Here is a 55,439-nt window from a genome sequence, read left to right on the forward strand (position 1 = left end):
GTATCGTCTCTAAAAACCTAGCCGAGATGCGTCACGGCAACCGCTTGGCCCAATCCCCACTCGGGAACCGGACCCGCGTCAACGGCCAAACCAAGCCGCCGCCTGCGCATCCCTTCTCACAACACGGTCTTCACTTTTAAAAGATCCCGCAGCGCTCGGCGCCACAATTTCACTTGACTTTTCCGACCGGCTTCGCTTCGTCAGCGGCGCCTGCGTCGGTGGAGGGGTTTATATGTGCCCTGGCCCCTTCGGCGCAAGAGCTTTTTTCGATGGAGTCGCGAAGTTTCTTCGACCCATTCCGGTCACGGCCGAACGGCCGAGCTAAAGCAGCCCCAGCGCCCGCAATTCCGCGGCCATCTCCGGCGGCATCTCATCCCCCTCCCCTGCCCCGTCCCCAAGATCGCGCGGTGCCGCCTCGGCCTCGAGATAGCGCCAGCCCTGAAAAGGGCGCTTCGGTGTCGGCACCGTCCGCACCCGCTCGGCCGAGACGCCGAGCGTGCAGTAGCTCTCCCCTTCCTCGTCCACACCGCAATCGATGCTCAGCACCGGCTGCCGGACCAGGACGCTGCCGCGCACGACCCAATAGATCGAACCGCCGGCCAGGATCTCCTCCGCTCGCTTCGGGACACGGCGGGTGTAGACGGGGATGACGGTCCGGTTCTCGACGGTTAGAGCGCGGCGCGACTGGATGTCGGCAAGGTGATCAAGGTCGGTGACGCCGACGGCGAGCTTGATGAGGTTCAATGGCATGAAGATCGGACCGAAGGATACGGGGTCTGCTGGCGGGCCATCCCGCCCGGATGCGGGTATGGGGATGGCGCGAAGGCCTTTCCAGGCCATGCCCCGATATAGCGCCATGGCGCCCCGACATGCAAAAGGGCCGTCCAGACGGGGACGGCCCTTCACCTCGCCGGAAAAGTGGCGTGGCGGATTACTTGCGGGCGGCCTGCGCCTTGCCGATGGCGGTACGGACCTCGTCCAGGCTCTCCGACACGCGGCGCGACAGGACGTCGGCGGCCTCGCTGTTGGACTTGGCGACGAGTTCGGCCAGTTCACGGGCATTGGCGAGCGACTTCTCGAACGCCAGCTTGATCAGCTCGGCCTGCTTGGCGGCCTTCTCTTCCGGGGTGCCGGCCGTGGCGATCTGGTTGACGTAGCCGCCGGCTTCCTCCAGCGAGGCGCGGACGATTTCGGCCTGACGGCGCATCACCGCCTGCAGGCCTTCCATGGCGAGCTGGTTGGCGGCCGTCAGGGCTTCGATGTTGCGGCGCTGGCTGGCGACGATCGATTCCACATCCACGCCCGGAGCCTTGAAGTCGCCCAGCAGCTTGGTGAAATCCATGTTGTCCAGGAAGGGGTTACCGGTGGGATTGGCCATCTTTTCGTCCCCGCGTGGAGTGTATGTTGCGATGCAGCATGCCTGAAAGGCGACTATGCTGATTGCTGAAATTATAGTCAATGCGTTTGTGCAACGCAACAAGGCAAACGCATCGGGAACATTCAACCCTGAATCCGTTCAGACGTTCCCGCCCTCGCCCGTCCGTACACCTTCACGAGCCTCATCAGAGCGGACGCTCGGCCGCCGCAGGCCGCCTCCGCAGCAATCCGGCCCAGCGCTCCGCACGCCGCAACTCGGCGTCGAGTGCCGCCATCGTGCGCGCGAGATCCATCGTGTCATCCTCCAGGAAGACGCGCATGACGCGCGCCTGCACGGCACCTAGGCCAGCCGACAGCAGATGGCCGCCAGGACGGTCGGCGTCGACGCCGGCGGCGCGCAGCATCCAGGCCATCGACCGGCCGAAGCTCCGGGAAAAGGCAAGCGCGGTCAGCGGCTCGCGCGGCAGGTCGCGCATCACGGCCCGCAGGCCGTCGCGGTAGGGCTGCAGCGCGTCGAACCGGCGCATCATCACGTCGAAAAGCCGGTCGCGCGGTGCTTCCTCCGGGTCGGGAGGGCTGTTATCGGCCAGCACGGTCTCGTCGGCGATCCGCGACACGGCGGCGAGCAGATCGGCACGCCCGGGATAGCGGCGGCGGAAAGCCGGCAGCGGCACGCCCGCTGCCTGTGCCACCGCGATCATCCCCGTGCGGCTCCAGCCCTGTTCGGCGGCAAGCCTCATCGCCGCGGCGGCGACGCGGCGATCCAGATCGCCGCCGCCCTCACCGCCTTCGTTTTCATGGGTTCCGAGGCCGTCGGCCTCGAAGTCAGTCTTGTCGTCCATGCCCCGGCACCGCTCCCAATTCATGCACCGAATATGTGGGGAGCCGGAGGCCGGGCTTCATCCTCCGACCGGCCAGTTCCGGGGACCAGTTCCGGGGGCCGGCGTTCAGCCGGCCAGTTCCCGCGACCGCTTCGCCGCGGCGGCCACGGCCTTGTCGAGAAGCGGCTGGAGCCCCTCCCCGTCCATCAGCACGTTCAACGCCGCCTGGGTCGTGCCGCCGGGGCTGGTCACGGCCTTGCGCAGCTCGTCCGCACCCTGGGAGGAGCGGTGCAGAAGCTCGCCGGCTCCCGACACGGTGGCGCGCGCCAGCCGCAGCGCGAGGTCGGCTGGCAGCCCGCTCGCCTCGCCGGCCTTGGCGAGGCATTCGGCCAACAGGAAGACGTAAGCCGGGCCGCTGCCCGACACGGCCGTGACGGCGTCCATCAGGGACTCGTCACGCACCCAGGCGACATCGCCCACCGCGCCCAGCAGCGTCTCGCAGAGTGCCACCTGCGCGTCCGAAACGGCCGCGTTCGGGACCGCCACGGTCATGCCGCGCCCGATCGCCGCCGGTGTGTTCGGCATCGCCCGCACGATCGCGGCCTCGGCGCCGAGCGACGCCTCGAAGGACGCGATGGTCTTTCCCGCGGCGACCGACAGGAAGACGGTTCCCGGTCGCACCAGCGCGCGGTAGGCGGCGATCATGCCGTCCATCACCTGCGGCTTGACCGCCAGCACGACGACGTCCGGCTGGAAGCCGTCCGGCAGCGCGTCCACGCCGGCGGCACCCGAGACGGCCGGGTTGCCCGCGAAGGCCTCCGGAACGCCCGATGGCTCCACCACCACGACGCGGGACGCAATGCCCGAGGCGAGCCAGCCGTCGAGCATGGCCCCGCCCATCTTGCCGCAACCGACCAGGAGAAGCGTGCAGCCCATGGGGATCAAGCCTCGCCCATCGTGTCGAGAATGGCGGCGGACACCGCCTCGCCGGCGGTCTTGCCACCCCAGATCACGAACTGGAAGGCCGGGTAGAAGCGCTCGCACTCCGACAAGGCGATCTCCACGAGATCCTCCAGCTGCTCCACCGCAGCGCCGCGCGAGCCGCGCAGCAGCATGGTCTGGCGGAACATCGGCGTGTTCTCTTCCGAGCAGACGTCGAAATGGCCGAGCCACATGCGCCCGTTCACCTCGGCCAGCAGTTCGCTGACGGCGGTGCGGCGGCTCGCCTGCACCTTCATGTCGAACTGACAGGAAAACTGCATGGCGCTGACGTCGGCCTGCCACACGAAATACAGGCGGTAATCACACCAGCGTCCGCCAATCTCGACGATCAGCTCATCCTCGCTGGAGCGCTCGAACGGCCACTCGTTGGCCGTGACGATCTCTTCGACGACGTCCAGGGGATTGTGGGCGGAAACGGGGGTGTCGACGGCGACTGCCGACATATTAGCGTCCTCCTGTGAACGCGTGGTGGACGGCACCACCCACCAGGCCACCGGGGCATTGCCCCGAGATATTGTGTCTTTCGACCCAGGGGCTACTAACGGTATCAGGCTGCCAAAAGGCCTGCGGCTGCGCAACGGAAATCAACAGGTCTGTCCTGAAACTCTTGGGATATGGGAAGGCCGGAAAGGATAACCCCCCGGCAAAGAAACGACGCCGCGCGGAGGGTCCGGCGGCGTCGCCTGTGTGTGGATGGCCGCATGAGGCCGGCTCCCGGTCACGCGGCCGGGCCGCGGCGGACCCGCCCCGAAGGCGGCGCCGCGGCGGAACGCATCAGGCCGTGGCGCCCGGCGGGTTCACCGACGGGGCGCTGTCACCGCCGGTCTTCCCCTGGCCCGGCGGGCGGCGGCGCGGCGCCGCCTCCTCGTGCAGGAGGGTGCGCTCGGCGAGCAGCGTGGCGATGGTGGCCTCCAGCGCCGTGACGCGCTCGGCCAGGGTTTCCTGTTCCTCGCGGGCCTTGGCGGCCATGCTGCTCACCGCCTCGTACTCCTCGCGGCTGACCACGTCCATGCGCGACAGCACCCGCTCGAGCTGCTGGCGCATCTGCGCCTCGGCTTCCTCGCGGAGCGACGACAGGGCACCGAACGCGCCACCCGCGACGCGGGCCAAATCGTCCAAAATTCTGTTGTCCACTTGCATCGTCCAACATCCGTCGTCTGTTGCGTCATTATGGGCGTCGCCCTACCCGACTTCAACGTCCTTGGACGGCAAGCGTTTCGCCCCGCCCGATCCGTCCAGGACCCGCTTCGCCCGGCGTCCGCTCAGGGCTTGGCGGCCGCCGCCCGCCGGGCCAGGAACTCCTGAACCTCGCGCAGCTCGAAGGCCCGCGTCGGCGTGTCCAGGGGCCCGGTCAACCTCAGGGTCAGCGGCGGCAGCTCCGTCTCGGCCTTGGCCTCCACCCGCAGGCGGATGTCCACCGTGCGCGTCGGCAGGTCCACCTGGCCCGAGGCCGTGGCGTCACCGGCCTCGGTGACGACCCGCATCTCCTCGCTCCGCATCACGCCGCGCTCCAGCGTGAAGCTCCCGTCGAGCCGCGTGAAGGCGGTCTCCCCACCCTGGAATCCCCGCAGCGCCGCCTCCAGCGCGTCCTGCGACCGCTCCAGCCTCCCGGCCAGCCGGTCCCGCAGGGCGGCGAGGTCGAAGCCGCGCAGCACGCCGTCGCGGCCGGCCACCCGCCCCTCGCCCGACAGGGCCTGGAGCATGGCACCCGTCGAGGCGCCGCGCGTCTCCAGCGCCATCTCAAGGTCGAACTGCCCGGACGAAACCGGTGCCGCCCACCAGAGCGTCTCGGGAAGCGCGCCGGCGCTCCCGAACTGCGCGCCCGACAGGGTTATTGACGCTGCGGCGGCCGGAAGCTGTGCCCCGTCGGCGGTCGGCGCCGCCAGCCGGCCGGTCAGCCCGATCCGCCCGCCGAGCAGCCCGCCGTCGAACCGCTCCAGCGTCAGGGCTCCGTCCGCCAGGGCGGCGCGCAGCGTGGCGTCCTCCACGCGGTTCTCGCCCAGTGTCAGGGCGCCGGCGGTCAGGCCGAAGCGCCCGTCGAAACCGCGCAGCCAGGACAGGTCGAGCGGCCCGCCGGCGCCCGAACCCGCCGCGGCCGGCGCTCCGGCTCCGCTTGCGGGCCCGGAGGCCGCCGCCGGTGCCGCCAGCAGCCGGTCCAGCGCGATGCTGTCCGCCTGAAGCTCCGCCTCGACGGCGGGCCGCTCGCCATCGAAGGACGCGCCTGCCTGCCCGCGCAGGCTGGTCCCGGCCACCAGCCCCTGGATGTTGTTCAGAAGCAGCGACCGGCGCGTGCCGGACAGCTCCCCATAGACGTCCAGCGGCCCGGCGGCTTCGGCTTCCGCTCCGCCGCCGAGCAGCGCTGCCAGCCGCGCCGCGTCCGGGTGCCGGGCGCGCAGCTTGAGGTCGGCGGCGGCATCCTCCTCCAGTTCGGTCAGGACGCCGCCCGCTTCCAGCGTCCCGCCGGCGCCGTCCAGCGCCAGCTCCACCGTCATACGCCCGGCGTCGCCGCCCAGCCGGGCGCGTGCCGCCACCGGCCCGAGCCGGTCCGGCGCCGGTGCCGCCGCCGGCCAGGGCAGCGCGCGCGACAGGCCGGCCAGGCTCGCGGCCTTGGCCTCCAGCGTCAGGGTCATGTCGCGCAAGGGCTCGACGGCGGCGGCCGTGCCGCTGGCGCGGGCCTTGATCCCGGCGAGATCCGCGACGGTCGCCTCACGCAACGTTACGGCTCCGCCCACCACCGACGCCTCGACGTGCAGGTCCTGCGCCGGCAGCCCCTGGACGGTGAGCTGTTCGGCGGTAAGGTCCAGGTTGGCGTCGAAACGGCTCAGCAGACTGGCCGTGGAAACGGGCGAGGCTGCGGCCTCCGCCGCTTTTCCGGGGCCGGGGCCGGGGCCAGGGGCGGGAGGTGGCACCGCCACGGCGGCGCCGGGCTGCGCCAGATAGGCGTCGAGGTTGAGGCGGTCGAGCCGCAGCCGCGCGCCGATGGCCGGCCTCTCCCGGTTCAGCCAGGTGAGGGCGCCGGTGACGCGGCTGCTGTCCACCTGGAGATCCAGGTCGGTCAAGTCGACGCGGCCGGGCCGCCCCTGCACCGAGCCGGCCAGCGCTGCCCGCCGCAGCCGGTCGGCGGGAACGGAACCGGCCCCCAGCTTCAGCCATTGCAGCACGCCGCGCAGGTCGTCGGCGTTGGCCTCCACCCGCAGGTCCAAATTCGGCTGGCCGTTCACGGCGGTGAGGCTGCCCGCCCCGACGATGTCGGCCCCGCCGGGCAAAAGGGCGCTCGCCCGGTCGATGGACAGGACACCCTCGCCGAGCCCCGCCTCGATGCGGCCCTGGCGCACCAGCCCGCCGTTGTAGGTGATGCCGTCCACCGACAGGTTGATCCGCGCGTCCAACCCGCCTGGCAGGCTGAAAACGCCGGCCTCGGGCGGACGCGCCGTGGCACCGCCGCGCGAGGCGGGCGCCGGCTGGGGTTTCGGCGGCGGCGCCCCGCGGTCCAGCAGCGCATCCAGATCCAGCCGGTTGATCGCCAGCGCCACCTCCGCCCGCGCCGGAGTGCCCGGCTTCACCGACGCCTTGCCGGACGCGCGCGTGTCGCCGAACTGGACCTCCAGGTTGGAGAAGGTCGCTTCCTGCCTCGACGCCTCGATGGCCGCGCGCAAGCTGAAGGGCCGGCCGAAGGCCGAGGCCGGAACCGGCCCCACCAGCGCGCCGAGCGCCCCTCCGGAGCCCAGCCGCAGCGGCTGCGCGAGGCGGGAGAAGTCGGGTGCTTCCGCGCGCAAATCACCCTGAGCGCGCGTGCCGCCGTTCGGCCCGGAGGTGACGATGCCCGCGAATCGCAAGGAAGCGTCCGGATCGGTGTCGGCGTCATCCCCGTCGGCCATGTGGAGCGCCGCGCGCACCGGCACGGCGGCCCCTTCGGTGAAGCGGCCGGTCGTCAGCTCGCCCTGGAGCGGGATGCCGTGCAGCACGAAGCTGCCCTGCGCCTGGAACGGCCCACCGAGGCTGCCGGCGACCACCCGCGCGTCCAGACGGTCGATCTGCTCCGACCGGCCGGATCGCGCGTCACGGTAGAGGATGGTGCCATTCTCGATCGTCACCCGGTCGAAGCTGACGTCGGAGAAGAGCCCGCCCGAGGGCGGCCGCTCCGGCCCGCCCTCGGCCCCGCCGGCCGACAGGTCCCAGTTGACGCGACCGTCCGGCAGGACCTCCACCACGAAGGTCGGCTCGACCAGCGTCACGCTCTCGACCTGGAGCACGCCCCGCAGCAGCGCGCCCGGCGACACCCGCACGTCGAGCTGCTTCAGCCACGCCATGTCCGGCGACGAGGTGCCCGGCGGGTTGGCAAGCCGGGCGTCGCGGACCGTCAGGGCCGGAGCCGGCAGCAGCGCAAGGCCGACACTCCCCTTCAGCTCGACGGCGCGGCCCGTCGCGGCGCTGATGCGCCGGGCGATCTCGTCCTTGTAGGCGTTCCAGTCGATGAAGCTGGGGACCACCAGGACTGCTCCGGCAAGGGCGACCAGCGCGCCCAGGCCCGCGATCAGAATCTTCCTCACCCGTGGTACCGCCTTCCCTATGTCGAGGTCCTGTTCCGGACCTTTTCTTCCGTCGTTCCGTACGCGCGTTCGCGGCGTTCCATCGGGACCGGGCCGCCCGCCCCTTTCCGGCCCCGCAGCCTTCCGCTAAACTAACCCGGAGAATACAAGACAATCAAATCGGGCGAATTCACGGCCATGTTTTCGCTGGCCGGATCCTCGCGGGCGGGAGGGACCGCCCGGCGCGCCGGAGGGACCCTGATGGGCGACATCGTCAACCTGAACCGCTTTCGAAAGACCCGCGACCGCGCCGAGCGCCAGCGGCTGGCGGAGGAAAACCGCGTCCGCTTCGGCCGCACCAAGGCCGAGAAGGCCCGTGACGACCAGGCCAAGGAACGCGGGGCGCGCGACCTCGCCGGCAAGAAGCTCGACGACCCCGCCTGAGGGAATCCCGCTGGCAGTCCGGGATCAGGGCTTCCTGAAGAACGCCTCCGCCGCGTTCTTCTGCGCCTCCTTCGCGGCGATGGCGGCGCGGGCGCGCCCGATCTCCGCCTCCAGCCCGGCGATGTAATCCCGGAGTTCGGCCACGCCGAGGCTCGACAGATCCTTCGGCGAGGTCCGCGTCCCGCGTGGTTCCAGTTCCTCGAAATCCATGGCAGCGCCCTTCCCCGCTTCCCCGCATGACCGTCTTGCCAGCCCGCGGGCGGCACTCTACCGTCGCCGCCTGTTCCAGAAAAAGAACTCCGAAGGAGGATACGGATGGCCATCGCCCTGCCCGACAGCATGAACTGCGTCGAGATCGCCGAGCCCGGCGGGCCGGAGGTGCTGCGCGCCGTCCAGCGCACCGCCCCCGTCCCGGGACCGGGCGAGGTGCTGGTCGAGGTCGCGGCCGCCGGCGTCAACCGCCCGGACGTGCTCCAGCGCAAGGGGCTGTACGACCCCCCCAAGGGCGCCTCCGACCTGCCGGGCCTGGAGATCGCCGGCCGCGTCGTCGCCATCGGCGAGAACGTCACGGAATGGGGCTCCGACGACCAGGTCTGCGCGCTGATCGCCGGCGGCGGCTACGCGCAGTACTGCGTCGTGCCCGCCGAACAGCTGCTTCCCGTGCCCAAGGGCTTCAGCATGATCGAGGCCGCCGCCGTGCCGGAGACCTTCTTCACCGTCTGGACCAACGTGTTCGAGCGCGGCGGCCTGAAGCGCGGCGAGACCTTGCTGGTCCATGGCGGGTCGAGCGGCATCGGCACCACGGCCATCCAGCTCGCCAAGGCCTTCGGCGCCACGGTCTTCACCACCGCCGGCAGCGCCGACAAGTGCCGCGCCTGCGAGAAGCTCGGCGCCGACCGCGCCATCGACTACAAGACGGAGGACTTCGTCGCCGTCATCAAGGAGGCCACCCAGGGCCGCGGCGTCGACGTGGTGCTGGACATGGTCGGCGGCGACTACATCGCCCGCGACATCGAGATCATGGCGCCGGATGGGCGGCACGTCTCCATCGCCTTCCTGAACGGGCCGAAGGTGTCCCTCAACATGTTCCCGGTCATGACCAAGCGCCTGACGCTGACCGGCTCCACCCTGCGCGCGCGCCCGGTCGGGGAGAAGGGCCGCATCGCCAAGGCCCTGCGGGCCGAGGTCTGGCCCCTGCTGGAAAGCGGTCGGATCAAGCCGGTCATCCACCAGACCTTCCCGCTGGAACAGGCGGCGGACGCGCACCGTCTGATGGAGTCCAGCGCCCATGTCGGCAAGATCGTGCTGACCGTCGGCCCCTGACCACCAGCACGGGCCGCAGGCCTCAACCTCGGGCGGAACGGGAACAGGAACGGCCGGGAGAGGTTGTCATCGGGTAAGCCGACGACTCTTCCCGGCCGGTGAGGATGGACGAAAACAGCATCGACAGCGAATCCGCGCGCGCCCTGGTCCGCCAGCGGATGGACCGTAACCCGCTCGACGACGACGCCTGCGCGCGGGAGCCCATCCACCTGCCCGGCGCGGTCCAGGCCCACGGCGCGCTGCTCGCGGTCGATCCGGAATCCGGGACCGATGGCGGCCTCATCGTCGCGTGCAGCGCCAACACGGCCGAATTCCTCGGCGCGGCGCCGGACGCGCTGCTCGGCCGCCCCGCCCGCGCGGTGCTGACCCCCGCCCTGGTGGAAGCGGTGCTCGCCGACTGGCGCCGGGGCATCCTGCCGGAAACCGACCCGACCCGCTTCCACCTGCCGCCATCCCCCGGTGCCGCGGCCGAGGAATGCTGGGTCCACCGCAGCGGCGGCCTCATCCTCGTGGAGGTGGAGACCGTGCCGCCCCCGCCCCCGCGCGGCGCGGCCTGCGCACACCAGTTCGCCGCGCGCGCCGCCATGGGTCTGCGCGAGTCGGCGACCCTGACGGACATGGCCGACCGGCTGGTCGGCGCGGTGCGCGCCCTGACCGGATTCGAACGGGTGCTGGTCTACCGCTTCGACGCGGACTGGAACGGCGCCGCCATCGCCGAGGACCTGGCGGAGGACTGGCCGCAGCCCTTCCTGCACCTGCATTTCCCCGCCTCGGACATCCCGCGCCAGGCCCGCGCGCTCTACGAACGCAACCTGATCCGCTTCGTGCGCGACCGCGACGCGGCGGGTGTCCCGCTGCTCCCGGTGCCGGGCCGGCCGGCGGCGCCCATCGACCTGTCGGGCGCCCGGCTGCGCGCCCTGTCGCCGGTCCACATGGAATACCAGCGCAACATCGGGGTGGACGGCTCCATGTCCGTCTCCATCCTCAGCGACGGGAAGCTCTGGGGCCTGCTGGTCGCCCATCACCGCCGCCCGCATGCCATCCACCCCGACATCGGGCTGGCCGTCGCCACACTGGTGAACGCCTTCGCCCTGCGCCTGGACACGGTGGTGCACGGCGAGGCGCGGGAGGAGCGCCAGCGCCAGCTCCACAACTACGCCTGCCTCCTGGAGCAGGCCGCCGGCCCCGAGGGGCTGGTGCCCGCCCTGGCCGAAGGGGAGATGACGCTGGCCGACCAGTTCGGCGCCTGCGGTGCTGCGCTGGTGCTGGACGGGACCGTCCATGGCGTCGGCGCGGTGCCCCCGGCGGGGCTGGTCGCGGCGCTGGCCGCCCGCATCCGTGCGGAGATGGGCCAGCGCACCCTGTTCGCGACCGACCACGCCGCGGCCCTCCTGCCGGACCTCGCCGGCCAGGCGGAGCGCGCCGCCGGCGTGCTGGCGGTGCGACTCGGGCAGGAGGCGGGCATGATCCTCTGGTTCCGGCCGGAGGTGACCCAGTCCATCAGCTGGGCCGGCGACCCGCGCAAGCCTGTCGTGGAGACGGGCGGGCCGGACGCCGCCGCTCCCGCCCTGCCCCGCCGCTCCTTCGAGCGCTGGATCGAGGACCGCCGCGGCTATGCCCTGCCCTGGCGCGACTGGGAGCTGGAAATCGCCGACAACCTGCGCCACGCCATCACCAAGGTCATCCTGCGCCATGACCAGCGCGTGCGCGAGCTGAACGAGAAGATCGACCGCATCGAGGGGCTGCGCGCCGAGCAGGCCGCCGCCCAGGCCGCCCTGAAGGTCGCCCTGTCCGACCGCAACGCCCTGCTCGCCCAGAAGGAAACCCTGCTGCGCGACGTGGACCACCGCGTCAAGAACAGCCTCCAGCTCATCGGCGCGCTGCTCCAGCTCCAGGCGAGCCAGGTGCCCAAGGGCGACGTGCGCGACCAGTTCATGGAGGCCAGCCGGCGCCTCGCCACCGTGGCCCAGGTTCACCAGCGCCTCTATCAGACGGGCGAGCTGCGCAGCGTCGAGCTGGGCCAGTACCTGCGCGGGCTCTGCGCCGACCTCTCCGAATCGCTGCGCCACGACGTGCAGGAGGCGCTGACGGTGGAGGCTCCGACCATCGAGCTGCCGACCGACCAGATCGTCCGGCTCGGCCTGATCGTGAACGAGCTGGTGACGAACGCCTTCAAGCACGCCCGCTCCGGCGGCAAGCGCCCGGAGATCGCCGTCCGCTTCGAGGAGGGGCCGGGCGAGGATTTCCGCCTGACGGTGCAGGACAATGGCGAGGGGCTGCCCGACGGCTTCGACCCGACCCGCACCGGCGGACTCGGCATGCGGATCGTCGGCAGCCTCGCTTCCCAGTTCGGCAGCCGGCTGGCCTGGGACAGCGAAGGGAACGGCACCCGCTTCTCCATCACCATCCCCCGCGACCGGCTGATGAAGGAATAGGGGTGTGGAACGGGCCGGCTTTCCCTTTTTCCCCGCGTCCCGCGTGAAAACCACTTCCCGGACTTGCTAAAGCCGTGCAACACGTTTAGCAGAAGGTGGGCGGCCGGCTTCCCGGCCGCCTGCTTAACCATGCTTACATCGACCGGTTCTCGCCCTATATCAGGTTGAAGACCATAAGAGTTTTTCATGGCCGGGCGCCCCGCCCACCGGCGGGCGCGACGGGCCGAATGAGTTGTCAGGAGGGACGATGGCACTGCCCTTGATGCCGAAAGCGACGGCCGTGTGGCTGGTCGAGAACACATCCTTGAGCTTCGAGCAGATCGCCGCGTTCTGCGGCCTCCATTCGCTGGAAGTCCAGGCCATCGCCGACGGCGAGGTGGCGGTGGGCATGGTCGGGCTGGACCCCGTCGCCAACGGCCAGCTCACCAAGGAAGAGATCGCGCGCTGCGAGGCCAACCCGGCGCTCCGCCTGAAGCTTCTCGTTCCCGACCTGCCGCAGGTGGCCGCCCGCTCCAAGGGGCCGCGCTACACCCCGATCACCAAGCGCGGCGACAAGCCGGACGCCATCGCCTGGCTGCTGAAGCACCATCCGGAGCTGTCGGACGCCCAGCTCTGCCGGATGATCGGCACCACCAAGCCGACCATCGCCTCGGTGCGCGACCGCACCCACTGGAACGCCGCGAACATCAAGCCGCGCAGCCCCGTCCTGCTGGGTCTCTGCACCCACCGGGAGCTGGAGGAGGCGCTGGCACAGGTGGTCCGCCGGGGCGGCACCATCACCCCGCCGGTGAACGTCTACGAGGACGACACCGAGGAGGACGGCGACAGCTCCCCCTACTCCACCCGCGAGGAAGCGCAGTCCTGACCTGACCGCACTGAACGGATCTGACGAAGAAGGGCGCACCTCCCCGGGAGGCGCGCCCTTCTTCGTTGCGGGGCCATACCATCGCCGAGCGCCTCAGCGCGGCGGCGAACCTCCGGCGGGGCCGCCCTCGCGCAGCGCCCGCACCGCGTCGCGCAGCTCGGCCGGCTTGATCGGCTTCTGGAGCAGCACCGCCCCGGCCTCGCGCGCCTCCGCCACGCGGTCCGCCGCCGTGTCGCCGGTCAGCAGGATGCAGGGCAACGAGGCGCCATAGAGCCCGCGCAAGGTCCGGATGACCTCCAGCCCGGTCTTGCCGGACGACAGGTGATAGTCGCTGACGACGAGGTCCGGGCGGCGCGATCCCGCCCGCAAGGCCCGGACCACCTCCTCGGCGGATGCGCCGCTGAAGGTCTGGAAACCCCACTCCTCCATGGCCGTCTCCAGCGCCATGCGGATCAGCACCTCGTCGTCCACCAGCGCGATCACGCCGCTGTCCCGGTCTTCCGGAACACCCGCTGCGGCCGCCGGGCCGACGCCCTCCGCCTCCCTCACCTCGGCCAGCGGCAAGTCGATCGCGAAAGCCGACCCTTTCCCGGGCACCGACCGGACATAGATACGGTGCCCCAGCAGCGTCGCGAGCCGCTTCACGATCGCAAGCCCGAGCCCAAGTCCGAGGTTGCGGTCGCGCTGCGGGTTGCCGATCTGCGAGAATTCCTCGAACACCTCGTTCAGATGCTCCTCGGCGATCCCGATGCCGGTGTCCGCGACGACGACGCGCAGGCGGTTCCCCCGCCGCCGGCAGCCGATCAGGATGCTGCCGCTGCCAGTGTATTTGACCGCGTTCTCCAGAAAGTTGCTGAGGATCCGGCCCAGCAGCGTGGCGTCGCTCCGGATCCAGGCCTTGCAGGGCACCATCCGGAAACGCAGCTCCCGCGCCTGCGCGCGGGGCGCATAGGCGGCCTGGAGCCGGGACAGCAGCGTCATGACCGGCATGTCCGCGATCTCCGGCTCGACGGCACCCGCATCCAGCCGCGCGATGTCCAGCAGCCCGTCCAGCAGATCCTTCAGCGCGTTCAGCGCAAGGTCCTGGTGTTCCAGCAGCTTGACCGCCGCCGGGTTGCCGTCGGCCCAGCCGCCCATGGCGCTGGTCAGCAGCATCAGCGACTGGACCGGCTGGCGCAGGTCATGGCTGGCGGCGGCAAGGAACTTCGCCTTCGCGACCACCGCCCGTTCCGCCTCGTCCTTCGCCGCCATCAGGGCCTGTTCTCCCTGGTGGCGCACCATGGCCAGCGCGATCTGGTCGCAGATCGTCCGCAGGACGCCCAGCGTGTCGATGTCGAACCGCCGCACCCGCCGCGATCCGAAGGACAGCGTGCCGACCAGCCGACCCTCGGCCTCCAGCGGATGGCAGACATAAGCCGTGAAGCCCAGGTCGCGGATGTAGCGGGCTTCCGGATCGGGCGCGTTCTGCACGTCATGCCGGAAGACGGGCAGCCCCTTCGCCGCGACCGCGCCGCAGACGCCGTCCCCCGTGGCGAGGCGCCGGATCCGGGGCAGCATGTCGGGGGCGATCCCGCCATGGGTGACCAGATCCAGCCCGCCTTCGGCGACCGCATAGTGGAGGAAGCCGTCCACCTCCAGGATCCGGCTGATCCGGCCGAAGACGGCCTTCAGCAGGTCGCTGGGATCGCCGGCCTGGAGCAGCCGGCTCGTGACGTCCGAAATGAGGGCCAGCCGTTCGGAGCGGATGCGCAGGGCGCGCTCCGCCTGCTTGCGCTCGTCGATGTCCTCGATCACCGACAGGAAATGGCGCGGCTCGCCGGTCGCGGCGTCGCGGACCAGCGTCACCGTCACCAGCACCCAGACCAGCCGGCCGTCCTTGCGGACGTAGCGCTTCTCGATCGTGTAGCGGCTCACCTCTCCGGCCCGCAGCCGGGCGAACGCGTCCAGATCGCGGCGCCGGTCGTCCCGTTGAGTGATGTCCTCGGGCGTCATGCGCAGCAACTCGGCCGCATCGAAGCCCGTGATGTCGGAGAAATGCGGGTTGACCCGCTGGAAACGCCCGTCGAGCCCGATCTGCACCATGCTGACCGGCGCCACCTGCACCGTGTGCGTCAGCCATTCCTCACTGGCGCGGCGGGCCTCCTCCGCCGAGCGGCGCTCGCGGTCGAGCCGGTCCATGCGCCGCGCGGTCCAGAGCCCCAGCCCGGCGAGCAGGGTGCTGGCGATGGCGGTGAAGGCGGCCGGGCGGAAATCGGCGTGGAGCCCGAACAGAACCGTCGTTGTGAAGACCATGCCGATCAGGCCCAGCGGGGCCAGCACCATCAGCGGCAGAGAGGTCCGCGCCATCACGCCGCCGATGCTGTCGCGGCCGAGGATCTGCAGCCCGGACCGGTTCGGCCGCGCCGCCAGCAGCCCGGCGGCCAGTGCCGTCAGCCCCGACGCCGACAGGATGCCCGTGCTCCGGAACGGAAACACCCCATAGAGCGCCGCCGGGCTGTAGACATGGCCGAACAGCCCGACCAGCGCGATCACCAGGCCGCCCACCGCCGCCCCCGGATAGAGCGCCCGCGGCGGACGCCGCCGGGACAGCGCGAACAGCGCGCCGGCATTGAGAAACAGCGCCAGCGCCGTTGCCGTGGACATGCGGCCGGGATGGACGATCGGCTGGGACAGCGCCCTTTCCGCGAACAGCAGGGTGTCGAGGCCGAGACTCGTGCCGGCAAGGTCCTGGTAGAGCGACGCCGCCGCCAGCGCCATGACGGCAACGGAACTGGCGGCCGCGGCGAGGCGCCTGCCCCCGTTCGCGGGCCTCCCGCCGCAGGCGGCCAGCCCGATGCCGCTCAGCACGAGCCCGATGGCGGTCAAGGGCTGCATGGATGCCCAGCCGGGAACGACCCGGCGGAGCGCCTCGGCGTCGAGCATCCAGCCGGCCAGGGCGGCGAGGCCGGAGAGCAGGGTGAGCAGCGCACACAGATAAGGGGCAGCCTGAAGAAGGGCCCAGGCTGTCGGAGAACGCGCCATCGGTCACGGTTTCCACTGTGGAGGTCCCCGCCCAAGGTGCGGCGACCTCGACGGATTGGGGAAGGCAGGCGGCGCTGCGGCTGACGGAGAGTAACAAATGCGAATGCCCCGCGCGAAGTTTCGGGACTCCAGCGGTTGTCCCAAACTTGTCTCACTGCGGAACTGCCCCGCTACGGCTCCGCGCCCTGGTCGCTGAGCAGAAGGTCGCGGCGGCCGATGCGCGCGGCGGACTGTTTGGCGAAATACATGGCCTGGTCCGCGCGCAGGAGGAGGTGGGCGGCGTCCTGTCCATCGTCTGGATATACGGCGAGCCCGACCGAAACGCCGAGGGTCACCGCCCCCCCTTCAAGCAGGAAGGGTTCTTCCAGAGCCCGCTGGCATTTGCGGGCCACCACCTTGCCGGCGCCATAGGGATCCTCATCCTCGGTCAGGAGGATGGCGAACTCGTCGCCGCCCATGCGCGCGACGGAATCGGCACGGCGCAGCAGGTCGGACAGACGCCGGGCGACCTCGCAGAGGACCTCGTCGCCCGCCTTGTGGCCATGGGTGTCGTTGATGGGCTTGAAGCCGTCCAGATCCAGGTACAACAGAGCGAACCGCTTGCCGGCCCTGTCGGCCCGCGCGATGGCCTGAATCATCCGGTCGTGGAACATGACCCGGTTCGGCAGGCCGGTCAGCACGTCATGGTGCGCCAGATGGGCCATCCGTGCCTCGCTCTCCCGCAGGGCCGCCTCCTGCTCGCGCAGCTTGCCGAGCAGGAAGTTGAAGCCGATGGCGAGGTTGCCGACCTCGTCCATGCGCCGGACCGGCAGCGGCGCGATGTCTGCCTTGCCCTCGGCCATCCGGTGCATCTGCCGGGCCGCGTCGGCAAGCGGGCGGAAGAGGCGGCGCAGCACGGTCAGCAGGATCGCGATGACCACGGCCAGCAGCAGCAGGCCGTTCGCCAGGATGAAGCTCTGGAGCTTGCGGATTGGCTCGAAGGCCTCCTCCGTGGGCAGCCTTGCGACGAGGACCCACCCCGGCGTCGGCACGGAGACCATCGCCGAAAGCTCCTCGACGCCCTGCGCGTTGACGGCGATGCCGGTGCCGCGGTGCCCCGCCATCGCGCGGTCGTGCAGCGGGTCGGCGCCCGGCGGCGGCGTGGGCGCCAGCACCATCTCGGGCCTGTCGGCGGCGACGAAAAGCCTGTCGTGCGGCGAGATCAGCAGGTAGCCGCCCGTCCGGCCGATCCGGTTCTCCTGGACGAGGTTGAGCAGCCCCGGCGACGCCAGCGCGGCGACCCCCGCCAGTATCGCCGCTGGCCGCCCCGCGGCACCCGGCAGCGGCACCGCCATGGCGATCACCGGCTGTCCGTCGGCCGGGCTGCGTATCGGCCGCCCGATGACGGAACCCCGGCCGCTCTGCGCCTCCAGGAACCAATCCGCCGAGGTGAAGGCCAGATTGCCCCGCCGCGGGATGACGGGGAACTCCGCGATCACCCCGTGGCCGTCCACCGGCACGACGAGGAATCCCCGCGAGAACAGCGGAAAGGCCTCGTGCCGCTCCTTCAACCAGCGCCGCAGCCCCTCCGGATCGGAGAGCAGCGCCGGCGGCATGGTGGCGGCCATGCGTTCCAGAAGCCCCAGCCGCGCCTTGATCTTTTCGTCGATGTCGTCGGCGACGTAGCGGGCGAGCGACTGCTGGTGCGCCGCCAGAACACTCTCGATTTCGTCCCGGAGCAGGGCCGAGACCGCCACCATGCGCGCGACCCCGCCCAGCACGACCAGAAAGACGGCGAAGGCGATCAGGCGGAAGACGATGCCTTCGCTTTTCCTGCGCAACGCGGCGGCGATGGTCGAGAGACGGCTCACACCCGATCACCCTTCGAAGACTCCGTAAAATTTTAAATGATTGCACGGCGCGGTCAAGCCCGGCCTGCCCGCTCCGTGGAGACTTGCTCCCGTTCCGGCAAAGGGTTTCCACGCGGACGCCGGATGGGCGGAAAGGAATCGCTGTGGTATGCCCCTCACCAAGTCTGGCATTGTCGCCTTCAATGCTGCCTTAATCCGGGCGATATCCCCGGGGCATGTTCACGCGGCATGTACACGCGGCGGACCCACAGGAAAGGAATGGACGTGACGACCCTGGAAGCGCTGATCGCCTTCACCCTGGCTGCCGGTCTGGTGACGGTGACGCCGGGACTGGACACGGCCCTGGTCCTGCGGACCGCCGCCGTCGAGGGCGGACGGCGGGCGTTCCTCGCGGGGATCGGGATCTGCGCCGGCTGCCTCGCCTGGGGGCTCATCGCCGCCTTCGGGCTCGGCGCCCTCCTGGCGGCTTCGGAGACGGCCTACACGGTTCTGCGCTGGGCCGGTGCGGCCTACCTGTTCTATCTGGGCGGCCGGATGGTGATCAAGGCCAGGTCCGGCCTGGACGGGATGGACGGGGGCGACGGCATCGAGCCCGGCGCAACGCCGGGGGGATGGCTCGTCCGCGGCTTCGTCACGAACATCCTCAACCCGAAGGTCGGCGTGTTCTACGTGACCTTCCTGCCCCAATTCGTGCCCGCCGGCGCGGACGTGCTGTCCTTCACGGTCCTGCTCGCCACGATCCATGCTCTCGAGGGCATCCTCTGGTTCGCCGCACTCATCGCCGCCACCCGCCCCATGGCGAGGATGCTTCGCCGCCCGGGCATCGTTCGCGCCCTGGACCGCCTCACCGGCGGGGTGCTGATCGTCTTCGGCCTGAAGCTGCTGCTGGACGCGCGGCGCGCATGAGGCAGGGCCGGACGGGCGTCCGGCAGGAGGGCCGGGGATGCAGCGACATGAGTTCCACCTGGGGCCACAGGAACTGATCGCTGATCCATGACGCCCACAGCCGGCCATTGCGGACCGATGATCTTCGCCATGACATGCTTTTCCGCCGCCCGTCGGGCGCGCCTGAGGGGCACGAGTGAGCGGTCACGCGTGAGGACACCTACCGGGAACGGCGGGCCTGCCCGTCGCCACGAAGATCATGGGGATGGTCCGTGGCCTGGCATCCCTCCTTTACCTCAGGATGCTGATCCAGACCGTCGCTGGTGGTGGCTGGTCACGTAACGAGATTTTGCGCATGGTGATGGCGGCCTTCATTCCAGTCGGTGCCTTCCTGAATGACGACCGGCATCGTCGTCGCCGTTCTCGCGATCGCTGGCCTCGTGATCGTCGAGCCGTTCTGACAATGCGTTTGCAATCGGACCGCCCCAGCGGCTGCCAATCGGACAGAAACTTCGCCGATTACGCCCAGCCCTGATGTGGGACCATGCTGCGGCTCCATCGTTACCTGAAGCATCGCGGTGCATCGCAGCATGCTCATCGCGGCAGCATCCAATAGTCATAGGCACTAATATCATCGTTGATCAGCGTGCCTGCTCCAACGTTTAATGGCGATCCGAGTAACCGAAGCCGGATCGCTGAGTAATGACGCAGCACGTGATTGTGGCAGAGGACGAAGGGCTCATTGCTCTTGGATATAAATACGTCCTAGTTGAGGCGGGTTACAAGGTGACGTGCTGCCCTGATGGAGTAAAGGCTCTCGAAGCATTCCGCAAAACCTCGGCTGATCTGATTCTAACCGATCTCCGGATGCCCAATCTGGACGGGCTTGGGCTCGTTGAACAAGTCCGCCAGATAAGCCCCGATGTCCCGGTAATCATTGCGTCAGGTCATGTCACCCCGGACAGTGCCATCCCGAATTCCACCGGTGCTTTCACGTCGATTGTAATGAAGCCCGTGTGCTATCGGGCTCTGCTGAAAGCGGTCAAGGCTGCACTTTCCTGACCAATAGGCCGCTCTGCTTCATGGAAATACTCCATCGGGCGGTGAAGCTCCGGCTGGACGCAGACACGACCGGATTCGGGAGGTCGAGCCTTCCTCGAAGATGGTTTCGCGGGTCAGGAGTGATTGAGGGAAACGACGGTGGACTCCCGCGCGGGCGCCACGAATACTGGTCCGGCCCGAACCCCGGAGGTCCCAGCATGGCCCACGCCTTCGAACCCGCCCGGTCTTCCGCCGGACCCAACCAGCCCGATCTGGACACCGACGCCGTCCGGCAGGCCAGGATCGACCTCGCGGCCTGCTTCCGCATGGCCGCCCGCCACGGGCTCGAGGAGGGGATCTGCAACCATTTCTCCGCCCTGGTGCCGGGCTATGACGACCTCTTCATCGTCAATCCCTACGGCTACGCCTTCAGCGAACTGACCGCTTCGAAGCTGCTGGTCTGCGACTTCCACGGCAACGTGGTCGCCGGGGAAGGCCGGCCCGAGGCCACGGCCTTCTACATCCACGCCCGCATCCACAAGGCGATTCCGCGCGCACGCGCGGTCTTCCACACCCACATGCCCTACGCCACCGCGCTGGCGATGACCGAGGACGACCCGCTCATCTTCGCCGGCCAGACGGCGCTGAAGTTTTATGGGCGCACCGCCGTGGACCGGAACTACAACGGGCTTGCCCTGGATGAGCGCGAGGGCGACCGCATCGCGGGTGCCGTCGGCGACGCCGACATCGTCTTCATGAAGCATCACGGCGTCATGGTCCTCGGTCCGACCATCGCCGAGGCCTGGGACGACCTCTATTACCTGGAGCGCGCCTGTCAGGTTCAGTGCATCGCTCTGTCCACCGGGCGCAAGGTGCTGCCCGTGGCGCCAGGGATCGCCGAGGCTGCCTACCGCCAGATGCGCGACGGCGATCCGGAATCCGCCCGGCTCCATCTGGACTCCGTCAAGCGGAGGCTGGACGCCGAGGAACCCGCCTACCGGAGCTGACGACTCAAGGCGTGCCTTGCCCCATTCCACCGACCGGGCACGCCCCCTTACGGAGCGGGGACCTCGTCCGTCCACACCTTGAAGGAGGCGAGCGTGGCCGGGCCGAAGGAATTGGTCAGAGGAACGTCGGCGGCGTCCCGCCCCTGCCCCATGAGGATGCGCCCGATGCGCGGAACAAGGTTGCGCGGGTCGAAGCTGTACCAGCGCCCGTCCAGATAGGCCTCGAACCAGCCCGCGAAATCCATCGGCGATTCCGAAACCGGGACGCCGATATCGCCGATGTAGCCCGTGCAGTAGCGGGCGGGGATGTTCATGCAGCGGCAGAAGGCCACTGCCAGATGCGCGTAGTCGCGGCAGACGCCCTTGCCCTCGACGAAGGCATCATGGGCCGTCTTGGTCGGGCGGGCGTGTTCGTAGCCGAAGGTGATGTGGTTGTGGACGAAGTCGCAGATCGCCTGGACGCGCCCCCAGCCCTCCGGCGTCCTGCCGAACAGGTCCCAGGCCGTCTGCGACAGGCGGTCCGTTTCGCAGTAGCGGCTGCCCATGAGGAACAGCAGGACATCGGAGGGGAGATTCTGCACCGGCGTCTGCCGGGCGGTGGGCACAACCGGATCGGGCTCGCCCGTGTCGTACAGAAGTGCGTTGGTCGAAATCCGGATCCGGCCCGCCGGGGCCACGATCCGGCTGCACCAGTTTCCGTAGCTGTCGCGGTAGCCCACGACCGGCACCGGCGGGTCGGTGACGACGAAATCCGGGGTGATCAGGTTCGAGGCGCGCGTGTAATGCACGTTCAGCATCAGAACCATGGGGGTGGGCTGCGGGCAGTCGTAGATCATTTCGCAGCCGACACGGATGTGCATCGGGGACTCCTTGCATGAGGGTGTCGGCGCGGCGCATTCCGATCCAGTGACCGTACCTGGCGGATGCAGCGGTGCAGAAGACAAAGGGCGCAAAAAACGAAAGGGCGGCCGAAGCCGCCCTTTCGCACTGCCGTGTTCCGCGTCGCTCAGAGAGCGCGCAGGTTCTCGGCGGACACCTTGTCGCGACGCGGGTCGCGGACGGCCTCGAAGGAGACCTTCTGCCCCTCGTTGAGGTTGCCGAGACCGGCGCGCTCGACGGCGGAGATGTGGACGAAGACGTCGGCGGTGCCGTCATCCGGCTGGATGAAGCCGAAGCCCTTGGTCGAATTGAACCACTTCACGGTACCGTTGGCCATGGGTCTGTTCCCTATTCTGGCGTTGCCCCCCGCGCGACATGCGCCAGGGGCATCAAACTCACTTCGGGAAGAGACCCGACCCCCTTGCGGAGACCGGAGTAGCGTAGCCCAGAGCAACCTCGATGTCCGGAAGATGGGGCATGGGGCCTCCCCGTACAAGCGCAATCCCCCGGCGGGGCGGCAGGACAGCCATGCCCCCGCCATGACCGGCCGTCATGTCCTCCCGATCACGCCCCGCCCGCCGCCCGCACCGTTCCGGCCAGCGCCACGTCGAGCACGTGGAGCAGTTCATCAATCCGGTAGGGCTTGGCGAGGATGCGCACCCCCTCGGCTCGGGCGACCGTCTCGCTGTAGCCGGTGGCGAGCACCACCGGCAGGCCGGGACGCAGACGGGCCGCCTCCCGTGCCAGATCCACGCCGTTCAGCCGGCCCGGCATCACCACGTCGGAGAACAGCAGGTCGATGCGCGCCCGGCTCATCAGCAGGGGCAAGGCCTCGTCCGCCGTGGCGACCCGCGCCACCTCGTAGCCGCTGTCCTCCAGCGCGGCGGCGACGGTCGAGGACACGACCGGATCATCCTCCACCAGCAGCACGCGGCCGCTCCCGCGCGCGACGGCGGGTATCGCGGCGCCCTTGGCCTCGGCGGCCCTGGGCGGAGCCTCGGCCGAGCGGCGCAGCAGCAGCGTGATGGTGGTGCCCTGCCCCTCCTCGCTGTCGATGATGGCGGTGCCACCGGCCTGACGGGCAAGCCCGTAGACCTGGGCGAGGCCGAGGCCGGAGCCCTTGCCGACCTCCTTGGTGGTGAAGAACGGGTCGAAGGCGCGGGCGCGGACCTCCGCCGGCATGCCGGTGCCGTTGTCGGCGATGGAGAGCTGCACGAACTCGCCCTCCAGCCCCGACGGGTCGCCCGGTTCCAGCGTCACGTTGACGGCGCTGATCGCCAGCCGCCCGCCGTCGGGCATGGCGTCGCGGGCGTTGACCGCCAGATTGATCAGCGCCAGCTCGAACTGCGTCGGGTCCAGCTCCACCGGCCACAGGCCGGGGCCGAAGCGTGTCGTCAGCCGGATATCGGCCCGCAAGGCCCGCTCCAGCAGGCCGGACATGCCGAGCAGCCTGTCCCTGAGATCGATGGTCTCGGACCGCAGCCCCTCGCGCCGGGCGAAGGCCATGAGCTGCTGGACCAGCTTCGCCCCCCGGTCCACGGCCTGCTGGCCGGCCTCCAGCAGCGGCTTCACCTTGGGTTCGTCGGTGCGCCGGCCGATCATGGTCAGGCAGCCGCCCAGCGCCTGGAGCAGGTTGTTGAAGTCGTGCGCGACCCCGCCGGTGAGCTGCCCCACCGCCTCCAGCTTCTGCGCCTGGCGAAGCTGCTCCTCGGCCTGCCGCAGGGCCTCCTCGCGCTCCTTCTCGACCGTCACGTCGCGGCCGACGGCATGGACGAGCCCGCCGTCCGGCACGGAGGTCCAGGACACCCAGCGATAGCCGCCCTCCCTGTCGCGCACACGGACCTCGAAGCGCCGGGTGATGCGCCCCTCCGACTGCTGGCCGAGTTCCGCGATGGTCGCGTCCCGGTCCTCGGGATGCACCAGCTCGTAGCAGGGACGGCCCAGCACATCCGCCTCCGACCAGCCGAGAACGGCGCCCCAGGCCGGGTTGATCGCCGTGATGGTTCCATCCAGCCGGTGCACCAGCATGAAGTCGGTCGAAAGACGCCACATGCGGTCGCGGTCGGCGGTCCGCTCCGTGATCTGCCGCCCCAGCGATTCGTTCAGCTCGGCGAGCGCCCGGACGGCGGAGGTCTGGTCCTCGATGTCCGTGCTGCTCCCCACCCACCGCAGGATCGCTCCGGCCGCGTCCCGCACGGCCACCGCGCGCACGAGGTGCCAGCGCCAGGCACCGTCCGCGCGCCGGATCCGGAACTCGGCTTCGTACACGCTGCCCGAGGAGAGGGCGGCTTCCCAGCGCGCGGCCGCAGTGGAGAGATCGTCGGGATGCACGACGGCCTTCCAGCCGTCCCGTCCGCCGATGTCCGCGGCGGCGTCGCCGATATACCCGGGCACGCGCTCGTTGAACCAGTCGATCTCGCCGGCCGGCGTGGCGGTCCAGACCTGCACCGGCATCGCCTGCGCCATGGTGCGGAACTGCGCCTCGCTGGCGCGGACCGCCTGCTCGGCGCACACCTTCCCGGTGGTCTCCACCACGATGGCGATGACGCCGATGGGTGCGCCCTGCTCGTCCAGCACGGGCGAATAGTCCAGGTTCATCCAGACCTGTTCCGGCACGCCGTGCCGGTGCAGGGTCAGTTCCTGGTCCTGGTAGGACAGCGTCCCGCCGGCCAGCCCAATCTTCATCACATGGTCGTTGAAATCGGCGACCTCGGGCCAGCCCTCGCGCACCTTGGACCCGAGCAGCCGGGGGTGGCGCCCGCCGGCGAATCCCGAATAGGCGTCGTTGTAGATCATGACGCCCTCCTCGCCCCAGAGCGTCACGATGGGCACGGGCGAGCGCAGGATAAGCCCGACCGTCGTCCTCACCGTCTGCGGCCAGCCGCCGATGGGGCCAAGCGGCGTGGATCCCCAGTCGAATCGCTCGATGAGCCCGCCCAGTTCGCCGCCCCCGGCCAGAAACCCATGTTCCGGCCGTGCGGCTGAAGGTCCAATCGTCATGCCGGATCGCGAGGTTCCAGGTAATCGTCCGGCAGATTAGCACGCCAGGTCCGCTACACGAAATCTGACCATCGGACGGGTGATGCCGGCCCCATGGGACCGGCATCCGAAAAGCGATTCCCGTCCCGCTCCCCAGCTACAGCGCGGGCGTCCACTGCACCGGCACCATCCGGTACCCGTTGCCTTCCTTCGCGATGAAGCCCGTAGCGGGGAAAGGCGCGTGATAGAAGGCCACCTGCGCGCGCTCCGCCGCGACCATGTCCAGCATCCGGTGGCGGGTGGCGCGGGCCTGGTCGGCGTCCATGTCGAACACCGCCGACCAGTCGGGATTGCGGACGAACAGGGCCGGATGGTTGGTGATGTCCGACATCACCATCAGCTTGCCGTTGCCCGACGACACCATGAAGGCGGTGTGTCCGGGCGTGTGGCCCGTCGCCGCGACGCTGGTGATGCCCGGCGCGATCTCCTTGCCGTGCTCGTACTGCTTCACGTCCTTGGCGATCGGCCCGAAGACGCGCCGCGCCGTCTGGAAGCCGCCGCGCATGGCTTCCGGCGCCTGGTTCATGCGGGCATCGTCCATCCAGAACGCCCATTCGGCGGAGGGCACCATGACCTCCGCGTTCGGGAACACCGCCGTGCCGTCCTTCAGACGGAGGCCATTGATGTGGTCGCCGTGGAAATGGCTGATGATCACGGCATCGACCCGCGCGGGGTCGAAGCCGGCCGCGCGGAAGTTCCGCATCCAATGGCCGGTGGTGGGCGCGCCGGAATCGCCGTTGCCGGTGTCGATCAGCGTGACGCGCCCGCCATTCTCGATCACCAGCGTGTTGTAGGGAATGGGAAACTGGTTCGTCGGCAGGAAGGCCTCCCGCAGAGCCTGCTGCACCTGAGGCAGTTCGGCGTTGCGGACGAACCCCTCGGTCGGCCGGGACGCGAAGCCGTCATTGACCGCGGTGACCGTCATGTCACCGACCTTGTAGCGGTAGAAGCCGGGGGCTTGGCCGCCGGAAGCGGCGGACTGGCCGGCCGTGCCCTGGCCGGCGGCGGACTGCGTCTGTGCGAAGGCGGGGCTGCCGATGGCGGCCGCGGCGGCGAGCGCGGGGCCGGCGGCGAGAACGGAACGGCGCGTCGTGGTCATGCTTCCTCGTCCGTGTTCTTGATTGGGGTCCGGAAGGCTCTCACAATTCCCGGCCGTGTCCCAGCGCCTTTGCCACCATCGGAGGGCCGGAACACGGCCCGAACGGCGGGGCGCACGCTCCTGCGTGGAAAAACTCCCGAAAACATTTGGCATCTCCGCCGCCCTCCGTAGCCTCACACCGTTCCCGGCATGCCGGATCCCTGGACGGTCCTGAGGAGATCCCAATGAGCACTCCCAAAGCACTCACTCAGGCGCTCCCGCTTGCACTCGCCCCGGAACCGCCGTCACGCACGGATCCGGTGCCGGCGAAGCGGACCGGGCAGCCGCCCTCCGGCAAGGTCCCGTCCGGCAACGCCAACTCCGGCAATGCGCCTTCCGACAACGGCGATCCTTATCATTTCGCCGCCCGTCTCGCCCACCGCCGCACGACCTGAGGCTTTAATGGACGATGGCGCTCAACCGGCTCCCCGGCGGGTCTCGACGGCCCGCTCCACCATCGTCACCGCATGCTCCCCGTACCAGCGCGCCACCGCCCGGCACTCCCGCCCCGATCAGGTCGGCGCAGGCTTCCGCACCTTCACAGCCGCCTGACCCATGATCCAGAAACGGGACGGCCGCCACGGCGGCCCCATGCTCTCGCAGGCGGAACGCGCACCCTCCATCGCGGTTGATCCCCGATTGGCAATTCCGGACGCGTGGATGGTGAAGGCGATGAACCCGACCGAAATCGATCTTTCCGGCTGGATCCTGCTGGCCGTGCGCGGCGAGCAGTATCTGATCGGGCATAGCGAGCAGACCGGCCGGCTGCTCCTGTCCTCCGCACTGGTCGAACTGGACCCGGCGGTCACGCCGGAATGGGCGGTGGCCGACGGCGGCGTGCGCTACCGACTCCTGCCGCCGGGCGGCCTGCGCGAGACGCAGGATTACCGCGACGCCGCGGCGCTGCTGTCGGGCTCGCTCCAGTCCTGGGGAATCGCGGACGAGGAGCGGGAGCGGATCATGCGGCAGATTTTCGACACGCCCCAGTCCTGAACGCCCGCTGGCCATTCGCGCTACACACAAGGGCGGGGTGGCGGCTCTCGGCCACCCCGCTAGATAAGTGGGAAAGGGATTTTCCGGATAGCCGATGCCGTTGCGTGATGGGATGAATCCGCCGAAGCCGACCCCGGCCTTCCTCGACGGCGGCGGAGAGAGCGGCGCCGCTCTGCGCGCGGTCGACTGGGCCGCGACGCCGCTCGGCCCGCCGGAGGACTGGCCCGCCGCGCTCACGACGCTCGTCGGCGTGCTTCTCGCCGCCCCCCAGCCGATGCTGATCGCCTGGGGTCCCGCACGCACGGCCTTCTTCAACGACGCATACGCCGCACTACTCGGTGGCGCTCCGGCGCCCGCCCGCCCCTTTGGCGAGGTCTGGCTCGCCGACACGCAGCAGGCCCCCTCCGCCCTTTCCGCCGCCTATGGCGGCGAGGCCGTCCGGCTGGAGGAGGTCCGTTTTCCGGCGGGCATCGCCTCCTTCGCCTTCACGCCGGTGCGCGGCGCGGACGGTGCCGTGGCGGGCGTGTTCTGCACGGGCAGCACGGCCCTGGCCCCGTCACGGAGCGAGGCGCTGCTCAGCGCCGTTCTCGACGCGCTTCCCGTCGGCGTCCTGATCGCCGACGCCGGGGGGCGGATCGTCCGCGACAACGCCGTCCACCGCGACCTTTGGGGCATGGCTCCGGAAACCACGAGCTGGGAACAGTATGGCGACTGGGTCGGCTACTGGCCGGAGACCGGGGAACGGATCAAGGCGGCGGAATGGGCCATGTCCCGCGCCCTCCTCCGGGGCGAAGTGGTCCGGGGCGAGCTGGTGGAATCGGAACGGTTCGGCACCCGCGAGCGGCGCTTCTTCCTCAACAACGCGGCTCCCGTGCGCGACGCCTCGGGCACCATCCTGGCCGGCGTGGTCGTGGAGCTGGACGTCACCGGCCGCCTCGCCACAGAGCGTGCCCTGCGCGAGACGGAGGAGCGCTATCGGCTGGCCGCGCGGGCGACCAACGACGCGATCTGGGATTGGGACCTCGCCACCGACCACATCCAGTGGAACGAGGCGGTGCGCACCCTGTTCGGTTACGCCCCCGACGAGGTCGGCCCGGCCGGCGCCTGGTGGAAGGAGACCATCCATCCGGACGACCGCGGCCGCGTCGTCGCCGGCATCCACGCGGTGATCGACGGAGCCGCCGACCTCTGGACCGCCGAATACCGGTTCCGGCGGGCCGACGGCAGCTACGCCGACGTCTACGACCGCGGGACCGTTTTGCGCGACGCGTGCGGCCAGGCTGTCCGCATGATCGGCGCGATGCTCGACGTCACCGAGCGCAAGGCGGCGGAGGCGGCCTTGCGCGAGAGCGCGGCGGCCCTGGAGACACGGCTCAACGCGCTGCCGCAGATGGTCTGGTCCACGCTGCCCGATGGGCACCACGACTTCTACAACGACCGCTGGTACGAGTTCACCGGCGTGCCCCACCGCGCGACCGACGGCGCCGGCTGGGCCGGCATCGTCCACCCCGACGACCGGGACCAGAGCTGGGCGGCCTGGCGTCACAGCCTCGCGACCGGTATTCCCTACCAGGTCGAGTACCGGATGCTGCATCGGTCCGGAGAGTACCGCTGGATGCTCGGGCGCGCGCTCCCCATCCGCGGACCCGACGGCGCCATCACCCGCTGGATGGGCACCAGCACCGACATCGACGAGCTGAAGCGCACCGCCGACGAGCTGCGCCGCACCTCGGCCCTGCTGCGGCTGATCGGGGATTCCACGCCCGACATGATCTACGCCAAGGGCCGCGACAGCCGGCTGCTCTACGCCAACGCCGCGATCCAGCGCATCCTCGACCGGCCACTCGACCGGATCATCGGCCATTCCGACCTGGACTGGGCGCCCGACCGGCGCGAGGCGGAGGCGATCATCGCCAACGACCGCCGCGTCATGGAGACGGGCGACACCTTCGACGTGGACGAGGCCTTCACCGGCCCGGACGGACGGACGCGCTATTTCCGCTCGGTGAAGTCGCCGTTGCGCGACGCGTCCGGCGCCATCATCGGCCTCGTCGGCCTGACCAGCGACATGACCGCCCGCCGCCAGGCGGAGGAGCGGGAGCGCCTGCTCGCCCGCGAGGTGGATCACCGCGCCAAGAACATGCTGGCCGTGGTGCAGTCGCTGATCCAGCTCACCCGCGCCGACGACGTGGCGGCGCTGAAGCAGGCGGTTTCCGGCCGCATCCAGGCCCTGGCCCGCGCCCACACATTGCTCGCCGCCTCGCGCTGGGAAGGGGTGGACATCGCCCGCCTCGCGGAGGAGGAGCTGGCCCCCTTCGCCGGCCGCGATGGCCGGCGCGTCGCCGCCCGCGGCCCGGCCGTGCGGCTGAAGCCCGACGCCGCCCAGACGCTGGCGCTGGTGCTGCACGAGCTTGCGACCAACGCCGCCAAATACGGCGCCCTGTCCGCCGACGGCGGCCGGCTGGACGTCGAATGGCGCCTGCGGCCCGACGCCTCCGGCAGCCCCGGCGGTGGCGAGCGGCTGGAGCTGGACTGGCGCGAGGGGGGCGGGCCGGCCGCCGCTCCGCCCTCGCGCCGGGGCTTCGGCTCCACCCTCATCCGCACCGGCGTGGAGCACCAGCTTCATGGCGAGGTGGCGATGGACTGGCGCGCCGAAGGGCTCGCCTGCCGCCTCTCCTTCCCGGTCGAGCAACCCGGCCCGGCGCGGGAACCGGGGCAGCCCGGACCCGAACGCGCCGACGCTCCCCCGCAGCCCGAGGGCGGGCCGCTCGGCCTGCGCGTGCTCGTGGTGGAGGACGAGGTGCTCGTCGCCATGCAGATCGGGGAGATCCTGCGCGAGGCGGGCTGCGACGTGCTCGGCCCCGCCTCCACCATCGCCGAGGCCGCCGACCACCTGCATGGCGCGGAGATCGACGCGGCCCTGCTGGACGTCAACCTGACGGGAGAGCATAGCTTTCCCGTCGCCGACATCCTGTCGGCCAAGCGCATCCCCTTCGCCTTCTGCACGGGCTACGCCGGAGCCACCGCCCTGCCCGACCGCTTCCGGGCGGTGCCGGTCGTAGCCAAGCCCTTCGCCCCGGACGAACTCCTCGCGGTCCTGCGCGATCTTCGCCGGAAGGCGGAGAAGGCGGCGCGATAGATCCCGCGGACCTCAAAGACGCACCTCTTCCGCGCAAACGAAAAAGAAGTAGAAAATACAGCGCAAACGGCGCGGACTCATTTTTGTCCCAATGATCCCCTTGCTCTTCGTCTTTGCCGGACCATGCCGCCGCGCCATCAGCAATAGGAGAAAAACTACTAAGACATAGGACTGTTCATTTTCGCCTTTATGCCCTGGCAAGTCCTCCAGCATTAGTCCACCTTGCGTACCACGCTGAACGAGAGTTCGTCCCGACGGCCGGATTTCATCCGTGCGGATGGGCGCACTCGAGGCGAATGAACCGGCGCCCCGTGAAAAGGGCGGCGCCGATACCCGAAGGTGAAGAGCAGCATGATGTCCGCAACCGTTTTCCTGATCGACTCCAATCGGCTCTTCCGTGAAGGGCTGAAGCGGCTCCTGCAAGGCTCGGCCTTTTCGGTGACCGGCGAGGCCTCTTCGATGGAGGAGGGAATTTCCTTCCTGACCTCCTCGGGCGGGCAGCCCGCCATCGTCCTGCTGGACGCCCAGACGGTCAGCGAACGGGACATCAACGCCCTGCGCGCGCTGGCTCCGCAGACACGCGTCGTGATGCTCAGCCCCGACTTCAGCACCCAGCGCCTGTCCGACGCGCTCCGCGCCGGGGTCCACGGCTATCTGGTCAAGGACATCGCCTGCGAATCGCTGATCCAGTCCCTGCAGCTCGTCCTGCTCGGCGAGAAGGTCTTCCCGACCAACCTCGCCGCGATGCTTCTGCCGGGGGCCGCGCGCGGCGGGATCATGACGGCGGCGACCGACAGCAAGGGCCTGTCGCGCCGCGAGATGCAGATCCTGCGCTGCCTGCTGCACGGCAACTCCAACAAGATGATCGCCAACCACCTCGGCATCACCGAGGCGACCATCAAGGTCCATCTGAAGAGCCTGCTGCGCAAGATCAACGCGTCCAACCGCACCCAGGCCGCCATCTGGGCCATGAACAACGGCATCGCCGCCGAGGCGCCCGAGCTGTTGGCCGTCTGACCCAGCGCTTCTGTCCCGCCGGCCATGCCCCCCATGGCCGGCCGCACTTGTTTCCGGCGGCGGATCACCCCGCGAATTCGGCCATGATGCAGGGCACCTCCGCCAGCAGTTCGCGGGCGAGGAAGCCGAGCGGCGCGACCTTGGCGGTCAGCCGGTTGCCCGCCTCCCCGTGCAGGTAGACGCCCCAGGCCGCCGCCTCCAGCGGCGTGGCCCCGCGCGCCAGCAGCCCCGCCACGATGCCCGCCAGCGTGTCGCCGGAGCCCGAGGTGGCGAGCCCGACGCAGCCGCCGCTGTAGGACCAGGCCTTGCCCTCGGGCGACGCGATCCAGGTCGTGCTTCCCTTCAGCGCCACCACCGCACCCAGCCGCTCCGCCGCGCGCAGGGCGGTGCCCCTGGGATCGTCGTTCACCTCATCCTTCCCGATGCCGAGCAGCCCGGCCATCTCGCCGGCGTGCGGCGTGACGACGATCCGACCGGCGTGGCGGCGCGTGCGCTCCGGCGTCTCCCCCAACCCGATCAGCGCCGCCGCGTCCAGCACGATGGCCGGCCCTTCCCCGCCGGGCTCCAGCCCCTCCAGCACCCTCGCCGTCAGCTTTTCGACCGCCGGCTGGTCCATCATGCCCGGCCCGATCAGCAGCGCGCCGCAACGCGCCCCGCCCTCGATCACCGTGCCGGCGGCCTCCGGCGCGATGCCGCCGGCCTCGGTCTCCGGCAGGCCCACCGCCCGGCATTCCGGCAGGGCGAGGCCGAGATGCGGGGCGACGCTGCGGCAGGTGGCGACCTGCAGCTTGCCCGCCCCGGCGCGCAACGCGCCGAGCCCGGCGAGCAGCGCCCCGCCCGGCACCTCGACGCTGCCGCCCACGGCCAGCACCCTGCCGCGCTGCTCCTTGTCGCCCCGCTCGTCCGGCTGCGGCAGCGGCATGCCGCGCAGCAGTTCGGCGGTCACCCTGCTTTCCATGGTCATCATCCGTCCTTGAAAGAGCCGTCTTCAGCGGGAGGCCACGTTGGCGTCGGGCTGCGCCGTGACCGGCGTGCCGGTCTGCTCCAGCGGAGCCACGAAATTGTAGCGGTGCAGAACCAGCGCGCCCTCATGGCCGGCCCGCGGGTCGAAGCGGTATTCGGTGACGGCGCAGTTCGCCACGTCGCCCTCCGCGTCGATGGCCAGGATCTGCTCCTCGGTCATGTTCTCCAGCAGGTAGCGCAGGCACAGCACCACCACCTGATGCCCGACGATCAGCACCCGCCGCCCGCCATGGTGGAGGCTGACGGTGTCGAGCGCGCTGCGCAGCCGCAGGATCACGTCGCACCAGCTCTCCCCGCCCGGCGGCCGGTGGTAGAACTTGCCGAGGATGCGGCGGAACTCCGCCTGGTCCGGGATCAGCTCGGCGATCCCCTTCGTCGTCAGCCGGTCGAGGACGCCGAACTCCTTCTCGCGCAGCCGCTCGTCGATGACGAAGTCGCGCGTCTCCACCCGCAGCCCGCCGCCCGCCTGGATGCGCTCCGCCGTGTGCCTGGCCCGGAGATAGGGCGAGGTCAGTACCACGTCCGGCCGCTCCTCCGGCGGCATGGCCGCGAACCAGCGCCCCAGCGCGTCCGACTGCCGCTCGCCGAGCGGGCTCAGGGGCACGTCCACGTCGCGCAGCGCGATGTCGATCCGCGCCAGTCCCGCCGCGCGCGCCGCGTCGCGCGCGACGTTGCCGGCGCTCTCGCCGTGGCGGACGATCCAAAGCCGTTCGGGCCAGCGCTGCTGCATCGGGATTTCGCCTCCGTTCATCCTCCGGACATAACCCGGGATCCGCCCCGAAGTTCACGGACGGCCGCTTCTCCATCAACCCGCCCGGGCAAACGGCGAGTCAGTACCCCTATCGAATAATCCCATTTCCGAAGGGCAATCTCCCGAATCCCCTCTCTCCTGAAGGTTCAAACAATTCTAATTTTCAACCGGGCCGGAGCGTCGGCCTTCATGGAACGGAACCGAGGGAGGAGTGCCTTGAACCTGGCAAGCATTACCCAGCGCCTCATGGCTGGCGAACTCCATTACGCCCTCGGGCGTTTCGAGACGGTCCGGCGCGGCTACAGCCTGTGCCGGGGCCTCGGCCGCGCCGCGCGCGCCGGAGCGGCGAAGCCCGCCGCCCCCTCCCTCTTCGCCTCGGTCTCTCCTGTGGACGCGGTCGAGGCGGTCCGGCGCGACTCCATCGCCTGGGGCTTCGACCTGCCGCCCTCGGTGGTGCGCGAACTGACCGCCCATGCGGAAACGGTGGACCTCTTCGACCGCGGTCGGCCGGACCGCTCCTTCCGGCGCGCCGAAGTCGAGGCCGGCCGGCTGCCGGACGGCGACCCGGTGGCGCTCGGCATCGTCCGCGACCCGATGGCCCATGCGCGCGTCCGCGAGATCTGCCACGACCCCGTCCTGATGGAGTCCGTGACGCGCTTCCTAGGCTATCGTCCGGGCAAGATCATCCCGCGCCTGTTCTGGAGCTTCGCCTCCGCCATGGAGGACGACGAGCGCCGCCGGCGCGGCCAGACCATCGACTGGCACTTCGACGTGCACGACCTGAACTTCATCTCGGCCAACTTCTACCTCACCGACGTGGACCGCTGGTCCGGCGCCCACGCGCTGGTCCGGGGCTCGCACAAGGGCAAGCCGCTCCGCCTGCTGATGGGCTCGGCCAACGCGCCGCACGAGGCGGTCATGGGCGTGTACGGCGCCGACAAGGAGCTGATCGTCGAGGGGCCGAGCGGCACCGGCTTCCTGGAGGACACCTCCTGCTACCACCGGGCCATCGCCCCGACCCGGGGCGACCGGCTGATGATGCAGATCTGGTACAGCTAGGCGCCGGCCCGCCCTATGGCGACAAGGTCGCGGGGACTTGCTCCCGCGCCGCTTTCCGGAACAGCCAGGCCGACAGCAGCCACAGGGCGACGAAGCATCCCGTCGCCGCCAACGCCTCGCCCAGCCCGGCGGCCAGCGCGACCACGGCGACCAGCGCCTGGGCGAGCGCCGTCGCGGCCAGCGCGCGCGCCATCCCACGCAGCTGGAAGCGCGCCATGGCGGCGCCGACGATACCCACGATGAGCACGCCGCCATGCATCAGGTTGGCGGGGTTGTCCTCGGTCCCGATGACGCCGGCGGCGAGGTTCAGCCACACGAGAAGGAAGGCGGCCGCGAGCGCCACCCCGGCGCCCGCCCGGTAGGCCCGGCTGCCCGTCATCCGCGCCGCCAGCTCGAAGCCGCCGCCGGCGCCGGCCAGCATGGCGCCGAAAAGGATGAAATCCGCCGCGCCCCAGTCCACCGCGCCGGTGACCTGCATCGCGAGAAGCGGCAGCAGCATCAGGAGCGCCGCCGCGCCCCATCCCGCCACCCTCCAGCCCGCCACCCTCCAACGTGCCGCGCGTGGCCCGTATCCTGCCCCATTTCCCGTCGCCATCGCCTCGCCTCCCTGCACCGGTGAGACCTTCGGCCCTGCCCGCTCTCAAGCCTTCCCGGCCCCACGCGGCCGCGCCAGCACACTGCCCGCCGAGGCGAGCATCACGAGGGCAACCGCCGCCCATTGGAGCAGGCTCAGCCGCTCGCCCAGCAGGACGAAGCCGACGATCGAGGCTACCGCGGGCGAGGCGCTGACGGCCAGCCCGAACACATGCGACGGCAGCCGGCGGAGCGCCGCCATCTCCAGCGAATAGGGCGCCATGCTGGACAGGACGGCGACCGCGAGCCCGACGAGAAGGACACCGGGCGCCAGCAGCGCCGCACCCGCGTGCGCGGCGCCCAGCGGCACGGTGAAGGTCGCGGCGACCAGCATCCCCCAGGCGACCGCGCTGCCGCCGGGCAGCGACGACGCCCGCTTTCCGAAGACGATGTAGAGCGCCCAGCACAGGGCGGCGGCCGCCGCATAGGCCACCCCCAACGGATCGAGCGCCGCCCCCTCCACCGGCAGCAGCAGGCCGAGCCCGGCCGCGGCACAGACGATCCACAACACGTCCCGGAGCCGCCGCGAGCCCAGCAGCGCCACCGCCAGCGGCCCGGTCACCTCGATGGCGATGGCGATCCCGATGGGGATCAGTTCCATCGCCCGGTAGATGCACAGGTTCATCGCCCCCAGCGTCGCCCCGTAGACGATCAGGTTGCGCAGGTCGCGCCCACCGACCCGGCTCCGCCACGGCCGCCACAGCGCCAGCAGCAGCACGGCCGAGATGCCAACCCGCAGGGCGGTGACGCCCTCCGCCCCGACCAGCGGGAAGAGCGACTTGGCCGACGCCGCCCCGACATACTGCGACAGCAGCGAAGCCAGCAGGAACAGCAGCGGCAGCGCCGCGGAGTCGGTCTTGGAAGCGGGGTCGGTCTGGAAGGATGCGTTGGCCACGCCGAGGGCTCCGGGCACGGCCCTCTCGGGCCTGTTCGATGTTCGGCGCAAAGATAATGTGACGGCATCGCGCGAAGCGCTTAATTTGGCGCCCCGCGCTGCAACATTTTTTCGCGAGAGCCGCCTTGCGCTTAACATCCGCTCGCCCGCCGGACGAACTCGACGGCCACGACCGCGCCATCCTTCGCATCCTCCAGCGCGACAACCGCACGCCCCAGCGGGTGATCGGAGAGGCCGTGAACCTGTCCGCCCCCGCCGTGCAGCGCCGGATCGCCCGGCTGGAGGCCAGCGGCGTCATCCGCCGCAACGTGGCGGTCATCGACCCCGCGGCGGCCGGACAAGGCGTGACCGTCGTGGTGGAGGTGCATCTGGACAGCGACCGCTCCCCCGTCGTGGACGCGGCCAAGCGCCTGTTCCGCGAGGCGCCCGAGGTGCAGCAATGCTATTTCGTCACCGGAAACGGCGGTTTCATCCTGATCCTGCTGGTCCCGGACATGGCGAGCTACGAGACTCTGTCCCGCCGCCTCTTCGCCGACAACGAGCATGTGACCACCTTCCGCACCCTGGTCGTGCTCGACCCGGTGAAGGTGACGCTGGAGGTCGATGTGTAGCGATCCGGCCCGTCAGGGCTTCGGCGCGGCGTCGGAGGGGCCGGGAACGGCCGGCCCGCCGTGGCCGCCGCCACGGTCACTGGTCGTGTCCTCCCCACCCGCCTGCGCCCGCAACTGCCGCATCGCCTCGTACAGGTGGTGAATCTCCGCCATGATCATGGCGGCGGCCCGGTGCGCCTGATCCTCGTGGCAGCCGCCGAGCGCCATCAGCCGGGCAACCGTCATCCCGGCCTTGCAGACCAGCACCGGATGGGCGCCGCGCTCCGACGCCAGCATGCTGCGCGCCGTATCGACGATGAGCCTTGAGATCGCGTTTTCCATCAGTCCGGGCCTGCCGCAGGGGGTTCCACGGCCCCACTCTCCGGACCCGCGCGCCGCGCGCCTTGATTCAGATCAATCGGCCCGCACCAAATAAGGCGCGGCGTCAGCCCAACGCCTTGCCCGCGCGCAGCCGTTCCATCGTCGCGTGCAGCCGCCCGGTCTCCCGGATCGCCCAGGCGGCGACCTCATGCGCCCCTTTCTCCCCGTAACCCGCCCCCGCCACGAGCCTCGCCACCTCCATGCCCGCCTCCGAGGCGAGAACCGGGTGCGCCGCCCGGTCGGAGATCAGCATCCGCTTCGCCGCGTCCTTGATGACCTCGTAGATGAGATGAACCACATCCAACGCTCAGACCCTTCCCGCTGCGTCCCTTCCCCCCTCATACGCGCCCGGCGGCCAAGCGGATCACCGGACGGCTTGGGGCACGAGGCTTGGCCGCCTGGCCTCGGCGCGGACAGCCGCACTCGCACATCCGCGCGGTGACGCGCCGTCCGGAGCGGAAGCCTCTGGTCGGGGTGAGAGCGCAAGCCTGTACGGCCACTTGCCGGGAAGACGCCCACGGCCTAACCTCATGGCGTCGAAAAAGGCGGACCGGTTTGGTTAGCCCGGTCGCCCCCTCGGGGGCTCTGGCTGGCGCGTCGGCGCCAAGTCCCGCGACGTGAACCCTGAGGCATGACGCTTCAGGGCAACGTTGGGGATTGTCCAATGCAACAGCAGATTTCGGTGATCACGCTGGGCGTCAGCGATCTTGCGCGGTCGCGGCGGTTTTACGTCGAAGGCTTCGGCTGGCGTCCGGTTTTCGAGAACGCGGAAATCATCTTCTATCAAATGAACGGCTTCGTTCTCGGCACGTGGCTGGAAACGGCTCTGGCGGCCGATACTGAACGAGAGCGGCTCTCCCGGCCGGGAGCCTTTTCCCTGGCCCACAATGCGCCCTCCCGCGAGGACGTGCAGCCCACGATGAACCGCCTTCTGCAGTTCGGCGGCCATCTGCTGAAAAGCCCCGTCGAACCCCCTCATGGCGGTTTCAGCGGCTATGTTTGCGATCCGGACGAACACGCATGGGAGATCGCCTGGAACCCCTTCTGGGCCATCGATCCTCAAGGCCATGTGACCTTCGGCACCTGACACCCACCTCGCCCAAGCCCCGCCGGCTGCCCGCTGGCGGGTTCTTCATGCCCGGGCAGGTGAAGGAGCGACGGTCTTCCGGCGTGATCGTTGAATAGGTGGCTCATCCACGCTCCCGCACGGGGAGCGACGCTGGTTGGCCTCGTACTCGGCCATCATCGCAAAGTTTCAATCCACGCTCCCGCACGGGGAGCGACCGGCTCTTGGCTCATCGAGCGCGCGCCCACCTGGTTTCGATCCACGCTCCCGCACGGGGAGCGACCGTCGTCGTCCGGCCAGATGTCCGGAGCGGTGTTGGTTTCAATCCACGCTCCCGCACGGGGAGCGACCGGCCCCTTGCCCAGCGCGTTCCCGATCCCCCACCAGTTTCAATCCACGCTCCCGCACGGGGAGCGACTCCGTCGAGCGTCGGCATGTCTATGCGATGCTGGAGTTTCAATCCACGCTCCCGCACGGGGAGCGACCCTGGGCTTTTCCTGGTCATCCAGCCGTCTGGGGCGTTTCAATCCACGCTCCCGCACGGGGAGCGACAGGCCAAATGGTGGAGGCGGGGAGATTCGCAAGGTTTCAATCCACGCTCCCGCACGGGGAGCGACAAGGGATCGCTCGCCCGTTTGTCGGTATCCACCGGGTTTCAATCCACGCTCCCGCACGGGGAGCGACAGAGCCACGGCCAGCTTTGCGTCATCCCAGGAGACGTTTCAATCCACGCTCCCGCACGGGGAGCGACGTCCGCGGCCTGGCCGGCCCGCATGAGCGCATTGTTTCAATCCACGCTCCCGCACGGGGAGCGACTGGCGAAATTCTCGCCCAGCGTCCAGACCATGTACTTGTTTCAATCCACGCTCCCGCACGGGGAGCGACCAGGACCTGGAGCCGGTCAGCGCGCGACACCGTGTTTCAATCCACGCTCCCGCACGGGGAGCGACGTGGGATGGAGTTGATGTGGCGGACTACCCTGGCGGTTTCAATCCACGCTCCCGCACGGGGAGCGACCTGATCCAGGGGAGCCACACCATGGCCAAGCTGTTTCAATCCACGCTGCCGCACGGGGAGCGACCGGTCGCGTCGCTGACGCGAAGGCCCTTGGCCCGGTTTCAATCCACGCTCCCGCACGGGGAGCGACCCGGCGATGGGCATGCCATCCCGATGGGCACGATGTTTCAATCCACGCTCCCGCACGGGGAGCGACCCGCTCAACCCCGCGCATCAGGTGATGCGGCTCGGTGGTTTCAATCCACGCTCCCGCACGGGGAGCGACGCCGGCTGCCGTCAGCTTGATGCTGGTCCGGCGCCCGTTTCAATCCACGCTCCCGCACGGGGAGCGACGGCACAACGGGATCCTTGACGGTGACAGCAGCGGTTTCAATCCACGCTCCCGCACGGGGAGCGACCACATGGTTCCTCGCCGCCTTGAGGGATGGCGTGTTTCAATCCACGCTCCCGCACGGGGAGCGACCCGCACGCTTCGGCATATCGCACACTTCGGCAGGTTTCAATCCACGCTCCCGCACGGGGAGCGACGGCCCAGCAGGTGCGCCACCGCCGGCACGCACCAGTTTCAATCCACGCTCCCGCACGGGGAGCGACGGCCAGATGGTCGAGCGAGCCGAAGGCCAGCCACAGGTTTCAATCCACGCTCCCGCACGGGGAGCGACGTTGACGTCGGCCTGCCAGCCCTGCGCAAAAGCGGTGTTTCAATCCACGCTCCCGCACGGGGAGCGACTACCTCCGGGGCGGCGCCCACGACCTGCTCCATGTTTCAATCCACGCTCCCGCACGGGGAGCGACCCGGCACCCGCCATGAGGTCGCGCACGTCCACGTCGTTTCAATCCACGCTCCCGCACGGGGAGCGACTCCTCGACTTGGTCGCGGGCATCACGCATGGCGTCGGTTTCAATCCACGCTCCCGCACGGGGAGCGACATCAGCGTCCAGCCGGTCCTGGCGCAACGCCGGGAGTTTCAATCCACGCTCCCGCACGGGGAGCGACGATGATGACCGGCTACGCTTCCACGATCTGCGGCACGTTTCAATCCACGCTCCCGCACGGGGAGCGACGTGGATCGGGCAATCAGATCTTCAGCGCCCCGCAGGTTTCAATCCACGCTCCCGCACGGGGAGCGACTATGCGACCCGGCGGGACCTGGGGGGCATGCTGCGGTTTCAATCCACGCTCCCGCACGGGGAGCGACTCGCCGCGTCGGTCTTCGACAGGAACATGCCCGTGTTTCAATCCACGCTCCCGCACGGGGAGCGACCCCTGCGCTGCCGGCCGCCACAATCACGAGACATGTTTCAATCCACGCTCCCGCACGGGGAGCGACCTAATCCTCACGCGCCGGGCGCCCGGCAACCACAGTTTCAATCCACGCTCCCGCACGGGGAGCGACCGGCGCGGTAGCGGTGCTCGGCGGGGACGCGCGCGTTTCAATCCACGCTCCCGCACGGGGAGCGACAGCCTCTGTCTATCCACTTGTCCAAGAACCAGAAATTCCCGCTTTCGCGCGAACCCCGCCTGCACAGCCTAACAGACCGGCGCTCCGTCCGCTGCCCCAATCCTTTAACCCATTGGAAATCCGGGCAAAATCGCCCCGCGTGAACCTCCCGGCATTTTCATGTCCGCTTGGGGTTCGCGCAACCTCGCCCTATTCTGTCGGAGCATCCCCAGGCAACGGCCCACCGCCCGCTCGGAACGACTGCCCAGCATGGCGTTGCCGCTCCTCGAAACAGGCGTCCAACCCCGGGCCTCCATTAACCTATGTTAATTTGACTCGAAACGGTCAAGGCTGCATCAATGGGTCCGATCATGACGGCGTGACGGCACGGGACATCGGGTTGTGGCGAGTGGCAAAGAAGATGAAGCGCCCCCTCCTCCAGCCCTTCCCGCCTTGCCGGCGGCGGCCGACCTCGCCGGCCTGCCGGCGGAGGAGTTGGAGCTTCGCCTGCAGGAAATCCGGGAATTGATCCTGCTGGACATCGAGGCCACCGCCGGCCATCACCTGCGCCTGCTCTTCTGGGAACAGCACGCCCTGCGGCGCGAGAAGGCGCGCCGCATGAGGTCCGGCGCGACCGGTCACCCGCCCCAGGCCCGCTGAGCCATCCCGATGCTCCACAACTTCCTTACCCGATTTCACACCCCATTCCGTATGGGACCTGCTATGCAGGCAACCGCTGTTCGCTGGCTGGATACATGATGGACGCTTCTCCGCACATCCTCATCGCCGAAGACGAGGATCTCGTGGCGCTCGCCCTGGCGGGCATGCTGGAAGACCATGGCTACCGGGTCACGGTGGCCCACAACGGGCTCGAAGCGCTGGAACTGGACGAATCGGACCCGGCGGCGCTGCTGGTGACGGACATGCGCATGCCGGTCATGGACGGCAACAGCCTGATCCGGCTGATCCGCCAGCGCCGCTCCGGCCTGCCCATCGTCGTGATGACCGGCTACAGCGACAGCATCCCGCGCGAGGAGCCGGGCCGGCTGATCGTGCTGACCAAGCCCTTCATGACGGGCGCGCTGCTTAAGGCCATCGAGAACCTTCTCCAGCGCGGCTGAAGCCAACCACGCCAAGGCTCCGCCATGCCCCGCCGCACACGGCGCGCGTTCTTGACAGGGCCGGATGCGCCCACTCTATGCTGACGCATCGATCTTTCCAGGAGCAGTGAAGTGCGGCAGCGTTTGCTCCTCCTCCTTGTTGGAATGTTGCTGCCGCTCATCGCGCTGGCGGCCGGGGGCACCGTCTTCGCCCTGCGCGAACAGCAGGTCCGGCTGCGGGACGAGGCCGTCCGCCGCGCGGCGGAGGTCCTGGACCGCGTCGAGCGCGAGCTGTCCACCCAGATCGAACTGCTGAAGGTCCTCGCCCGGTCCCCGGCCCTGGACCCCACGCCCCCGGACCTCGCCGCCTTCCGGGAGGAGGCGGTCCGCTTCAAGTCCGAGTTGCCCCTGTGGGACCGCGTCATACTCGCCGCCCCGGAAGGCCATCAGCTGTTGAACACGGGCCTGCCCCCGGACTTCCCCCTGCCGGCGGTCGTGGACAGGGAAGGCCATGACAAGGTCGTCGCCACCCGGCAGGCGATCATCGGCAATCTGGCCGGCCCCGGCCCCTCCCAGCGCAGCCCCAACGGGATGCTCAGCGTCCGCGTTCCCGTGATTCACGATGGGGCGGTCACCCACACGCTGGTCGCCACCGTCCGGCCCGACCGGCTCAAGGACATCCTGACCAGTTCCACCGGCCCCGCCTTCCGCGGCTTCCTGATCGACGGGGCCGGGCGCGTCGTCGTGGCGCCCAACGTGCCGGGGCGGGTCGGCGGGCTCGCCAGCGAGTCGACCGCGCGGGCTCGGGCTGAGGGGGGTGCCGGCGTTTATGACGGGGTGACGCCGGAGGGCACGCCCACCGTCACCGCCTACCGCACATCGGAGGCGACCGGCTGGTCGGCGCACGTCGCCCTGCCGCTGGACCTGTACCAGGAGCCCATCCGGCGTGCCGTCTGGCTGCTGGGCGCCGCCTGCCTCTCCACCCTCGTGCTGACCGGACTGTTCATCTGGCTGCTCCGGCGGGAAATCATCGCCGACCGGCGCGAGGCCTCCGCCCGCGAGCGCACGGCCCGGATGGAGGCGCTCGGCCGCATGACGGGCGGCATCGCACACGACGTCAACAACCTGCTGATGGGCGTCCAGGGCAACGCGGAGGTGCTGCGCCTGCGGCTGCGCGCCCACGGCCTGACCGAGGATGCCCGGCTGGAGCGCTGCCTTGCGGCCATCGACATGGCGGTCGAAAAGGGCGCGCGGATGATGCGCGACCTGCTGGTCTTCTCCCGCGGGGGGACCGCCGGGCAGGTCACGACCTTCGACCCGGCGGCGCGCATCCGCGACAATCTGGAACTGATCCGCCACTCCCTGCGCGGGGACATCGACCTCCGGCTCGACCTCGCCCCCGGCCTGCTGGTCCGCGTCGATCCGGTTCTCCTCGATCTGGCGCTCCTCAATCTCGCCGCCAACGCGCGCGACGCCATGCCGTCCGGGGGCACGCTCCGCATCCTCCTGCGCCGCGCGCCAGCCTCGACCCCATCCGAACCGCCTGCGGTCGAGCTGTCGGTGGAGGACAATGGCGCCGGCATCCCCGCCGAAAGCCTGCCCCATGTCTTCGAGCCCTTCTTCACCACGAAGGATCTCGGAAAGGGCACCGGCCTGGGTCTCAGCCAGGTCTACGGCTTCGCCAGCGCCGCCGGTGGGACGGCCAGCGTGGCGAGCACCGTCGGCGCCGGCACCACCGTGACGGTCCGCATCCCCGAGGCCGCCCCCTCACCCGCCCCGGAACTCCCCGGCGACGTCATGACCGTCCGCGGCCTGCCGCCCGGCCTGCGCGTCATCCTCGCCGAGGACAACGACGACGTCCGCCAGGTCATCGCCGACGTGCTGACGGAATCCGGCTGCGAGGTGCGGCAGTTCACCGACGCCGCCTCCGCGCTGGACGCCATCGGGCAAGGTGTCGGCGACGTGCTGGTTTCGGACATCCGCATGCCCGGCCCCCTGGACGGGCTCGGCCTCGCCAAGCGCCTGCGCGACGAGCGGGCGGGCTTCCCCGTCATCCTCATGTCCGGCTACAGCGAGATGGCCGCCGAGGCGGTGTCGCTGGGCATCCCGCTGATCCCCAAGCCCTTCGACCGGACCAGCCTCCTCGACGCCCTGCGGCGGGAGACGGCCGGACGCGCGGTTCCCGCCCTGCCCTGACGGCCGGAACACACCACCTTGGCCCGATGAGGGATCGCGCTTAGCCTTCCCCCCCGTACGGAAAGCGTCTCGCTGAACGGCACGCTCGCCGTCATGCGCCAGTCCACCGGCTCCGCCCCCGGCAGGACGGTCGCGGACCTGTTCGGCGTGACCACGATGCTCGCCCTGCTCCGCCGCGCGGAAAGCGGCAACACGGACGGCGAGGAGCTTGCCGGTGCCGACTGGACCCTGGAGGAGCGGCTTCGGTCGGCGCTGGCCCGCGCGCCGGCTTGGATGCGCGGTCGGAAGCGCGCAAGGACTGGGCCGGCCAGCGCAAGGCCGCCCAGGGCGGCATGCCGCGCGTCGCGATGGGCCTTGTGCAAGGGCCGCAGCGAGGACACGGACGGTGAAATTTTCGACGAACCGACGAATCATCTGGACCTCGACGCCGTCCAGGCGATCGAGGCGGGATTGCGCGCCTACGACGGCGCCCTGCTCGTGGTCAGCCACGACGAGGCGTTCGTCGAGGCCATCGGGATCACGCGCGGATTCGAATTGGGAGAAAAGCGTTGGGCGCCGGGTGACCGGGAGCGGTGGCCGCCTCCCTCATTGAAGGCTTCCACCGCTGTCCGGGCGCACCGTGCCAAAGGAGAAGGAGGCCGCGCGCTCTCGGCCGTTGCTTGTATGACGCTGGTGACGCTCCGAGTAAGACCAGCCGCGCACATCCGCCCCTTTCAGGGCTCCCCCGCGCGTTGGGAAGGGGGAGAATGGTGCGTCGTCACGGAACCGGCAAGGGGTGGCAGCACGCCGCCGGCCCTACTGGGCGGCGAAGCAAATGACGTAAAGGGTAACGATCACGGTGGAAAGGGCTGCGCCCTCGGCCAGGGACCAGGCAAGGCTCATCGGAAACTCCCTCGCGGAAGGTGACGGGAGATCCCGGCCTGACAGCCGGGTCCCCGGATCAAGCGGGCGTCGCGGTCAGTGGGCTTCGGCGCGCAAGCCGACGATGCCCGCGTCCGAAACCTGGGGAGCCGAAACCACCGGCGCGGCGACGATGGCCGAGGAGGCGGACAGGCCAAGCCTGTTGCGGGCGAAGCTCAGTTGGTCCTGCGCTTGGTCCTGGTAGCCCCAGGCGCTCAGCGACCGGGCGGCGTTCAGCGCCGGGACGGCGGCTTCGCGGGCATCGCGCTCGGCAAGCTGGCTGGCGACCTGCGCCTCGGAGAGCTGCGAGGCGAAGTCGGCGGCGAAGCTCGTGCCCGACAGCAGGGCGATGGTGGACAGCGCGGCGGCGGCGATCGTGGTGCGGATGGTCATGGAAGGTCTCCTTGAAGGTCGTGCCCCTAGGCGATGCGCCGGGGCCAAAGTGGTGGCCGGCGTTGTGCCGGCCGTTGAGGGAAGACTGCTGCTCGTTTCGGGACGGTAGGACCGTGGCGGTCAGTGCGCTTCGGCGCGCAGGCCGACGATGCCGTTGTCGCTCGCCTGGACCGCCGCGGCCTGCGGAGCGGCGACCACCGGAGTGGCGGCGATGGCCGAGCCGGAGAGGCCGAGCTTGGCACGGGCGTAGGTCAGGTAATCCTGCGCCTGACCCTGGGCGCCCCAGGCGCTGAGGGACTGGGCGGCGTTCAGAGCCGGCGTCACCGCCTCGCGGGTTTCGCGGTCGACCTGCTGGCTGGCGACCTGCGCATCCTTCAGCTGAGCGCCGAAGTCGGCGGCGAAGCTGGTGCCCGACAGCAGGGCAACGGTGGACAGGGCAGCGGCGGCGATCGTGGTGCGGATGGTCATGGAAGGTCTCCTTGAAGGGTGCGCCCCCTTGGCGGTACGCCGGGGGCTGAGGGGGTGGCCGGTGTCGTTCCGGCCGTGAGAGAAAGCTAAGAGTTCCCCGGTTCGGGATAAACTCTCAATACTGAAGCAGACTGTTCAGAAATTCGGAACAATTGAGCGGGAGCCTGGGAGGGAAGCGGCAGGCCCCCGCCGCTTGCGCGCCGGGCGGTCAGCGCGCTTCGGGGCGCAGGCCGGTGATGCCGTTGTCCTGCGTGGCCTGGGCTGCGGCGCCGGAGGCGACGACCGGCTGGGCGGCCTGGGCCTGGGTGACCGGCAGGCCCAGCTTGCCGCGGGCGAAGTTCAGGTACTGCTGCGCGCTCGCCTGATTGCCGGACCGGGCGTAGCCCTCGGCCGCGCTCAGGTGGATGGCGGCGACCTCGCGGGTCTCGCGGGCCGCCTCGGCGGCCTCGGCCTTGGCCTCGTTCAGCTGCGCGCCGAAGTCGGCGGCGAAGCCGGTGCCCGACAGCAGGGCGACGGTGGACAGGGCGGCGGCGGCGATGGCGTTGCGGATGGTCATGGTAAATCTCCTGTTCGGCCTCTCGGGGCCTTGGGTTGTTTGCCGTCGCCCTCATGGCGCCGGCTGGTTCGTTCTGCTGTTCGGTGGCGACCGTCGATCGCCGTGAGGGAAACATATGCCGCGATCGTGTCGTGTGCGATATTAAAGTGCGCGCTGCATCCGGTTGGCTGCCATGCGCATTCATCGTTGCCAAATAAATCGCCTGCGATGCATCGTGGCCGGTTCGCTCCGGCCGGAACCGTTCCGGCCTCCCCCACTGGACGCGCCGGTCCGGGCGCGCTACATCAGGCGGCCATGACCTCCCCCCCACGCCTCGTCGTCGGAATCAGCGGTGCGTCGGGCGTGATCTACGGGATCCGCCTGCTCGAAACCCTGCGCCGGATCGGCGTCGAATCGCATCTCGTGATCAGCCGGTCGGCGGAGGTCACGCTGGCGCACGAGACCGACATGAAGGTCGCGGATCTGCGCGCCCTCGCCTCGGTGAACCATGCGGCGGCCGACATCGGCGCCTCCATCGCCAGCGGCAGCTTCCGCGCGCTGGGCATGATCGTGGCTCCCTGCTCCGTCCGCTCGATGAGCGAGATCGCGACCGGCGTGACCTCCACCCTGCTGACGCGGGCTGCCGACGTAACATTGAAGGAACGGCGCCCGCTGGTGCTGATGGTGCGCGAAACGCCGCTGCATCTCGGCCATCTCCGCACCATGACGGCGCTGGCCGAAATGGGAGCGATCATTGCACCGCCGGTTCCCGCCTTCTACAGCAAGCCCCGGAGCATCGACGACCTCGTGGACCATGCCGTGGGGCGCGCGCTCGACCTGTTCGGGCTGGACACGGGAACGGTCCGCCGCTGGGGCGAAACGGACGGCTGAATCACGACTTTCGTTACAGGCCGGTTACAGCCCCTTGGATGGAACCCGCCCCTCGTTTATACCCCGTGCGGCAGAAATGGTCCGCGCGGGGCGGGCCGGCACCAGGAGAGGACGTTCGACCCATGACCGACGAACAGCGGTACGAACCCATCCGCCAGCTGCTGGCTGGCTTCAAGGCCTTCCGCGCGACCTATTACGAGCGCAACCCCGCGAGCATGCGCCAGCTCGTCAGCGAGGGGCAGAAGCCGCAGGTCCTGCTGATCGGCTGCTCCGACAGCCGGGTCGATCCGGCCCTGCTCACCGGTGCCGAGCCGGGCGAGCTGTTCGTCGTGCGCAACGTCGCCAACCTCGTCCCGCCCTACCAGCCGGACGGCCATTATCATGGCACCTCAGCGGCCATCGAATACGCCGTCCGCGTCCTCAACGTGCCGCACGTCATCATCCTCGGCCACGCCCAGTGCGGCGGCATCCAGGGGCTGATCCGGCTGCGCTCGGGCGAATCCATCGACGGCGACTTCGTGGCGCCTTGGGTGTCGATCGCCGCCGGTGCCTTCGACCAGTATGCCGACGGCCCCGGCCCCGACCAGTTCAAGGGAACGCCCGCCGAAATCGAACGCGCCGCCATCCGCACCTCGGTGGAAAACCTCCTGACCTTCCCCTTCATCCGGAAAAAGATGGAAGCCGGGGAGCTGGAACTGCACGGCTGGTGGTTCGACCTGGAGGAAGGCGCCATCTGGGCGCTCTCGCCCGACCACAAGACCTTCAGCCCGGTCGAGTAAGCACCCCCACGATTCGGGCAAGGGGGCCGGCGCGGCCGGCCTTCGAGAGGCCGCCAAGGGTTGAAGGGCGGGGCTTAACACAATTTTTGCAATTGCCGGGTGGAATGCCGTGGAGTTTATCCACGAACCGGACCGTCCACCCCTCCATGCCGAAGCTTTCCCGCCTTTTCGCGATCTCCCTCCTCCCGGCGCTGCTGACGGCGGCGCCCTCTCTGGCCGCCGAGGGGGGAGGCGGCTGCCCCTGGATGCAGGAGATCAGCGTTGATCTCGGCGGCAAGACCCTGACCTTCGGGCAGGACGCGCTGAAGGGGAGCGGCGAACCGGCGAACATCGACGGCTACCAGCTCTATCCCATGCTCGACCAGCTCAAGCTGCGTATCGTCAGCCCGCGCGGCCGCGAATGGGAAGTCGCCCTCACCAGCCTCAAGGCCGGCAAACGCTGCTCCGCCTTCTACGCCGGCAAGCCCTTCCTGGTGTCCGAGGACCAGCACATCTACGGCGGCACCGTGGTGACGCGGTAGGTGGCAGCGTTCGATCCCTCTCCCGGGGCAGGAGAGGGAAGCAGACGCTGCCTCACACCGCCCCCAGCACCACCTCCACCGCCGCCCGGTCCTCAGCATCCCCGTCCGGCAGCAGAAGCCCCAGGTTGGCGCGCGCCAGTTCCGTGCTGCCGCCCTGCCCCACCGTCAGTCCGGCCAGCGCGAAGAGCCGGTCCTGCTGAATGCGCTCGGCGGCCAGCTCCGCCGCCTTCATGCGGTCATACAGGCCGGCGTCCTCGCCCTTGACGCAGCGGCGCACGGCGCGCAGGGGACGGACCACCTCCTCGCGCCAGGGCCTTATTGCTGAATCGATGCGCTCCAGCTCCGCCCGCGACAGCGCCACGCCGCAGGCCCGCCCGGCCCAGGCGGCCAGCAGCAGCATGTTGACGTCGATGCCGCGCCGGTCCTGAAGGCCCAGGCAGGCGGCCGCCACGCCCGGACGGGCGTAGACCGCCAGCGAGAAGTCCCAGAGCGGGTTGCCGCCACCGCCACCACTGTTGTCGTCGCCGCCGTCCACCGCTCAGTCGCCCAGGCTGATGCCCAGCCCGCGCGCGGTCCGGACCAGCGCGCTGTCCAGTTCGACGCAGGCGTATTTGCGGATGGCCTCCTCGATCGGCACGTCGATGACGCCGCGGTTCGACCAGGCGACCATGCGGTCGAACCGGCCCTCCGCGATCAAGTCCACCGCGTGCACCCCGAAGGCGGAGGCGACGAGCCGGTCGCGCGGGCTGGGCGGGCTGCCGCGCTGGACATGGCCCAGCACCGTGACGCGGGTTTCCGCCCCGGTCGCGTCGGCGATCAGCTCGCCGATGTAGTCGCCGATGCCGCCATAGCGCTTCTCGCCACCCTGGAGGGCCTTCTTGATGCCGCTTCCCTCCAGCGTGCGCACGGCTTCGGAGACGACGACCAGCGCGAAGTTGCGGCCCGTGGAGCGGACCTCCTGGATCTTCGCGGCGATCCGCTCCACCGAATAGCTCACCTCCGGGATGAGGATGACGTCTGCCCCGCCGGCGATGCCCGCAGCCAGCGCGATGTGCCCGGCGTCGCGTCCCATCACCTCCAGCACCATGACGCGCTGGTGGCTCGCCGCCGTCGGCTGCAGCCGGTCCAGCGCCTCGACCGCCACGCCCACGGCGGTGTCGAAGCCGACCGACAGCTCCGTGGCACCCAGATCGTTGTCGATGGTCTTCGGCACGCCGACAAGGTTGATGCCGCCCTTCTGGGCCAACTTGCGCAGGATCGCGAAGCTGCCGTCGCCGCCGATGCCGATCAGCGCATCCAGCCCCAGTTCCCGGTAACCCGCGATGATCTCGTCCGAACGGTCCTTGACCGATCCGTCCGGCATCGGATAGGCGAAGGGGTCGCCCCGGTTCGTGGTGCCGAGGATCGTGCCGCCCTGGCGCATCATGGCGCCGTCGACCGTCTGCAGGTCCAGCGCCTGGGTGCGCGCCGGACGGTCCAGCAACCCCTGCGTTCCCTCCCGGATGCCCAGAACCTCCCAGCCCTGGCCCGCCGCCCGGTGCACCACCGACCGGATGACCGCGTTCAGGCCGGCGCAGTCGCCGCCGCTGGTGAGGATGCCGATCCGCTTCTTCGCCGCCATGTGATATCCCACTCCGCCGTTTCCGCCCGCACACCATAACCCCCGACGCGAATGGAGGTTTCGGCGTATCGCGGACGGTGAAATCTGTTATAGTCCGCGCCGCTTAGCCAGCGGACTTTCGCGGATGAACGAGCAAGAGATATTGAAGGACAGACTGGCCGCCCTGCGCGTCGAGCACCGCGATCTCGACGACATCATCGCGCGCCTCGTCGAACGCCCGCCGTACGACCAGCTTCAGCTTCAGCGGCTGAAGAAGCGCAAGCTCATGCTCAAGGACCAGATCGCGGTCATCGAGAGCCGTCTGCTGCCCGACATCATTGCGTGAAGCGCGCGGCGATGTGCGCCGCTCCGTCCCCTGCACAGACGCCCTTCCCGGCGCGATCAGTGCCAACCCACTGAACGGCAACGGCATTTCGCCCTTTTTGCCCGTTGTGCAGCGAAGCCGCTCAGCACGACACCGCACAACAGCCGCCGCACGGCCCCTCCCGGCAGGGCCGCGGCCTCGGCCGCGCCCCTCTGCACGCTGGACTCCGGGCACGCGCCTCATATAATGCGCCGCTTTCCGGACCTTGAGGAAAGCGCCACACCGTGCCCGCCGATACGAACGCCGCCGACACCGCCGCCCAGGCCACCGCCACCCAGGCCGCCGCCGCGGACCGGCAACCGCTGGTCGGCATCATCATGGGAAGCCAGTCCGACTGGACGACCATGAAGCACGCCTCCGACACGCTGGCGGCGCTGGGCATCCCGCATGAGACGCGCATCGTCTCGGCGCACCGCACGCCGCACCGGCTGGTGGACTACGCGACGACCGCGCGCGACCGCGGCCTCAAGGTCGTGATCGCCGGGGCCGGCGGGGCCGCCCATCTGCCGGGCATGGCCGCCTCAATGACGCCGCTGCCGGTCTTCGGGGTTCCCGTGGAAAGCCACGCGCTGAAGGGCATGGACAGCCTGCTCTCCATCGTGCAGATGCCGGGCGGCGTCCCGGTGGGCACGCTCGCCATCGGCAAGGCCGGGGCCATCAACGCGGCCCTCCTTGCCGGCTCGGTCATCGCGCTGTGGGACCCGGCGGTGGCCGCCGCACTGGACGCCTGGCGCGCCCGCCAGACCGCCGCCGTCGCCGAGGCGCCGGTGGACGACCCCGCCTGATCCGGCCGCGCAAACCCCCGGCCCCACCATCGGCCAGCCCATCCCAGATCCCGCTCCCCGAGGACGTGACATGAGCATTCCCTCCCCCGGCCTGCGCCCCGGCGCCACCATCGGCATGCTCGGCGCCGGCCAGCTCGGCCGCATGACGGCGCTCGCCGCAGCCCGCCTGGGCTACAAGGTTCATGTCTACGCGCCGGACGCGGCGGACAGCCCCTGCGAGCAGGTGTCGGCGGCCTCCACCGTTGGCGGCTGGGATGATCTGGACGCGCTGGAGGCCTTTGCCCGGTCCGTGGACGTGATCACGCTGGAGTGGGAGAACGTCCCGGTGCCGGCGGTCGAGCATCTCGCCCGCATCACGCCGGTGCACCCCGGTGCGGGCGTCCTGTCGGTGGCGCAGGACCGCATCGCGGAGAAATCCTTCGTCAACGGGCTGGGCATCGGCACCGCGCCCTGGCGCGCCGCCGGGAGCGCCGCCGAGGTCGCCCGCGCGGTGGCGGAGATCGGGCCGCGCTGCGTCCTGAAATCCACGCGGCTCGGCTATGACGGCAAGGGGCAGGCCCGCATTGGTGCTGACACCGACCCGGCCGAGGCCTGGCGCTCCATCGGCGTGGCCGATGCGCCGGACGCGGGCATCGTGGAAGGCTTCGTCACCTTCACCTGCGAGGTCTCGGTCATCGTCGCGCGCGGGGCGGATGGCGCGATGATCGCCTATCCGGCGGTGGAGAACCGGCACAAGAACGGCATCCTCGACCGGACCATCGCCCCGGCCAAGGTCTCCGCCGCGACGGCCGCCGAGGCCGACCGCATCGCCCGGCGCATCGCCGGGGCGTTGGACCTCGTCGGCGTGCTGGCGATCGAGATGTTCGTCACGCCGGACGGCGGCGTGCTGGTCAACGAACTGGCCCCCCGCCCCCACAATTCCGGCCACTGGACCATGGACGCCTGCCTGACCGACCAGTTCGAGCAGCTCGTCCGCGCGGTCTGCGGCCTTCCCCTGGGCTCGGTCGATCATGTGGCCGACGCGGAGATGGAGAACCTGATCGGCGACGACGTGCTGCGCTGGCCGGACCTGTTGGCCGAGTCCGGCGCGCGCCTGCATCTCTACGGCAAGGCGGAGGCCCGGCCGGGCCGGAAGATGGGCCACGTCAACCGGCTCTTCCCCAAGGGCTCGCGCTGACGCGAGCCGTTCGGACAGCCGGAACGCACAGGCGAAAGTCATAGGCCTGCGCTTGTGGCTTTCTTGCGACTTTTATTCGAATGCCGGGGAGGCTACCGTCTCGGGGACAGCTGGCGTGGCCAGCAGAACCTTTGAGCGATCCGGCAGGGCATGTCGACTGTGGCGAAGGGCATGAGGGGCCGGCCGGGCGATCCGGCCACGGCCGTGCTTGAGCCGACGGCGGCGCCCTCCGCCGGGGCTCTCCCGGCCGGGCAGCCTCGCCCTTCCAGCCGTGAACGGGACCGCTTCGTCGGTTTCGCCTTCGCCGCCGCCGACCTTCTGATCGAAACCGACACGCGCGGCCGCATCCTCTTTTCCGCCGGGGCGCGCTGCCGGCTGACGGCGGGCGACGTGTCGGGGCTGGCCGGCGGCAGCCTTCTGGACCTCGTGGCGCCGTCGGACCGCAAATACGTCCAGGTGCTGTTCGACCGCATCGGTGAGAAGACCCGCATCAAGCCGGCCCGCGTCACCTTCCAGGCGATCGACGGCCAGCGCTTCCCGGCCCTGCTCGGCGGCTGCCGCCTCGAATCCTGCCCGGGCTCCCTCTTCCTCTCGATCCTGCTCGCCTCCGGCCCGCGCGGCACCCACGAGGCCGCCGCCGCGGCGACGGGGCAGCTCCTGGACGGCCCGGGCTTCACCGGCGTGCTGGAGGACCGCATCCTCCGCGCCCGCGAGAAGGGGCTGGAACATGGGCTGATGATGCTGCTGGTCGAGGGGCTCCAGTCCATGACGGAGGCGCTGCCCGACGGGGCGGCGGCCGAGGTGCGCCAGGGGATCGACGCCTATCTGCGCGGCATCTCGGCGGACGGCGACAGCGCCGGGCGCCTCGCTCCCGACCGCTTCGGCATCGTGCACGCATCCGACATCGACGGCGAGGAGGTCGAGAAGCACATCGCCCGGATCATCCACGATGCCGGCGGCGAGCTTCCCGGCGGCATCCGCAGCTGGTCGCTCGACCTCTCCGACGACTCGCTGGACGCCGGCGACGCGGCCCGCGCGCTGGTCTACACGGTGCAGGCCTTCGCCTCGGCCCAGGACGGGGAGTTCACCATCTCCAATCTGGAGGATGGCGCCATGCGCATGATGTCCGACGCGGTCGAACGCATCGGCCGCCTGCGCGCGACCATCGAGAAGCGCGACTTCACCGTGGTCTACCAGCCCATCGTCTCGATCGAGACCGGGGAGGTCCATCATCTGGAAGCGCTGACCCGGATCGAGGGCGCGCATTCGCCGCTGGACTTCATCACCTTCGCCGAGGATGTCGGCCTCATCCACGACTTCGACCTGCTGCTGACCCAGTCCGTGCTCGACACATTGCGGCTCTACCACAGGGAGCCGAAGCTGCCGGATGTGGCGATCAACCTTTCGGCCAAGACGCTGATGAGCCCGCTCTTCCTCCAGCAGTTCCAGAGGGTGACGGAACCCTACGGCGACCTCGCCTCCAAGCTGCTGATCGAGGTGACGGAGACGGTCGTCGTCACCGACATCGCCCAGCTCAACGCCGTCCTCCAGACGCTGCGCGGGGCCGGATACCGCATCTGCCTGGACGATGTCGGGGCGGGCGCCACCTCCTTCCAGTCGCTCTACGGCCTCCAGGCCGATTACGCGAAGATCGACGGCACCTTTGTGCGCGGTGCGGCGGCCAACCCGCGCGACATGGCGATGCTGCGCTCCATGGTGGACGTCTGCCGCCAGCTCGGGCTCGACCTCGTCGGCGAGCAGGTGGAGGAGGAGGAACAGGCGGCTCTGCTGGCCCGGCTCGGCGTGCCGCTGGCCCAGGGCTATCTGTTCGGCCGCCCCTCGCGCGACTTCGCCTATTTCGCCAAGGACTGGTCCAAGGCCGGCAAGGGCGGCCGCACCGTCTGGAAGCGGTAGAGGCCAAGCTTCCGCAATCCGGCCTCAATCGGGCCGTAATGATAGGGGGCCGTTCAACCACCGGAGAGCCCCTCCATGACCCGCCGCCCGCACGCCCTCCTCGCCGCCGCACTCCCCCTCCTGCTGGCCGGCCCCGCCCTGGCCGCCGGGGAAGAGGGGCTGGCACTGAAGCGGGTCATGCTGTCCAGCGGCGGCGTCGGCTACTTCGAGTATGAGGCGCGCGTGTCCGGCCCGGCGGAGCTGTCGCTTGAGGTGCGCCGTGACCAGGTCGACGATGTGCTGAAGAGCATCGTCGTCTACGACGACCGCGGCGGCGTCGGCACCATCGCCCTGCCCGGCCAGGAGCCGCTTGAGACCGCCTTCCGCGAACTGCCCTTCACGCCCGGCGACCTGACCTCCCTGCCCGCCCTGCTGAACGCCCTGAAAGGGGCGGAGCTGCGCGCCGCCGGCGCCCGCGAGGTCACAGGCCGCCTGTTGGCCGTCACGGAGGAGACCGAACAGCTTCCCAACGGCGGCGGCACCAGAACCCGCCACCGCGTCGCCCTGATGACGGCCGAGGGGGTGCGCCAGCTCATCCTCGAGGAAGCCGACAGCCTGCGTTTCACCGACCCCGCCATCCAGGCCCAGCTCGACCAGGCGCTGGCCGCCGTGGCGCAGGGTGCGGCGAAGGAGCGGCGGCGCCTGACCATCCGCACCGCCGGAACCGAACCCCGCACGCTGCGCGTCGCCTATGTGGTCGCGGCACCCCTGTGGAAGTCCACCTATCGACTGACCCTGCCGCAGGCGGGTGCGGCGTCCGGCGACCTCCAGGGCTGGGCGGTCCTGGAGAATCTCAGCGGCGAGGACTGGCGCGACGTGGAGCTGAGCGTCGTGTCCGGCAACCCCGTGACCTTCCGCCAGGCCCTCTACACGGCCTATTTCGTGAACCGCCCGGAAGTGCCCGTGGAGGTTCTCGGCCGCGTGCTGCCCAAGCCCGACGAGGGTGCCATGGAGATGGTCGACGGCATGGCCGAATCCCGCGCGGGTGCGGCGATGGCGCCCCCGCCGGCCGCGGCACCGGCTCCGGCCATGATCGCCCCCATGGCGAAGCTGGCGGCCCCGGCGCCGCAGCGGCCGGCAGCGCCGATGGCCGCCGAAAGCGCGGAGGCCACGGCCCAGGTCCTGTTCCGCTACCCGCAGCCCGTGACCCTGGCGAACGGCGGCACGCTGATGATGCCGGTCGTCGCCCGCGCCTTGCCCGCCGAGCGCCTTGCGCTCTACCAGCCGGGGACGCACCCCCGCCACCCGCTCGCCGCCGTGCGGCTGAGCAACGCCGCCGAGGGCGGAAACGGCGGCCTGCCGCCGGGCGTGCTGACGCTCTATGAAAGCGTGGGCGGAGCCCCGGCCTATGTCGGCGACGCCCGCCTTGCGGCGCTGCCGGCCGGCGAGAGCCGGCTGCTGAGCTTCGCGGTCGATCCGGCGGTCACCATCGACCGGGAGGAGAAGCCCGGCGGCGCCATCACCGGTGCCAGCGTCGCCAACGGCGTGCTCCGCCTCACCCGCATCGAGCGGCAGTCCACCACCTACCGGATCGCGGCGGCCGGGGCCGAGGAGCGCACCGTGCTGATCGAACACCCGCGCCGGCACGGCTGGACGCTCGTGGAGCCCGCCGGCACGCCGCCCGAGGCCACGGCCGACGCCTACCGGCTGCCGGTCAAGGTGACCGGCGGGCGGATCGCGGCCCTGGCCGTCGTCCTGGAGCGGCCGGAGATCGACCGCATCATCCTGACCGATCTCGCCCCCGGCCAGATCGAGCAGTATGCCTCGGCCACCGAACTTCCGGCGGCCATGCGCGAGGCCATGACCCGCCTCGCCGGCCTGCGCGCCACTCTCTCCGACGCGGAAGGCCGCGTTGCGGCGCTGGAGCAGTCCCAGTCCGAACTGGTCGGCGAACAGGAACGCCTGCGCGAGAACCTTGGCACGCTGCCGCAGGACAGCGACCTCTACAAGCGCACGCTCGACAAGATGGGCGAGGCGGAAACCGGCCTGGACGGGCTTGCCCGCGACATCGCCGCCGCGCGCCGGGAGATCGAGGCCGCCCGCAAGACTCTGGCGGAGCAGGTCCGGACGATGCGCTTCTGACCGGCGGTCAGC

Annotated in this window: 53 protein-coding genes and 1 CRISPR repeat array (1 of these 54 running past the window's edge); of the genes, 26 read left to right on the forward strand and 27 right to left on the reverse strand. The window is 70.0% G+C overall.

Annotated features, from left to right (window positions below; translation table 11 throughout):
- Positions 1–321: 321 nt before the first annotated feature.
- The 7 genes from JUB11_RS22880 to JUB11_RS33415 all read right to left on the reverse strand — a co-directional run bounded on the left by JUB11_RS22880 (position 322) and on the right by JUB11_RS33415 (position 7,750).
- Complete coding sequence (locus tag JUB11_RS22880) at positions 322–750, reverse strand: DUF1489 domain-containing protein (RefSeq protein ID WP_207461098.1); 429 nt, start codon at positions 748–750, stop codon at positions 322–324.
- A 181-nt stretch (positions 751–931) separates the two neighbouring features.
- A complete protein-coding gene (locus JUB11_RS22885; RefSeq protein WP_207461099.1) occupies positions 932–1,378 on the reverse strand; it encodes a phasin family protein in 447 nt (148 codons plus the stop codon).
- Between the two features lie 184 nt (positions 1,379–1,562).
- Positions 1,563–2,219 (reverse strand): TetR family transcriptional regulator, encoded by a 657-nt coding sequence (locus tag JUB11_RS22890; RefSeq protein WP_207461100.1) that lies wholly within the window; start codon positions 2,217–2,219, stop codon positions 1,563–1,565.
- A gap of 105 nt (positions 2,220–2,324) precedes the next feature.
- On the reverse strand, positions 2,325–3,134 hold the full coding sequence (gene proC / locus JUB11_RS22895; protein WP_207461101.1) for a pyrroline-5-carboxylate reductase: 810 nt from the start codon (positions 3,132–3,134) through the stop codon (positions 2,325–2,327).
- 5 nt (positions 3,135–3,139) lie between these two features.
- The gene (locus JUB11_RS22900; RefSeq protein WP_207461102.1) at positions 3,140–3,643 is read right to left on the reverse strand and encodes a YbjN domain-containing protein; all 504 of its coding nucleotides are present in this window, start codon (positions 3,641–3,643) and stop codon (positions 3,140–3,142) included.
- 331 nt (positions 3,644–3,974) lie between these two features.
- Positions 3,975–4,340 carry an accessory factor UbiK family protein gene (locus JUB11_RS22905; protein ID WP_207461103.1) on the reverse strand — a complete coding sequence of 122 codons (366 nt, stop codon included), beginning with the start codon at positions 4,338–4,340 and terminating at the stop codon, positions 3,975–3,977.
- Positions 4,341–4,462: 122 nt separating this feature from the next.
- Complete coding sequence (locus JUB11_RS33415; protein WP_207461104.1) at positions 4,463–7,750, reverse strand: AsmA family protein; 3,288 nt, start codon at positions 7,748–7,750, stop codon at positions 4,463–4,465.
- Between the two features lie 240 nt (positions 7,751–7,990).
- Between JUB11_RS33415 and JUB11_RS22915 the strand changes: the two genes are divergently transcribed.
- Positions 7,991–8,173, forward strand: a complete 183-nt coding sequence (locus JUB11_RS22915) for a DUF4169 family protein (RefSeq protein WP_207461105.1) — start codon at positions 7,991–7,993, stop codon at positions 8,171–8,173.
- Positions 8,174–8,197: 24 nt separating this feature from the next.
- Here JUB11_RS22915 and JUB11_RS22920 read toward each other — a convergent pair whose 3' ends face one another.
- Positions 8,198–8,383 (reverse strand): DUF1192 domain-containing protein, encoded by a 186-nt coding sequence (locus JUB11_RS22920; RefSeq protein ID WP_207461106.1) that lies wholly within the window; start codon positions 8,381–8,383, stop codon positions 8,198–8,200.
- A 105-nt stretch (positions 8,384–8,488) separates the two neighbouring features.
- Here JUB11_RS22920 and JUB11_RS22925 point away from each other — a divergent pair, with 105 nt between their 5' ends.
- The 3 genes from JUB11_RS22925 (at position 8,489) to JUB11_RS22935 (ending at position 12,796) form a co-directional block, all read left to right on the forward strand.
- Positions 8,489–9,496 (forward strand): NAD(P)H-quinone oxidoreductase, encoded by a 1,008-nt coding sequence (locus tag JUB11_RS22925; RefSeq protein WP_207461107.1) that lies wholly within the window; start codon positions 8,489–8,491, stop codon positions 9,494–9,496.
- 104 nt (positions 9,497–9,600) lie between these two features.
- Complete coding sequence (locus JUB11_RS22930) at positions 9,601–11,931, forward strand: histidine kinase dimerization/phosphoacceptor domain -containing protein (RefSeq protein ID WP_207461108.1); 2,331 nt, start codon at positions 9,601–9,603, stop codon at positions 11,929–11,931.
- A 247-nt stretch (positions 11,932–12,178) separates the two neighbouring features.
- Complete coding sequence (locus tag JUB11_RS22935) at positions 12,179–12,796, forward strand: DUF1013 domain-containing protein (RefSeq protein WP_207461109.1); 618 nt, start codon at positions 12,179–12,181, stop codon at positions 12,794–12,796.
- A 93-nt stretch (positions 12,797–12,889) separates the two neighbouring features.
- On the opposite strand, the gene JUB11_RS22940 is transcribed toward JUB11_RS22935, so the two are convergent.
- Both JUB11_RS22940 and JUB11_RS22945 read right to left on the reverse strand, forming a co-directional pair.
- Entirely contained in the window at positions 12,890–15,817 is a 2,928-nt protein-coding gene (locus JUB11_RS22940; RefSeq protein WP_207461110.1) for a PAS domain S-box protein, read from the reverse strand.
- Positions 15,818–15,987: 170 nt separating this feature from the next.
- Positions 15,988–17,667: a diguanylate cyclase gene (locus JUB11_RS22945; protein ID WP_348771493.1), complete on the reverse strand. Its 1,680-nt coding sequence runs from the start codon at positions 17,665–17,667 to the stop codon at positions 15,988–15,990.
- A gap of 258 nt (positions 17,668–17,925) precedes the next feature.
- On the opposite strand from JUB11_RS22945, the gene JUB11_RS22950 reads away from it, so the two are divergent.
- Entirely contained in the window at positions 17,926–18,573 is a 648-nt protein-coding gene (locus JUB11_RS22950) for a LysE family translocator (RefSeq protein WP_207461111.1), read from the forward strand.
- Between the two features lie 313 nt (positions 18,574–18,886).
- Here the strand turns inward: JUB11_RS22950 and JUB11_RS32920 are convergent, their stop codons facing one another.
- Positions 18,887–19,150, reverse strand: coding sequence for a hypothetical protein (locus tag JUB11_RS32920; RefSeq protein WP_247887260.1), 264 nt, complete (start codon positions 19,148–19,150; stop codon positions 18,887–18,889).
- Between the two features lie 104 nt (positions 19,151–19,254).
- Here JUB11_RS32920 and JUB11_RS22960 point away from each other — a divergent pair, with 104 nt between their 5' ends.
- Both JUB11_RS22960 and JUB11_RS22965 read left to right on the forward strand, forming a co-directional pair.
- The gene (locus JUB11_RS22960) at positions 19,255–19,614 is read left to right on the forward strand and encodes a response regulator (protein WP_207461113.1); all 360 of its coding nucleotides are present in this window, start codon (positions 19,255–19,257) and stop codon (positions 19,612–19,614) included.
- 197 nt (positions 19,615–19,811) lie between these two features.
- Positions 19,812–20,600: an aldolase gene (locus JUB11_RS22965; protein WP_207461114.1), complete on the forward strand. Its 789-nt coding sequence runs from the start codon at positions 19,812–19,814 to the stop codon at positions 20,598–20,600.
- Positions 20,601–20,647: 47 nt separating this feature from the next.
- Here the strand turns inward: JUB11_RS22965 and JUB11_RS22970 are convergent, their stop codons facing one another.
- The 4 genes from JUB11_RS22970 to JUB11_RS22985 form a co-directional block, all read right to left on the reverse strand.
- Positions 20,648–21,460, reverse strand: coding sequence for a transglutaminase family protein (locus tag JUB11_RS22970; RefSeq protein ID WP_207461115.1), 813 nt, complete (start codon positions 21,458–21,460; stop codon positions 20,648–20,650).
- Between the two features lie 146 nt (positions 21,461–21,606).
- On the reverse strand, positions 21,607–21,816 hold the full coding sequence (locus JUB11_RS22975) for a cold-shock protein (protein ID WP_207461116.1): 210 nt from the start codon (positions 21,814–21,816) through the stop codon (positions 21,607–21,609).
- Between the two features lie 227 nt (positions 21,817–22,043).
- Entirely contained in the window at positions 22,044–24,479 is a 2,436-nt protein-coding gene (locus JUB11_RS22980) for a hybrid sensor histidine kinase/response regulator (RefSeq protein ID WP_247887261.1), read from the reverse strand.
- A 136-nt stretch (positions 24,480–24,615) separates the two neighbouring features.
- On the reverse strand, positions 24,616–25,617 hold the full coding sequence (locus JUB11_RS22985; RefSeq protein WP_207461117.1) for an MBL fold metallo-hydrolase: 1,002 nt from the start codon (positions 25,615–25,617) through the stop codon (positions 24,616–24,618).
- A 224-nt stretch (positions 25,618–25,841) separates the two neighbouring features.
- Here JUB11_RS22985 and JUB11_RS22990 point away from each other — a divergent pair, with 224 nt between their 5' ends.
- The 4 genes from JUB11_RS22990 (at position 25,842) to JUB11_RS23005 (ending at position 30,805) form a co-directional block, all read left to right on the forward strand.
- Positions 25,842–26,051: a hypothetical protein gene (locus JUB11_RS22990; protein WP_207461118.1), complete on the forward strand. Its 210-nt coding sequence runs from the start codon at positions 25,842–25,844 to the stop codon at positions 26,049–26,051.
- Between the two features lie 277 nt (positions 26,052–26,328).
- Positions 26,329–26,649, forward strand: coding sequence for a hypothetical protein (locus tag JUB11_RS22995; protein ID WP_207461119.1), 321 nt, complete (start codon positions 26,329–26,331; stop codon positions 26,647–26,649).
- 94 nt (positions 26,650–26,743) lie between these two features.
- A complete protein-coding gene (locus JUB11_RS23000) occupies positions 26,744–29,788 on the forward strand; it encodes a PAS domain S-box protein (RefSeq protein ID WP_207461120.1) in 3,045 nt (1,014 codons plus the stop codon).
- A 351-nt stretch (positions 29,789–30,139) separates the two neighbouring features.
- On the forward strand, positions 30,140–30,805 hold the full coding sequence (locus JUB11_RS23005) for a response regulator transcription factor (RefSeq protein WP_207461121.1): 666 nt from the start codon (positions 30,140–30,142) through the stop codon (positions 30,803–30,805).
- Positions 30,806–30,869: 64 nt separating this feature from the next.
- Here JUB11_RS23005 and JUB11_RS23010 read toward each other — a convergent pair whose 3' ends face one another.
- Positions 30,870–31,763 carry an NAD(P)H-hydrate dehydratase gene (locus tag JUB11_RS23010; RefSeq protein ID WP_247887262.1) on the reverse strand — a complete coding sequence of 298 codons (894 nt, stop codon included), beginning with the start codon at positions 31,761–31,763 and terminating at the stop codon, positions 30,870–30,872.
- Between the two features lie 30 nt (positions 31,764–31,793).
- Positions 31,794–32,579, reverse strand: a complete 786-nt coding sequence (locus JUB11_RS23015) for a histidine phosphatase family protein (RefSeq protein WP_247887263.1) — start codon at positions 32,577–32,579, stop codon at positions 31,794–31,796.
- Positions 32,580–32,795: 216 nt separating this feature from the next.
- Between JUB11_RS23015 and JUB11_RS23020 the strand changes: the two genes are divergently transcribed.
- Positions 32,796–33,638: a hypothetical protein gene (locus tag JUB11_RS23020; RefSeq protein WP_207461123.1), complete on the forward strand. Its 843-nt coding sequence runs from the start codon at positions 32,796–32,798 to the stop codon at positions 33,636–33,638.
- 13 nt (positions 33,639–33,651) lie between these two features.
- Here JUB11_RS23020 and JUB11_RS23025 read toward each other — a convergent pair whose 3' ends face one another.
- Together JUB11_RS23025 and JUB11_RS23030 are read right to left on the reverse strand one after the other, a co-directional pair.
- Positions 33,652–34,233, reverse strand: a complete 582-nt coding sequence (locus JUB11_RS23025) for a hypothetical protein (RefSeq protein ID WP_207461124.1) — start codon at positions 34,231–34,233, stop codon at positions 33,652–33,654.
- A 45-nt stretch (positions 34,234–34,278) separates the two neighbouring features.
- Positions 34,279–35,166, reverse strand: a complete 888-nt coding sequence (locus JUB11_RS23030) for an EamA family transporter (protein WP_207461125.1) — start codon at positions 35,164–35,166, stop codon at positions 34,279–34,281.
- Between the two features lie 125 nt (positions 35,167–35,291).
- On the opposite strand from JUB11_RS23030, the gene JUB11_RS23035 reads away from it, so the two are divergent.
- Positions 35,292–35,777: an Lrp/AsnC family transcriptional regulator gene (locus JUB11_RS23035; protein ID WP_207461126.1), complete on the forward strand. Its 486-nt coding sequence runs from the start codon at positions 35,292–35,294 to the stop codon at positions 35,775–35,777.
- Between the two features lie 12 nt (positions 35,778–35,789).
- Here JUB11_RS23035 and JUB11_RS23040 read toward each other — a convergent pair whose 3' ends face one another.
- Positions 35,790–36,098, reverse strand: coding sequence for a hypothetical protein (locus JUB11_RS23040; protein ID WP_207461127.1), 309 nt, complete (start codon positions 36,096–36,098; stop codon positions 35,790–35,792).
- A gap of 103 nt (positions 36,099–36,201) precedes the next feature.
- On the reverse strand, positions 36,202–36,441 hold the full coding sequence (locus JUB11_RS23045; protein ID WP_207461128.1) for a hypothetical protein: 240 nt from the start codon (positions 36,439–36,441) through the stop codon (positions 36,202–36,204).
- A gap of 360 nt (positions 36,442–36,801) precedes the next feature.
- Here JUB11_RS23045 and JUB11_RS23050 point away from each other — a divergent pair, with 360 nt between their 5' ends.
- The 5 genes from JUB11_RS23050 to JUB11_RS23070 all read left to right on the forward strand — a co-directional run bounded on the left by JUB11_RS23050 (position 36,802) and on the right by JUB11_RS23070 (position 43,864).
- Positions 36,802–37,224, forward strand: a complete 423-nt coding sequence (locus tag JUB11_RS23050) for a VOC family protein (protein ID WP_207461129.1) — start codon at positions 36,802–36,804, stop codon at positions 37,222–37,224.
- A gap of 40 nt (positions 37,225–37,264) precedes the next feature.
- Positions 37,265–39,683: direct repeats of the CRISPR family, unit length 32 nt; unit sequence GTTTCAATCCACGCTCCCGCACGGGGAGCGAC.
- Between the two features lie 381 nt (positions 39,684–40,064).
- Complete coding sequence (locus JUB11_RS23055) at positions 40,065–40,322, forward strand: hypothetical protein (RefSeq protein ID WP_207461130.1); 258 nt, start codon at positions 40,065–40,067, stop codon at positions 40,320–40,322.
- Between the two features lie 95 nt (positions 40,323–40,417).
- Positions 40,418–40,783 (forward strand): response regulator, encoded by a 366-nt coding sequence (locus JUB11_RS23060; protein WP_247887264.1) that lies wholly within the window; start codon positions 40,418–40,420, stop codon positions 40,781–40,783.
- Between the two features lie 111 nt (positions 40,784–40,894).
- A complete protein-coding gene (locus tag JUB11_RS23065; RefSeq protein ID WP_207461131.1) occupies positions 40,895–42,958 on the forward strand; it encodes an ATP-binding protein in 2,064 nt (687 codons plus the stop codon).
- Between the two features lie 93 nt (positions 42,959–43,051).
- A complete protein-coding gene (locus JUB11_RS23070; protein ID WP_207461132.1) occupies positions 43,052–43,864 on the forward strand; it encodes a hypothetical protein in 813 nt (270 codons plus the stop codon).
- Positions 43,865–43,915: 51 nt separating this feature from the next.
- Here the strand turns inward: JUB11_RS23070 and JUB11_RS23075 are convergent, their stop codons facing one another.
- The 3 genes from JUB11_RS23075 to JUB11_RS23085 form a co-directional block, all read right to left on the reverse strand.
- Positions 43,916–44,251: a hypothetical protein gene (locus tag JUB11_RS23075; RefSeq protein WP_207461133.1), complete on the reverse strand. Its 336-nt coding sequence runs from the start codon at positions 44,249–44,251 to the stop codon at positions 43,916–43,918.
- 120 nt (positions 44,252–44,371) lie between these two features.
- On the reverse strand, positions 44,372–44,719 hold the full coding sequence (locus JUB11_RS23080) for a hypothetical protein (protein WP_207459963.1): 348 nt from the start codon (positions 44,717–44,719) through the stop codon (positions 44,372–44,374).
- 208 nt (positions 44,720–44,927) lie between these two features.
- Positions 44,928–45,275: a hypothetical protein gene (locus tag JUB11_RS23085; RefSeq protein ID WP_207461134.1), complete on the reverse strand. Its 348-nt coding sequence runs from the start codon at positions 45,273–45,275 to the stop codon at positions 44,928–44,930.
- 294 nt (positions 45,276–45,569) lie between these two features.
- Between JUB11_RS23085 and JUB11_RS23090 the strand changes: the two genes are divergently transcribed.
- The 3 genes from JUB11_RS23090 (at position 45,570) to JUB11_RS23100 (ending at position 47,445) form a co-directional block, all read left to right on the forward strand.
- Positions 45,570–46,145 carry a UbiX family flavin prenyltransferase gene (locus JUB11_RS23090; RefSeq protein ID WP_207461135.1) on the forward strand — a complete coding sequence of 192 codons (576 nt, stop codon included), beginning with the start codon at positions 45,570–45,572 and terminating at the stop codon, positions 46,143–46,145.
- A 122-nt stretch (positions 46,146–46,267) separates the two neighbouring features.
- Entirely contained in the window at positions 46,268–46,924 is a 657-nt protein-coding gene (locus JUB11_RS23095; protein ID WP_207461136.1) for a carbonic anhydrase, read from the forward strand.
- 146 nt (positions 46,925–47,070) lie between these two features.
- Positions 47,071–47,445 (forward strand): hypothetical protein, encoded by a 375-nt coding sequence (locus tag JUB11_RS23100; protein WP_207461137.1) that lies wholly within the window; start codon positions 47,071–47,073, stop codon positions 47,443–47,445.
- A 52-nt stretch (positions 47,446–47,497) separates the two neighbouring features.
- Here JUB11_RS23100 and JUB11_RS23105 read toward each other — a convergent pair whose 3' ends face one another.
- Positions 47,498–47,980 (reverse strand): TIGR02444 family protein, encoded by a 483-nt coding sequence (locus tag JUB11_RS23105; RefSeq protein WP_207461138.1) that lies wholly within the window; start codon positions 47,978–47,980, stop codon positions 47,498–47,500.
- A 3-nt stretch (positions 47,981–47,983) separates the two neighbouring features.
- A complete protein-coding gene (locus tag JUB11_RS23110) occupies positions 47,984–49,066 on the reverse strand; it encodes an ATP-dependent 6-phosphofructokinase (RefSeq protein ID WP_207461139.1) in 1,083 nt (360 codons plus the stop codon).
- A 124-nt stretch (positions 49,067–49,190) separates the two neighbouring features.
- On the opposite strand from JUB11_RS23110, the gene JUB11_RS23115 reads away from it, so the two are divergent.
- The 5 genes from JUB11_RS23115 (at position 49,191) to JUB11_RS23135 (ending at position 55,427) form a co-directional block, all read left to right on the forward strand.
- Positions 49,191–49,391 (forward strand): YdcH family protein, encoded by a 201-nt coding sequence (locus JUB11_RS23115; RefSeq protein WP_207461140.1) that lies wholly within the window; start codon positions 49,191–49,193, stop codon positions 49,389–49,391.
- A 356-nt stretch (positions 49,392–49,747) separates the two neighbouring features.
- On the forward strand, positions 49,748–50,215 hold the full coding sequence (purE, locus tag JUB11_RS23120; RefSeq protein WP_207461162.1) for a 5-(carboxyamino)imidazole ribonucleotide mutase: 468 nt from the start codon (positions 49,748–49,750) through the stop codon (positions 50,213–50,215).
- 70 nt (positions 50,216–50,285) lie between these two features.
- A complete protein-coding gene (locus JUB11_RS23125; protein ID WP_207461141.1) occupies positions 50,286–51,392 on the forward strand; it encodes a 5-(carboxyamino)imidazole ribonucleotide synthase in 1,107 nt (368 codons plus the stop codon).
- A gap of 150 nt (positions 51,393–51,542) precedes the next feature.
- The gene (locus tag JUB11_RS23130; protein ID WP_247887265.1) at positions 51,543–53,306 is read left to right on the forward strand and encodes an EAL domain-containing protein; all 1,764 of its coding nucleotides are present in this window, start codon (positions 51,543–51,545) and stop codon (positions 53,304–53,306) included.
- Positions 53,307–53,381: 75 nt separating this feature from the next.
- Positions 53,382–55,427 carry a DUF4139 domain-containing protein gene (locus JUB11_RS23135; protein ID WP_207461142.1) on the forward strand — a complete coding sequence of 682 codons (2,046 nt, stop codon included), beginning with the start codon at positions 53,382–53,384 and terminating at the stop codon, positions 55,425–55,427.
- 7 nt (positions 55,428–55,434) lie between these two features.
- Here the strand turns inward: JUB11_RS23135 and JUB11_RS23140 are convergent, their stop codons facing one another.
- On the reverse strand, positions 55,435–55,439 hold the 3' end of the coding sequence (locus JUB11_RS23140; RefSeq protein WP_207461143.1) for a PaaI family thioesterase. 436 nt of this gene lie beyond the right edge of the window; the window shows 5 of its 441 coding nt (coding positions 437–441); its start codon lies beyond the right edge, outside the window — the gene reads right to left on this strand; its stop codon occupies positions 55,435–55,437.

Origin of the sequence: Azospirillum sp. SYSU D00513, assembly GCF_017356015.1 — a bacterium.
In the GTDB taxonomy this organism is placed as follows: Bacteria; Pseudomonadota; Alphaproteobacteria; order Azospirillales; family Azospirillaceae; genus Azospirillum.

What these genes read in the sequence shown, in the direction of transcription:
- JUB11_RS22880 (WP_207461098.1), bottom strand. Translation starts at nt 750, where the DNA reads ATGCCATTGAACCTCATCAAGCTCGCCGTCGGCGTCACCGACCTTGAT.
- JUB11_RS22885 (WP_207461099.1), bottom strand. Translation starts at nt 1,378, where the DNA reads ATGGCCAATCCCACCGGTAACCCCTTCCTGGACAACATGGATTTCACC.
- JUB11_RS22890 (WP_207461100.1), bottom strand. Translation starts at nt 2,219, where the DNA reads ATGGACGACAAGACTGACTTCGAGGCCGACGGCCTCGGAACCCATGAA.
- proC (WP_207461101.1), bottom strand. Translation starts at nt 3,134, where the DNA reads ATGGGCTGCACGCTTCTCCTGGTCGGTTGCGGCAAGATGGGCGGGGCC.
- JUB11_RS22900 (WP_207461102.1), bottom strand. Translation starts at nt 3,643, where the DNA reads ATGTCGGCAGTCGCCGTCGACACCCCCGTTTCCGCCCACAATCCCCTG.
- JUB11_RS22905 (WP_207461103.1), bottom strand. Translation starts at nt 4,340, where the DNA reads ATGCAAGTGGACAACAGAATTTTGGACGATTTGGCCCGCGTCGCGGGT.
- JUB11_RS22915 (WP_207461105.1), top strand. Translation starts at nt 7,991, where the DNA reads ATGGGCGACATCGTCAACCTGAACCGCTTTCGAAAGACCCGCGACCGC.
- JUB11_RS22920 (WP_207461106.1), bottom strand. Translation starts at nt 8,383, where the DNA reads ATGGATTTCGAGGAACTGGAACCACGCGGGACGCGGACCTCGCCGAAG.
- JUB11_RS22925 (WP_207461107.1), top strand. Translation starts at nt 8,489, where the DNA reads ATGGCCATCGCCCTGCCCGACAGCATGAACTGCGTCGAGATCGCCGAG.
- JUB11_RS22930 (WP_207461108.1), top strand. Translation starts at nt 9,601, where the DNA reads ATGGACGAAAACAGCATCGACAGCGAATCCGCGCGCGCCCTGGTCCGC.
- JUB11_RS22935 (WP_207461109.1), top strand. Translation starts at nt 12,179, where the DNA reads ATGGCACTGCCCTTGATGCCGAAAGCGACGGCCGTGTGGCTGGTCGAG.
- JUB11_RS22940 (WP_207461110.1), bottom strand. Translation starts at nt 15,817, where the DNA reads ATGGCGCGTTCTCCGACAGCCTGGGCCCTTCTTCAGGCTGCCCCTTAT.
- JUB11_RS22950 (WP_207461111.1), top strand. Translation starts at nt 17,926, where the DNA reads ATGGACGTGACGACCCTGGAAGCGCTGATCGCCTTCACCCTGGCTGCC.
- JUB11_RS32920 (WP_247887260.1), bottom strand. Translation starts at nt 19,150, where the DNA reads ATGAGCATGCTGCGATGCACCGCGATGCTTCAGGTAACGATGGAGCCG.
- JUB11_RS22960 (WP_207461113.1), top strand. Translation starts at nt 19,255, where the DNA reads ATGACGCAGCACGTGATTGTGGCAGAGGACGAAGGGCTCATTGCTCTT.
- JUB11_RS22965 (WP_207461114.1), top strand. Translation starts at nt 19,812, where the DNA reads ATGGCCCACGCCTTCGAACCCGCCCGGTCTTCCGCCGGACCCAACCAG.
- JUB11_RS22970 (WP_207461115.1), bottom strand. Translation starts at nt 21,460, where the DNA reads ATGCACATCCGTGTCGGCTGCGAAATGATCTACGACTGCCCGCAGCCC.
- JUB11_RS22975 (WP_207461116.1), bottom strand. Translation starts at nt 21,816, where the DNA reads ATGGCCAACGGTACCGTGAAGTGGTTCAATTCGACCAAGGGCTTCGGC.
- JUB11_RS22980 (WP_247887261.1), bottom strand. Translation starts at nt 24,479, where the DNA reads ATGACGATTGGACCTTCAGCCGCACGGCCGGAACATGGGTTTCTGGCC.
- JUB11_RS22985 (WP_207461117.1), bottom strand. Translation starts at nt 25,617, where the DNA reads ATGACCACGACGCGCCGTTCCGTTCTCGCCGCCGGCCCCGCGCTCGCC.
- JUB11_RS22990 (WP_207461118.1), top strand. Translation starts at nt 25,842, where the DNA reads ATGAGCACTCCCAAAGCACTCACTCAGGCGCTCCCGCTTGCACTCGCC.
- JUB11_RS22995 (WP_207461119.1), top strand. Translation starts at nt 26,329, where the DNA reads ATGAACCCGACCGAAATCGATCTTTCCGGCTGGATCCTGCTGGCCGTG.
- JUB11_RS23000 (WP_207461120.1), top strand. Translation starts at nt 26,744, where the DNA reads ATGCCGTTGCGTGATGGGATGAATCCGCCGAAGCCGACCCCGGCCTTC.
- JUB11_RS23005 (WP_207461121.1), top strand. Translation starts at nt 30,140, where the DNA reads ATGATGTCCGCAACCGTTTTCCTGATCGACTCCAATCGGCTCTTCCGT.
- JUB11_RS23010 (WP_247887262.1), bottom strand. Translation starts at nt 31,763, where the DNA reads ATGGAAAGCAGGGTGACCGCCGAACTGCTGCGCGGCATGCCGCTGCCG.
- JUB11_RS23015 (WP_247887263.1), bottom strand. Translation starts at nt 32,579, where the DNA reads ATGAACGGAGGCGAAATCCCGATGCAGCAGCGCTGGCCCGAACGGCTT.
- JUB11_RS23025 (WP_207461124.1), bottom strand. Translation starts at nt 34,233, where the DNA reads ATGGCGACGGGAAATGGGGCAGGATACGGGCCACGCGCGGCACGTTGG.
- JUB11_RS23040 (WP_207461127.1), bottom strand. Translation starts at nt 36,098, where the DNA reads ATGGAAAACGCGATCTCAAGGCTCATCGTCGATACGGCGCGCAGCATG.
- JUB11_RS23050 (WP_207461129.1), top strand. Translation starts at nt 36,802, where the DNA reads ATGCAACAGCAGATTTCGGTGATCACGCTGGGCGTCAGCGATCTTGCG.
- JUB11_RS23060 (WP_247887264.1), top strand. Translation starts at nt 40,418, where the DNA reads ATGATGGACGCTTCTCCGCACATCCTCATCGCCGAAGACGAGGATCTC.
- JUB11_RS23070 (WP_207461132.1), top strand. Translation starts at nt 43,052, where the DNA reads ATGCGCCAGTCCACCGGCTCCGCCCCCGGCAGGACGGTCGCGGACCTG.
- JUB11_RS23075 (WP_207461133.1), bottom strand. Translation starts at nt 44,251, where the DNA reads ATGACCATCCGCACCACGATCGCCGCCGCCGCGCTGTCCACCATCGCC.
- JUB11_RS23080 (WP_207459963.1), bottom strand. Translation starts at nt 44,719, where the DNA reads ATGACCATCCGCACCACGATCGCCGCCGCTGCCCTGTCCACCGTTGCC.
- JUB11_RS23085 (WP_207461134.1), bottom strand. Translation starts at nt 45,275, where the DNA reads ATGACCATCCGCAACGCCATCGCCGCCGCCGCCCTGTCCACCGTCGCC.
- JUB11_RS23090 (WP_207461135.1), top strand. Translation starts at nt 45,570, where the DNA reads ATGACCTCCCCCCCACGCCTCGTCGTCGGAATCAGCGGTGCGTCGGGC.
- JUB11_RS23095 (WP_207461136.1), top strand. Translation starts at nt 46,268, where the DNA reads ATGACCGACGAACAGCGGTACGAACCCATCCGCCAGCTGCTGGCTGGC.
- JUB11_RS23100 (WP_207461137.1), top strand. Translation starts at nt 47,071, where the DNA reads ATGCCGAAGCTTTCCCGCCTTTTCGCGATCTCCCTCCTCCCGGCGCTG.
- JUB11_RS23110 (WP_207461139.1), bottom strand. Translation starts at nt 49,066, where the DNA reads ATGGCGGCGAAGAAGCGGATCGGCATCCTCACCAGCGGCGGCGACTGC.
- JUB11_RS23115 (WP_207461140.1), top strand. Translation starts at nt 49,191, where the DNA reads ATGAACGAGCAAGAGATATTGAAGGACAGACTGGCCGCCCTGCGCGTC.
- purE (WP_207461162.1), top strand. Translation starts at nt 49,748, where the DNA reads ATGGGAAGCCAGTCCGACTGGACGACCATGAAGCACGCCTCCGACACG.
- JUB11_RS23125 (WP_207461141.1), top strand. Translation starts at nt 50,286, where the DNA reads ATGAGCATTCCCTCCCCCGGCCTGCGCCCCGGCGCCACCATCGGCATG.
- JUB11_RS23130 (WP_247887265.1), top strand. Translation starts at nt 51,543, where the DNA reads ATGTCGACTGTGGCGAAGGGCATGAGGGGCCGGCCGGGCGATCCGGCC.
- JUB11_RS23135 (WP_207461142.1), top strand. Translation starts at nt 53,382, where the DNA reads ATGACCCGCCGCCCGCACGCCCTCCTCGCCGCCGCACTCCCCCTCCTG.